Genomic DNA, 57,084 nt, shown 5'->3' with positions numbered 1-57,084 from the left:
GTTCCATTTTGGTGATATTTTCAAGCTATTGATTTTTAAAGATAAATTTTCATCGACATAATAAAATCCATATTCCGCACCAAAAATGAACGATAAAACGAGCCAAAACAGGGATAAACCATGATTCCGTGGTTAGAAGCAGATGATCCCTTCCCCCATGTTTCCAGCGCGCTCACAGAAGCCGATGGAGCCGCAGGCTTATTGGCCGCCGGTGCCGATCTATCAACTGAACGTTTGCTACAGGCTTATCGCAATGGCATTTTTCCGTGGTTCTCGGAAGGCCAGCCTATTCTGTGGTGGAGTACCGACCCGCGCATGGTGCTATTCGTCGACAACTTCAAAATCTCCGCTAGCCTGAAAAAGAATTTAAAGAAAATTCATCACAGCATGTACTCGGATGGACGCTGGCAAATTCGCTTCGATCATGCGTTTGAAGATGTCATGCGCGCCTGCGCTGCACCACGTCATGGCGAAAGCGGCACATGGATATCTGATGAAATCATCGCTGGCTATGCAGGCTTGCACCAACAAGGCTATGCACATTCATCTGAACTATGGCTGGATGGTGAACTGGTAGGCGGCGCATACGGCGTATGTATAGGCCACATGTTCTATGGCGAATCGATGTTTGCTCGCGTGCCCGATGCATCCAAAATTGCGCTGACATACCTCGTGCATTTCCTCAGAAGCCACGGAGTTTCAATGATAGACTGCCAGCAAGAGACGTCGCATTTGGCATCACTTGGTGCTGCACCAATTTCGAGATCTGAATTTATATCCAGATTGCGACAGGCGGTTAGTGGACCTCAGATCAAGGATTGGGTGCCAAAAGCATTGTTTCCTGTCGCTTGAGAATGTATTCTTGTTACAGCAGTTGCCTGATATGGATTTAGTCGCCGAATTCGCGAACTCGGAACTCAATTAAGCAAGCAATCATGACGCACCCTAAAGAGCTACCGTTTTCCACGCTGCAGTTTTACGCAACTGCACCCTATCCTTGCAGCTATCTGGATGGTCGCCAGGCACGTTCACAAGTTGCCACTCCTTCCCATTTAATCAATGCCGACGTTTATTCCGAACTGGTCAAGAGCGGATTTCGTCGTAGCGGGATTTTTACCTATCGTCCTTATTGCGATGGCTGCCAGGCATGTACGCCGGTGCGCATCAAAGTCGACGAATTCGTGCCGAATCGCAGTCAACGCCGTGCGGAAGCCAAGCACAGGGACTTGCATACTTCCGTTACCAAGCTGGTTTATCTAGCGGAACATTACGAACTCTATTTGCGTTACCAAACTGCACGCCACGCCGGCGGCGGCATGGACCAGGACAGTCGTGAGCAGTACGCGCAGTTCCTTTTGCAAAGCAAGGTCAATACACGCCTGGTGGAATTCCGCGAGGACGATGGCACCTTGCGCATGGTCAGCATCATTGATGTACTCGACGATGGCTTGTCTTCGGTCTACACCTTCTATGATCCTGAGCCAGCAAATGCGTCTTACGGCACCTACAATATTTTGTGGCAAATCAAGCAAGCAAAATTGCTGGATATGCCATACATCTACCTAGGCTACTGGATCAAGGAAAGCCCCAAGATGTCGTACAAAACAAATTTTCAACCGCTGGAAGCCTTGCAACAGGGCGAATGGACAGCACTTCCTTTCGTCGATCCACCTTCCTCACGTTAAAATACCGGACATGAAAACCAGCCGACCATTATTTTTATGGCCGGTTTGGCCGTCTTTTGATCTACCAACCTGATCCCTACCGTGTCCGACAAACTTCTCTACGCGCTTGCGCGCCCTTTTTTATTCGCCATTGATCCGGAAGCTGCACATAACCTGACACTTCCAGCACTACGTCGTGCAGCGGCAATGGGACTGACTTCTTCTATCGTCAAACCAGCGCACGATCCACGTACAGTCATGGGCATTACCTTCCCGAATCCGGTTGGTCTTGCTGCCGGTCTGGATAAAGATGGCGCTTATATCGATGGCTTGGCAACACTAGGCTTCGGCTCTATCGAGGTTGGCACCGTGACACCGCGAGCACAACCAGGCAATCCGATGCCGCGCATGTTTCGTCTGCCGAAAGCAAATGCCATCATCAACCGCATGGGCTTCAACAATGGCGGTGTTGATGCATTCGTCTCCAATGTGCAAGCGTCGAAGTTCTATCAAAATAAAGAAGGCATACTCGGCTTGAACATCGGCAAGAATGCCGACACGCCTATCGAACGTGCAGTAGATGACTATCTGATCTGTCTGGAAAAAGTGTATCCATACGCCAGCTACGTCACCGTCAACATCTCGTCGCCTAACACCAAGAATCTGCGTCAATTGCAAGGCGCATCCGAACTCGACGCCCTGCTATCGCAACTCAAAGAAGCGCAACAGCGACTGTCCGATCAACACAAACGCTACGTTCCGATTGCATTGAAAATTGCACCAGATATGGAACAAGAACAAATCCAGACCATTGCTCAAGCCTTGTTGCGTCACAAAATGGATGGCGTGATCGCTACCAACACCACCATCAGTCGCGATGCAGTCAAAGATATGAAACATGCAGAAGAAACAGGCGGCCTGTCAGGCGCGCCCGTTTTTGAATCCTCCAACATCGTGATACGCGCATTGAAAAAAGAACTCGGCGACACCTTGCCCATCATCGGCGTTGGTGGGATTTTGTCTGGCGAAGATGCGCAAGCGAAAATTGATGCGGGCGCATCGTTGGTACAGCTCTATACCGGCTTAATTTATCGCGGACCAGTATTAGTGAAAGAATGTGCTGCGGCACTACGCTCAGCATAATCTGCCTGGATTGCAACAAGTCACGCTGTATTAATCTGACCTAGGCAACAAGCATTCACATCGTGGAAATTAAAAAGCCCGAACCACATACATGGTTCGGGCTTTTTTGATTGTATCGACTAAGCAGTTTCTCTTATTCGACTTCGATCGTTTCCTGCGCTGCCGCTGGAGGTGCAGTATCCCCTTCGCTAAAGTCCAATTTAATCTGATCTTTTTCATCCAGATCAACTGTGACCTTGCCGCCGCTTACCAGACGACCAAACAGCAATTCGTCTGCCAGCGCCTTGCGTATCATGTCCTGAATCAGACGCGACATAGGACGTGCACCCATCAATGGATCAAATCCTTTCTTCGCGAGGAAAGTACGCAGCTTATCTGTAAAGATCGCTTCCACTTTCTTCTCGTGCAATTGCTCTTCCAATTGCATCAAGAATTTATCCACCACGCGCAGGATGATTTCTTCATCCAAGGCACGGAAACTGATAATTGCATCCAGACGATTGCGGAACTCAGGCGTAAACATACGCTTGATATCAGCCATCTCGTCGCCGGCTTCTTTCTTCTCGGTAAAGCCGATCGTACGTTTCTGCAAGCTCTCTGCACCGGCATTCGTCGTCATGATGATGATCACATTACGGAAATCAGCCTTGCGACCATTGTTATCCGTCAACGTACCGTGATCCATCACTTGCAACAGGATATTGAAAATATCCGGATGCGCTTTTTCGATTTCATCCAGCAACAGCACTGCATGCGGTTTCTTGGTAATCGCTTCAGTCAGCAGACCACCTTGATCGAAACCAACGTAGCCTGGAGGCGCACCGATCAAACGGCTCACAGCATGACGTTCCATGTATTCGGACATATCGAAACGAATCAGATCGATACCCATGATGAATGCGAGCTGCTTCGCGGCTTCGGTTTTACCAACACCCGTCGGCCCTGAAAACAGGAAGGAACCGATAGGTTTATCTGTTTTCCCCAAGCCGGCACGTGCCACCTTGATCGCCGAGCCGAGCGCTTCCAGTGCAGGATCCTGCCCGAACACGACATTTTTCAAATCGCGGTCTATCGTCTGCAACTTGGAACGATCATCTTGATTGACCGTTTGTGGCGGAATACGTGCGATCTTCGAAATGATGTCTTCGATCTCAGCTTTACCAATTGTTTTCTTCTGCTTCGATTTCGGCAGGATACGTTGTGCAGCTCCCGCTTCATCGATCACGTCGATTGCCTTGTCCGGCAAATGACGATCATTGATAAAGCGCGCAGCCAACTCAGCTGCTGAAGTCAACGCCGATGCCGAGTATTTCACGCCATGATGTTCTTCAAAGCGCGATTTCAAGCCACGCAGAATCTGTATGGTTTGCTCAACGGTAGGCTCGTTCACATCGATCTTTTGGAAGCGACGTGACAGCGCATGGTCTTTTTCAAAGACACCGCGGAATTCGGTAAAGGTGGTGGCACCAATACATTTCAACTGGCCATTCGACAATGCCGGTTTCAGCAAATTGGACGCATCCAAAGTGCCGCCCGAAGCCGAACCCGCACCAATGATGGTGTGGATTTCGTCGATGAACAGAATGCCGTTTGGATTATCTTTTAGTTGCTTCAGCACCGCTTTCAAGCGTTGTTCGAAGTCACCGCGATATTTAGTACCGGCCAGCAAAGCGCCCATATCCAGCGAATAGACCACGGCATTTTGCAGAACTTCAGGCACATCGCCTTGCGTAATGCGCCATGCGAGACCTTCCGCAATCGCGGTTTTACCCACGCCGGCCTCACCAACCAGTAATGGATTGTTTTTGCGACGACGACACAGCGTTTGAATAACACGCTCGACTTCGCCTTCGCGGCCGATCAACGGATCGATCTTGCCTTCGGTCGCGAGTTTGTTCAAATTCTGCGTGAATTGATCCAGCGCGCTTTCTTTTTGCTGGCCATCAGCTGATGGCGCATCTTCTGCACCTTCAGGCGCTTTTTGCGCATCAGTTTGCTGATCCTTGCGCACACCGTGCGAAATGAAGTTCACAACATCCAGACGCGTCACACCTTGCTGATGCAGGTAATAGACAGCGTGCGAATCTTTTTCACCAAAGATGGCGACGAGCACGTTCGCGCCTGTGACTTCCTTCTTACCGTTGGAAGCAGACTGAACATGCATGATCGCGCGTTGGATCACACGTTGAAAACCGAGTGTAGGTTGAGTATCGACTTCAGCGGCACCAGGTACCGTAGGCGTGTTGTCACCAATAAAATTGGTCAACGTTTTCCGCAGGTCCTCGATATTGACTGCGCAAGCACGCAAAACCTCGGCCGCCGAAGGATTATCCAGCAGCGCCAAGAGCAGGTGCTCAACAGTGATGAACTCATGACGCGCCTGCCTTGCTTCGACAAACGCCATGTGCAAACTGACTTCTAATTCCTGCGCAATCATACTTCCTCCATCACGCACTGCAGGGGATGCCCTGCTTTCCGGGCGTGGTTCAAAACCAGCTCAACTTTCGTAGACGCAATATCCTTCGGATACACGCCACAAATACCTTTTCCGTCGCGGTGAACCATGAGCATGATTTGCGTCGCTGTCTCACGATCTTTACTAAAGTATTCCTGAAGAACCATCACGACAAACTCCATTGGCGTGTAATCGTCATTCAGTAACAACACCTGATACATAGACGGCGGCTTGAGTTTTTGCTCTTGCCGCATAAGGACCGTACCATCATCATGCTTAATTGCCATAAGTCTTATTCTAATACGTTCAACCGTGTGCACAATGCCCAGAAGAACAGAGATACAAATTAATTTAATCTTACGCGTTTTCTCTTGAAGACGCAGATGACGATCAAATACAGGAAATCAAGAGCTTCCCTCTTATTTCCCTCACAAAATAAACTTGCAACAACGCTACCAAAACATCTTGACTTTTATATTTATTGCGTAAAGAATGAATCTTATTGACATGCTTGACAACAATGGCTTGTCAATACGAAGTGAGCAGGTTTTAGGAGGGGCAACGTTAAGCGAGGCTTCTTTCTTTTGCGGCTCGTGTGATTAAGTCTATATTAGAAAGACGCTTTTTATGGCAACAGGTACCGTCAAATGGTTCAACGATTCTAAGGGCTTCGGCTTTATCACTCCGGATGACGGCGGTGAAGATTTGTTTGCACACTTTTCCGCAATCCAGATGAACGGCTTCAAGACCCTCAAAGAAGGTCAGAAAGTACAGTTCGAAGTCACGCAAGGCCCTAAAGGCAAGCAAGCTTCCAACATTCAAGCTCCTTAATTCTTAAGGTCCTTGCGAAAAACCCCGCTTCGGCGGGGTTTTTTTATGCCTAGACTGAAACCATCTAGGGCCAAATACAAAAATTCAGCCTCTCCTGACACAACTATGAAGCAGTTCGATAAAGGATGATCACTGGCATGTCATTCAACGTTGCTATTCTCAATTCGCAATCATCGTCTTCAAAAACCAAAAACGATCGCTTAAGTCGAATCTTCCATCAAACGAGAAAAGCCATCATTCATTTTCCTCTCGGCAATCGCTTTATCAACGAGTTTTGATATCGTATTCGGCAAAATCTCTTTACTATCCCATTTCAGCACTCACAGTCGGCAACCATTACATCGCACGCTTTAACCATGCCCCTGATTCTGTTTAACAAGCCTTTCCAAACGATGTGCCAATTTTCGCCGCATCCCACGCGCAAATCTCTGGCCGACCACATAGACATACCGAATATCTACCCTGCCGGCCGACTGGATGCCGATAGCGAAGGTTTATTGCTGCTCACCGATGACGGCAAGCTACAACATGCCATCAGCCATCCGGATCGCAAGCACACAAAAACCTATCTGGTTCAGGTAGAGGGCATTCCTGACGCTCAAACGCTGGCGCGATTACGCGTACCGCTTGATCTGGGCGACTTCACCACACAGGAATGCGAAGTCAAACGCGTAGCAGAACCAGATTGGTTGTGGCCACGCAACCCACCGATACGCGAACGCGCCAATGCACCCACCAGTTGGCTCGCAATTACGTTGGCGGAAGGGAAAAATCGACAGGTGCGCCGCATGACGGGAGCTGTTGGTCATCCCACTTTGCGACTGGTACGCATCGCCATTGGGGCGATTTCGCTACAAACCCATCCTTTGTGGCCGGGCGAATGGCGTGAAATTTCGGTCGCAGAACTAGGACTGACGAACTAGAAGACTTATTACGAGTCAATCACAGCACCAAATGAGAAGAAACGCACGCTATTGTTTTCAATTACACTCATCCTGCCCTCACCCCACCTACCCGAATAAGCACATGAATAAATTCTTTAGCACTTGCACCATGGCTATTGCATTGGCATCTACCTTGGCCGCCAGCTCTGCATACGCGCAAGACAAAAAATTCCCTGTCATCCCATTAACCGCAGGGATGAATGTCATCAAGGCAGAGGTTGTCGCCAATGAAGCTGAGCGTCAGCAAGGCCTGATGTTCCGCAAAAGCATGGGACCAAACGAAGGCATGGTTTTTCTTTTTGGCGCACCGGCCGGCGTTTGTATGTGGATGAAGAATACTTTGATTCCACTCTCTGTCGCCTTTATTGATGCCGACGGCAAGATCGTGAATATCGAAGATATGAAGCCGCAAAGCCTGGAATCACACTGCTCGAAAAGACCAGTGCCTTACGCGCTGGAAATGAATGAAGGCTGGTTCAAGCAAAAGAATCTCAAGCCAGGCAGCACTATCGATGGACTGCCGAAGACCCAGTAAGCATGGTTTCAATACGGCATTTCTTTAATGCCGCACGCAAACAAAAACCCCACACGACCAAAATCGTGCGGGGTTTTTAATGTCTTGCTCAGTGCCGCGCCAGAAACGCAGCGACAAAAACTATTAAGCCAGCGCTTTCAAAGCTGCTGCGAGGCGGCTTTTATGACGTGCTGCTTTGTTTTTGTGGATGATTTTCTTGTCAGCGATACGATCGATCGTCGACACGGAAGCCAGGAAAACTTGCGCTGCAGCAGCTTTGTCGCCCGCTTCAATTGCCTTACGAACAGCTTTAACAGCTGTACGCAGCGTGGAACGCTGGCTGGAATTGTGAGCGTTTTGCTTAACTGCTTGACGAGCGCGTTTGCGTGCTTGTGCGGTATTTGCCATGAATATTATTTCCTAAAACAGGGTCGACGCGCATTCGCAAACACGCATATTAGTGAGACAGAATTCTGTGAAGCTGCAGATTATAGCCGTATTTTCTCAATCAGGCAAATAGATGCTGCTGTACTTGCAAGATTATTGCAACAAACCGGATTTCGCCATTAAATGCATGTTTAATAACACCATTCTCCGGCGCATGATATACGGCAACATATTAAATAAATATGCGGCTGGATTGAATTATCCCACGGAAGTAAGCACTAACCGCTATCTCTAGCAACGGACCTCGTATGCACCCATCGTTTTGTATTGAACAGCTATAATTCCGCCCCATGAACTTGCACAAAACGCTTGCGGCGGTCTCCGGTATGACGATGGTTTCTCGTGTAACAGGACTGGTCCGCGAGATCCTGTTTGCCCGTGCATTTGGCGCATCCGCCTATACCGATGCGTTCAATATCGCATTTCGCATCCCCAATCTGCTACGTCGACTATTCGCCGAAGGCGCATTTTCGCAAGCATTCGTCCCGATTTTAGCGGAATACAAGAGCCAAAAAGGCGAAGAAGCGACCAAAAGTCTGGTTGACCATGTAGCAACCGTCCTGATGTGGACGATGTTGCTGACTTGCCTGATCGGCGTGATTGCATCGCCATTTATCGTTTACCTGATCGCGACCGGCCTCAAAGCCAAGTCTGAAATATTCGACGCTTCGGTCTGGATGACGCGTGTAATGTTCCCTTACATCGGCTTCATGTCGTTCGTGGCACTCAGCGGCGGCATCCTGAATACCTGGCGCGAATTCAAAATTCCAGCCTTTACGCCCGTTTTATTAAATCTCTCATTTATCGTCGCAACACTGTTCCTTGCACCGCATCTGGATCAGCCGATTTATGCGATGGCGATTGCGGTTGTGATCGGTGGCGTCTTGCAGATGGCGATCCAGATCCCGGCTTTGCTGAAAATTGGCATGCTGCCACGCTTTTCAAAGAATCCTTTCGCCAGTCTGGGCGATGCCGGCGTACGCAAAGTCTTGAGCAAAATGGGACCGGCAGTATTCGCCGTGTCTGCTGCGCAGATCAGCTTGATGATCAATACCAATATCGCATCTCGCCTGGAAAGCGGCAGCGTATCGTGGCTGTCGTATGCTGATCGACTGATGGAATTCCCGACCGCCTTGCTGGGTGTGGCACTCGGGACCATCCTGCTGCCCAGTTTGTCCAAAGCCAATTTTGAAGGCAACACCGAAGAATATTCTTCGCTACTCGATTGGGGCTTGCGCCTGACTTTTCTGCTCGCACTTCCCTGCGCCGTCGGCCTTGCCACGATCTCCGAACCTTTAACGGCAACGCTGTTTCATTACGGTAAATTCAATGCGCTCTCGGTAGATATGACATCGCGCGCCTTGGTTGCCTATGGCGTCGGACTGATCGGTCTAATCCTTGTGAAAATTCTGGCGCCAGGCTTCTACGCGCAACAGAACATCAAAACCCCGGTCAAAATCGCGATTGGCGTCTTGATCGCAACACAGTTGATGAACCTGATCTTCGTGCCATGGATTGCACACGCTGGTCTGGCGCTTTCCATAGGCTTGGGTGCCTGCCTGAATGCAGCCTTCTTATATTGGGGCTTGAAACGTCGCGGCATCTACACCGCCCTTCCCGGCTGGCGCATGTTCTTGATCCGCCTGACCGGCGCACTCTTTTTAATGGGTGGCATCGCCTTATGGGTTGCTGGACATTTCGACTGGGTTGAATTGCGAGCGACGCCATTTCACCGGATCGGTGCATTATTAATTGTCATGGCGGCGTGCGGCGCCAGCTATTTTGGCGCATTATTAGCCATGGGATTCCGCTTCCGGGATTTCAAACGTATCGCACGCTGATTGCAAGAGCTGGAACGAAGGTCTGCACATTCACTGCATCATCGTTATGATGGAGGCTTATGACGATCCAATCTCTCGAATACTTTTCTACGCTGGTGCAGCAGGACGATAGCATCCCATTGTTTGAAGCTGCATTGGCAATCGCACAGGATGCCGAGCCAACTCTTGATCTGGCAGCATCGCAAGCGGAAGTCGATACGCTCGCAGCCAGATTAAAGCAGCGCCTTCCCGATGACGCATCTACCATGCAGAAACTGCGGATGTTGAATCATTATTTCTATAATGAGCTCGGCTTCAGCGGTAACGTCAACGATTACTACAATCCAGAAAACAGCTATATGCACCACGTGATCAGTACGCGGCGCGGCATCCCGATTTCGCTCGCCGTGCTGTACATGGAACTGGCGCAACAAATCGATCTGGACGTGCAAGGGATTTCATTTCCAGGACATTTTCTGATGAAACTGTCGGTGCAGTCCGGTCAGGTCGTGCTGGACCCATTCAACGGTGCCAGCCTGTCGCGTGAAGAATTGGAAGAGCGCGTCGAGCCTTACATCATGGAGCAAGACTTCCCTGATGATTTTCAACTCACGGCTTATCTCGATGCCGCCAGCCCGCGCGATATCCTGGTACGCATGCTGCGCAATCTGAAAACACTATTCATGCAGCAGGAACACTGGCAGCGTTTGCTGGAAGTGCAGGAAAGGCTATTGATTTTATTGCCGCATGAAATCGCCGAACGACGCGATCGCGGTATTGCGTATATGAATCTGGAATGCCCGCAAGCTGCGTTGCAGGATTTAGAGGCTTACATCAAACATAGGCCGTATGCGATGGATACTACGGAATTACGTGCGCATCTGCCGAAGTTGCGCGATGCAATCGGGCGCTTGAACTAACTTGCGTTGATCGTTGTTATTCCCACGTGCGAACAACAACGATCTCCGTTTATGAAACGACTTGCGCTTAGCCGCGTGCTTCTATCGCTTCCCACTTTTCCAACGCTTCCAGCAACAAGCCATCAATTTCCGCAAAACGCTGATTCAATCGTTTTGCTTCATCTGCCTGCTTGGTATAGATGGCGGGATCGGCCAGTTTCTCCGTAATCGCTTTTTGCTCTTCCTCGAGTTGCGCAATCAGGGCCGGCAGAGCATCGATCTCGCGCTGCTCTTTATAGCTCAGCTTTTTTTGTTTGGCAGCCGGCGCGGCTTGCGACGATACAGCTTCGGTTTTAGTCTCAACTTTGCCAGTACCTTTAGGCGAACCAGCTGGAATCGCAGCAGGACGCACACGCTCCCAATCGGTATAACCACCAATATATTCGCGCCACAAGCCATTGCCTTCTGCAACGATCACTTGCGTAACGACGTTGTCGAGGAAGGTGCGATCATGGCTAACCAGAAACACAGTGCCTTCGTAATCTTCCAGCAATTCTTCCAGCAGCTCCAGCGTGTCGATATCCAGATCGTTGGTCGGTTCATCCAGTACCAGCACGTTGGCTGGTTTGGCAAACAAACGCGCCAGCAACAAACGATTACGTTCACCACCCGACAATGATTTGACCGGCGAGCGCGCACGTTCCGGTGCGAACAGGAAGTCGTTCAAATACGTCATCACGTGCTTGCGCTGACCATTGATCTCGACCCAGTCGCTTCCCGGCGCGATGGTATCGGCCAGACTGGCGTTTTCATCAAGCTGCGCGCGCATCTGATCGAAGTACGCGATCTGCAATTTGGTACCTTGCTTGACGGTGCCCGAATCCGGCTCTTCCTGACCCAGTATCATTTTCAGCAGCGTGGTTTTACCCGCGCCATTCAAACCGATCAAGCCAACTTTATCGCCACGCAGAATCGTTGCGGTGAAATCCTTGACGATCACTTTGTCGCCATAAACCTTGTTGATATTTTCCAGCTCAGCCACGATCTTGCCGGAACGATCGCCAGACGATACATCCAGCTTGACCTGACCTTGTTGCTCGCGACGCGCGCTACGCGACAGACGCAGTGCTTCCAGACGGCGCACACGCCCTTCATCACGGGTACGACGCGCTTGCACGCCTTTGCGGATCCAGACTTCTTCCTGTGCGAGGAATTTATCGAACTTGGCGTTCTCGACTTCTTCGATTTCCAGTTGTTCAGCCTTGCGTATTTGATAGGCGCTGAAGTTACCCGGGAACGACAGCAAGCGACCGCGATCGAGTTCGATGATGCGCGTCGCGACGTTATCCAAGAAGCTACGATCATGGGTGATGAACAGCACGCTGCCTTTGTAATCGCGCAACAAACCTTCGAGCCACAGAATCGACGTGAAATCCAAATGGTTGGTCGGCTCATCGAGCAGCAGCACATCAGGCGCACTCACCAGTGCGCGCGCCAGCGCAACGCGCTTCTGCATACCGCCAGACAAGGTGCCCATCAGCGAATCCTTGACCAGATTCAAACGATCGAGCGTCGCTTCAACCTTGTGATTCAGATTCCACGCATCGGCCGCATCCAATTTGACCTGGATGTCGTGCATGCGCTCCATCAATGCCTCATCGTCATCGCCGCCGAACTGCCCCGTCAGCGCATCGTATTCGGTCAACAGCGCCTGCATATCACCCATGCCGGACGCCACTGCGTCGTACACAGACATTTCCTGCGAAAAATGCGGCTCCTGCTCTACGTACGCGATCTTGATGCCTTGTTGCATGACAAACAAACCATCATCCAGCTTGGATGTGCCGGCGATGATTTTCAGTAAAGACGATTTGCCGGTGCCATTACGGCCGATCAGACCGACGCGCTCGGCGGCTTCCAGAGAGAATTCCGCTTTATCGAGCAACGGGACGTGGCCGAACGCGAGCTGCGCGTTCGAGAGGGAGATGACTGCCATAAATACCTGAAGGTGGTAGGTTCGTGCGCGATTGCGGACGACCAATTAAAAGAATGAAGTCCGCATTGTACCGATAGCGGCGCCTTTCCCGCTATTCTTTGCCATATCGTCAGCTATAATCCCGGGCGGAAGTGGCAAAGTGTTGCCTGCTTTCAAGCGTCTCGCCGTAGTTCAATGGATAGAACGAGTGCCTCCTAAGCGCTAGATATGAGTTCGATTCTCGTCGGCGGGACCATTAGCCTCTAATTTAGCTGCTGTTTCAAGCAGAGAATCCATATCACTTCACTGAATAAACAAGCAGATCGCGCGTTTGCTCACCTCTTATCAGCAACCTGATTCCATCTTCCTATCCTGACAATTTGTGAAGTACTTGTTATAAAAGTACAATTCACAGCGCCTGAATAAGGATGCATTCCTAACAGAAGAACCTCCTTTGAGGTCTTGACTTCCGCTGCGCCAATTATTGGCAATAGATAAATTACACCGTCAGTAAAAAATAGCTGTTAATTATGAACTCACAAAATAACGCACAATTAATCAAACTGGCTGAGCATTACTTCAGAAGCGGAAATTATCCATTTGCTCAAAATTTTTTAAATCAAATCCTTAATTCAAACCCAGCAGATTCCAAAGCTAATGAATTAGCGGCGTACATAGCCGGCAATGCAGGAAATGTTGAATTAGCACATCAATTACTCCACAAAGCATGTCAACAGCCCGACTGCTCCCCGGAAGCCCTCTATTATCTTGGCACTTCACACCTCAGGAATACTCAATTTCATGACGCCATTGGGTGCTTTAACAAAGCTATTAAAAAAACAGGTGATTTTTTTGAAGTTACTCATGACTTAGGGTTGGCCTATTTTCATATTCAAAAATATTCTGAGTCAATTGAATTTCTGAATAAAGCACTAGCAATTAAACCGAATTCTTTTGAAGCACTGACTAATTTGGGAAATTCATTAAAGGCATCCGACAGATATGAGGATGCACTTTTATATCAAAACAAAGCAATTAATATAGATCCGCAGAACGTCGAAGGGTGGCTGAATAAAGGAGCAATACTTAACGAACTCAAACGCTATGAAGAGGCCTTGGTTCAATATGACCATGCTCTTCAACTGCAGCCTACGTATCTAGAAGCATGGTCAAATAAGGGGAATACATTACACGCGCTCGAGCGCTATGAAGAAGCGATTATCCATCACGACCAAGCAATTTTCTTGAACAAATTTGATGCCGGGGCTTGGTATAACAAAGGCGTCACCCTCCATGAGCTGAAACGCTACGAGGAAGCCCTAATTCAATATGACCAAGCCATTCAGCTAAAACCTACCTATCTAGAAGCATGGTCAAATAAGGCCAATACATTATGTGCACTTGCGCAATATGATGAAGCTCTTGCCTGCTACGATCAGGCAATTTTCTTGAACAACCTAGATGCCGGAGCTTGGCATAACAAAGGCGTCGCCCTTCATGAGCTGAGACGCTACAACGAAGCCCTGGCTCATTATGACCAAGCCATTCAGCTGAAGCCTACTTATCTAGAAGCATGGTCAAGTAAGGGTCATACATTATTTGCACTCGTACGATATGACGAAGCTCTTGCACACTACAATCAAGCTTATCAACTCGAACCGGATTTAGATTTTTTATTGGGAGATCTAATTCATGTGAGAATGCTTATCAGCGATTGGAGTAATTTCAAAAATGGAATGGTTGAACTCTCCAATAGAATAAATGATCGCCAGAAAGTAACCGTTCCATTTTATGTGTTATCGGTAATAGACTCACTTAATCTGCACTTATTAGCTGCTAGAACTTGGTCTGATAATAAATATCCAAGCAATTCTTCGTTGCCACAAATATCGAAGTATCAAAACAAGAAAATTCGCATTGCATATTTTTCGGCTGATTTTAAAAGCCATCCTGTTTCATATTTAACAGCTGAGCTATTCGAACTACATGATCGAAATTCTTTTGAAGTCTTTGCTTTTTCGCTCAAAAACGCTCATGACAATGATCCGATGAAAGCGCGCCTTGGCAAAGCATTTGATCAGTTCATTGATGTACAAAGTCTCTCCGACCTAGAAATCGCCAAACTAGCAAGAGAACTTCAAATTGATATCGCCATTGATTTAGGCGGCCATACAAAAGATGCTCGAACAGGCATATTCTCTTATCGCGCTGCTCCCATACAGGTAAATTATTTAGGTTACCCGGGATCACTTGGCGCCGAATATATTGACTACCTCATCGCAGATAAAACAATTATTCCAATGAGTAGTCAGCAATATTATTCAGAAAAAATTGCCTATCTTCCTAACACCTATATGGTTGATGATTCAAAACGAGTCGCAGCCCAAACTCATTTAGAAAAATCCGAATTCAATCTGCCAGACACAGGTTTCATTTTTTGCTGCTTTAACAACAGCTATAAAATTACCCCTGACACCTTTCAAAGCTGGATGCGCATTTTAGAAAAAGTAGAGAATAGCGTCTTGTGGCTATCGGAAAATAATGTTTTTTTCAGAAACAATTTAAGAAATGAAGCCTCAAAAAAAGGCATTGAATTTGATCGAATAATCTTCGCCGAAAAAGTAGCAGACCCTCGCATTCATTTGGCAAGACATAAACTTGCTGACTTATTTTTAGACACTAGACCATATAACGCCCACACCACAGCATTGGATGCGCTGAAATCAGGATTACCTGTATTGACGCTAATGGGAGAATCATTTGCTAGTCGTGTTGCAGGCAGTTTACTAAATGCTATTGACCTGCCAGAGTTAATCGCGTGCACGCAAGAAGAGTATGAGGCATTGGCCATTGAGCTCGCCACAGATCAAAATAAAATGAATGCTCTTAAAGAAAAATTAGCTCAAAATTATTCAGCCACCGCATTGTTTGATACCAGTCTATTTACGAAACATATTGAAAAAGCTTATCAAGCCATGTACGAACGCCATCAAGCCGATTTAGCACCAGATCACATTTTTATTAAATGACTGTATTCAAAGATCGACTTTAATCAGTAGAAATTCTATAGATTTTTATATGTAGCGGAACATTAGTTCACTCCACTAACGTGTGTTATTTTCAATACTAAATTTGGTGACATAACGACCACGACTTTATGCGATCTGAATGTGAGTGAGTAAAAAATCTCACTTTTATAAAAAAGCCCACGTCCGTTAGGACGCAGGCTTCGTGTAGATTTACCCAAACCAATAGTGGAGAGTGGTAACTCTATGCTCATCTTAAAAAGGTTTTATTACCTCTTTATGGCAATCATTCAAAATCCCCATGTAATTGAAAGACGTTGAATGATCACTGTTCAACACATTTCTATCTCGATGAAAACCGACGCTGTCCAGCCAGTTGCATCACCACTTGTATCAAACGATCAATTTCATCGTACGTGTTGTAAAACGCCAATGATGGACGGACCGTTGTCTCTACGCCAAAGCGACGTAAAATCGGTTGTGCACAATGATGACCAGTACGTACTGCGATACCTTCTTCATTAAGTGCTTTGCCGACTTCTTCTGTCGTATACCCTTGCAGCACAAAAGACATGACGCTGGCCTTGTTATCCGCAGTGCCAATCAAGCGCACACCTGGAATCGCACCCAACTTCTGCATACCGTAGACCAGCAACTCGTGCTCATAACGCGCGATGTTTTCGATGCCGATCTTGTTGACGTAATCGATGGCTGCACCCAAACCAACTGCATCGGCGATGTTGCCAGTACCAGCTTCGAACTTGTTCGGAATTGGCTGAAATACGGTTTTCTCGAAAGTCACATCGGCGATCATATTGCCGCCTCCTTGCCATGGCGGCATGTCTTCGAGTATTTCGCGCTTGCCCCAGACCACGCCGATACCGGTCGGGCCGAATACTTTGTGGCCGGAGAAGACGAAGAAGTCTGCGCCGATGTCCTGTACGTCAACACGCATATGCGAAATCGATTGTGCGCCATCAACCAATGCCTTGGCTCCTGCACGATGCGCCAGTTCAACAATCTCCTTCACTGGCACGACTGTACCGAGCGCGTTCGACACTTGCGTGACGGCGACGATTTTGGTGCGATCGTTGAGCAGCTTCTTGTATTCATCGAGCAAGACCTGACCGGAGTCATCAACTGGAATCACGCGCAACTTGGCACCTTTGGCTGCAGCGAGTTGCTGCCACGGCACGATGTTGGCGTGATGTTCAAGGTTGCTGACAATGATCTCATCGCCCTCACCGACGTGCTGTCCACCCCAGCTTTTCGCAACGAGATTGATCGCTTCCGTCGTGCCACGTACGAAGATGACTTCATTCACATCCGGCGCGTTGATGAAGTGCTTCACGCGTTGCCGTGCACCTTCATAAGCATCAGTAGCACGCGCGGCCAACTCATGTGCAGCGCGGTGGATGTTCGAGTTCTCATGCTCATAGAAATACGCGATGCGATCTATCACCGACTGCGGCTTGTGCGTGGTCGCAGCGTTATCGAACCAGACCAGTTGCTTGCCGTTGACGCGCTTTTGCAGTATCGGGAAATCGCGTCGCACTGCATGCACGTCGAATGCAGGATGACGACTTTGATCTGATTGCAGAATCGTAGCGCCATGCGGATGCGGCTTGGCCGGCGTAACGTAACCGCTAGGCAACACGACCGAATCGACGAAGTAATACTTAGGCTCTGTCGATGGCTGTGCGGCACCCTGCCTTGCTGTTTGCGTAGCAGATGCATTCGTTGGTGCCAGCAAGTTCTGCACATCACTACCAGCCGGATTGCCGAAAGGTTGATCCGCAAGCTGATCCAGAATATTACCTATCGCTGGCGCATTGCCTGCATCGCGCCCAGTCAGCGATGGTTGCCCATGCTGTAAAAAATAATACGGCGAAGTCGCACCTGCACCAGATGCTGCCGGTAATGGAGAAGCTGGATGTGAGGCAGCTTGTTGTCCGCCTGCTGCTTGCGCTTGCGGCACACCAAGTACTGCACCACCCAGACGCGGCTCGTAAGCCGGCAAGGTGCTGATGACAGTATCCGGCACGCCATTAGGTGCAGTTGCATGCGGCAATAAGGCAGGCGCACGATTCGCCAATGAAGGCAATTGCGTCGGCGAAGCTGGCAGCAGATTCGTGCCTGGCACTTGCCCTTGCGGGATCGGCGTACCAGGTATCGATGGGCCAAAACCTGCCGGGCTGGCTAAAGGCGAACCTGGCGGTGCGATATTGACCGGCCCTTGCACGCCAGGCAAGGAGCTATTGGCTGCATTCGGCAATGCCGAAAAAAACGCAGTCGCCATACGCGCGAGCAGTGCCGGATCGATAGGTGCCTCGCCCGATTGTGGAATATCCACGGGCGTGGATGGAAAGTTACTCATGATCGCGGCTTAGCGGTAGGTGTCCGGGTAATCGTGGTATTTGTTGACCTCGACATCGTCCAGGACAGCCAGCGCATCAGGCGTCAATACAGCGAGCGAGCAGTACAAGGAAATCAGATACGAAGCAATAGCCTGATTATTGATGCCCATAAAGCGCACCGACAAACCAGGACTTTGTTCACCCGGCAAGCCAGGTTGGAACAAGCCAACAACGCCTTGGCGCTTGTCGCCTACGCGCAGCAAAATAATCTTGCTCTTGCCATCGGCTACAGGAATTTTGTCCGACGGGATCAATGGCACACCACGCCATGTGATGAATTGCGAACCAAACAGGCTGACTGTCGGTGGCGGCGTACCACGACGTGTGGCTTCACGGCCGAAGGCAGCGATGGTCAGTGGATGCGCAAGGAAGAATGCCGGCTCTTTCCATACTTTAGTCAGCAGTTCATCAAGGTCGTCTGGTGTTGGTGCGCCAGTCAGCGGGAAGATGCGCTGCTCGTCCGTCACTTGCGCCAGCAGGCCGTAATCGGGATTGTTGATGAGTTCGCTTTCCTGATTCTCTTTGATTGTTTCTATCGTCAGACGCAGTTGTTCCTTGATCTGATCATGCGGGCTGCTATACAGATCAGAAATACGAGTATGCACGTCAAGAATGGTGCTGACGGCATTGAGGTAATGCTCACGTGGATTTTCTTCGTAATCGACGAAGGTGCGCGGCAGTTGATTCTCTTCTTCGCGCGACGTGCAGGTGACCTTGATAGACTCCGGATTCTTGACCTGATTGACGCGATAGATACCTGCTTCGACTGGCACCCACTGCAACAGATGCGTCAACCAGCGTGGCGAAATGATCGATAACTGTGGAACGGTTTTAGTTGCGTTGGCTAACTGGCGTGCTGCGTTGTCGCCAAGGGCTAATTGCGAAGAAGTATCTGCCATGAGAATTCCAGTAGTTGATTAAGAGAATGAGGAAACAATAAAGTCAGTACGGAGTGTCAACGGGAAGCTGTCATCGCTCAACATGCTATAGACGCCAAATTGAGTTTGTAGACAGCTTGCTGACCACTGATCCGTTCGCAATGCATCAACAGATCAGAAATTTTCAAACCCAAAGCACCTGCCAATTTATCCAGCGTAATCAGAGAAGGAATCGTCTTGCCGCGTTCGACCTCACCAACATAGGAACGATTAAGCTGCGCCTTTTCGGCCAGCGCCTCTTGCGACCAGCCATGCGCTTCGCGCAACTGACGCACAGCAAGACCTAAACAGACACACAACTTGCTCATCAACAGCCTCTGCAATCAGCGTTTTCGTCTATGCAATCAGGCTTGTACCCAAGGCAGCTTGTGATAACGCCAGCCATCGGTGTGACCGCGATGCTGATGCTCGTTCAGCTCGCCTTCAAATCCTTCCAGCACATTGAACACATTGCTGAAGCCCGCTTTGATCGCCGCCTCTGCTGCCAGCGCAGAACGCTTGCCGCTACGGCACAGCAGCAATATCGTTTTGTCTTTGCCGGTCTTGGCTTCCAACTCGCGTACGAAGCGCGGATTGCGCGTCAGGCTGGTACCAGTGGCCCACGCAACGTGAATACTGTCAGGGACATAACCAACGAATGCGCGCTCTTCGGCCGAACGTACATCGACCAGCACTGCTTGTCCGCTTGAAAAGAGATGCCATGCCACCTGTGGTGTGACGCCGTCTTTAGACAACACATTGGAAGATGCCGAAGTAAGGTGTACTGCATCGTGCGCATAAGCTGCACTTGCGTTTTGAAGGGACCCGCTCATTTTGTTTCCTTTTGTCTGGATGCTTACAGCCGGTATTCATCGGCATGTATAAGTTCGTGCAATCAGAATATAAGAAAGCAAATAAGCGACAAACGAATAAAAACGCGCTTGATTATGAGAATTTTGCTGAAGGGATTTTGCGTGGCCTATGCATTGCCAGCGCATATATATGTGCCGGTAAAGAAAGCTATTTACGCTATTGAAAATAACTGGGAACAGCCAAAGGAAAATTTGTTGCGCCTGATCATGGCCTTGATTTGCCAAAGCGACCAACGGCAGTAAGGCTGTCTACAGCCAGCAGGCTTTACATCATTTTGTTACAAAAGAGCATATCCATTTACATTGTTTCCGTAGCACTTTCCCACCGTTATGAGGTCTACTAAAGCAATCGGGATTTGCAAAATCAGGCCCATTACGCCGAGTACCACCAGATTTCCGACTAATATTGTTACTTAGTCCAGAATTACCCATTGGAGTCATCATGAAAACAAGTCAAACGGTCACTGTCGTTGCTCTTCTCGCCGCTGCAATGCTGAGCGGCTGTACCACTTACTATCCAAACGACAACGTTCGTCAATATCCCGTTTATCCGCAACAATCCAATTACCCGGTCAATAATTACCCGGCTCAAAACTATCCTCAACAACAAGCGTATTACGCTGGTACTGGCGTAGTTGAATCGATACAAGTCGTGCAGGTACCCAGTGATGGTAGCGGTGGCGGCGCGCTTGCTGGTGGTGTGATCGGTGGCGTACTGGGTAATCAAGTCGGTAGAGGCGGTGGACGCACTGTAGCGACAGCGGCTGGTTTGATCGGTGGTGCATTGCTCGGTAATCAGATTGAAAGAAACAGCACGCCACCGCAGCAATATTATCAAGTCAACATCCGTCTTGATCACGGCGGTCATCAATCCTTCCGCATGGGCAATGTAGGTGATCTGCAACCAGGTGTGCGTGTGCGTGTCGAAAACAATCAGATTTACCGTTATTGATTCTTGATGTTGCATTAAATGCTGCGCATAGCAAAAAGCCCGCCTCATGTAGATGAAGCGGGCTTCTTTTTTATGCTTGCAGGGACTGTCTGCTTACACCACTTTCAAGCGTAATTCGCCCAGTCCTTCGATAGAACCTTCCATCAAATCACCTTTTTTCACGGCTGCTACGCCAGCAGGCGTACCTGTCATGATCAAGTCACCCGGTTGCAGTACGAAATACTGCGACAGATAGGCGATCATTTCTTCGATATTCCAGATCAGCTTATCGACTGTACTTGTTTGCTTGGTCTGACCGTTCACATTCAACTGGATGGCACGATTACCGACTGCACCAATCTCGCTCGCAGGATGGATAGGGCCGATCGGCGCAGATTGCTCAAAGGCTTTGCCCGTATCCCACGGACGACGCAGGCTCTTGGCCTCCGCCTGCACATCGCGGCGTGTCATATCCAGTCCGATTGCATAACCCCACACATATTGCATCGCATCCGCTGCGGCGATGTTTTCACCTGTCTTGCCAATGGCAACGACCAATTCCAACTCGTATTGGTAATCTTCTGTCATCGCCGGATAAGGCAATTGACCAACGGTACCGTAAGGAACCGGGAAAACCGCGTCGGCTGGTTTCATGAAAAAGAATGGCGGTTCCCTCCCCGTCGCGCCCATTTCAATCGCATGATCGACATAATTACGACCAACACAGTAAATACGATGAACAGGAAAAAGCGCGTCAGTGCCCACCACTGGCACAGTTGCAGGCGGCACTGCAGGAATAACAAATTGCATACGAACTCCTCAGGGGAAAATATGTTCTTCAATTCAAGAATTTCTGGGCAAGATTATGCCACTGCCACAATCCCGCCGCAGCAAGCTTCTATAGGATTAAGATGGGTGGATCAAAAGAGAGTCGTATAATTTAAACAACCCGGCATGCAAAATGCTTCCATACATTTGCTGGCAGACCGCGCCGATAGAATTAAGTCGATAGTAGCAACCACAATTGCTAGCTATTGCATTTTAAAGAACACTTACTCACTTTCGATATTGTTGCTACTTCAAAGCAAAGGCTGATTCAATGATCACAGAAGAACAAGTAAAAGCGTTGCAGTCGGAAATGGAAGGGAATGGAGAGAATCAGGCGCAGATGGCCTATCGCATCCTGGAAGAAATGATCGTGACACTGAAGCTGCCGCCCGGCAGCAAGATCTCCGAGAAGGCATTGAATCGCTCTCTCGGCTTTGGCCGCACACCTCTGCGGGAAGCTTTGCAACGCCTGGCAATTGAAGGCAACGTTAAAATTCTGCCGCGCTCAGGCGTGATTGTGTCCGACATTGATCTGGCCGATCAGTTGAACATGATTGAAGTACGACGCGAGCTGGAAAAAATCATAGCCGGTCGCGCTGCCCGTTTAGCGATGGAAGATCAGCGCCACATTTTCTTGAAACTGGCTGGCGAATTCGATAGAGCCGCACAACAGAATGACGGTAATGTCTTTATCGAGACGGATAGAGAATTCAACACACTCTGCATAGAGACAGCACAGAACAAATACGTCTCTTATGCGATCGGCCCGATTGAGGCGCAAACCCGACGCTTCTGGTACTTGCACTTCAAGCGCTTCGGCGACCTCGCACGCGTTTCACAACTGCATGCAGGCATCGCCCGTGCGATTGCTGCTAACGATGAAGCCGGTGCACGCGATGCATCGGATCGTTTGATCGACTACGTGGAAGAATATACGCGCAAGACGCTGCAATTCATGGGCGGCTTGTAAAGCAAGTACACATAAAAAAAGCGCAGACTGAGCAATCAGCCTGCGCTTTTTTACATCCGGCTTAGAAACTTAGAAGCCGGCAGCAATACCGTTACTACGCGGATCAAAACCACCAGCAAAGATACCGTCTGCATCACGCACGATGGCGGCAGCATGACCGACCATTTCGTCAAACTCACCAATCACATCGACTTCATGGCCTAGCGCTCGCAAGCCGTCGATGATCTCTGGTGCAAAACGACTTTCCAGTTTGAGCGAATCCGAACTCTGGCCCCAGGTGCGACCCAGCAACCAGCGCGGTGCGGTAATCGCCTGTTGCACCTGTTGACCAAACACGGCATAGCGTGTGAATACTGCGGCCTGTGTTTGCGGCTGACCGTCGCCGCCCATCGTGCCGTACACCATGGTGCGGCCATCCTTGAAACGCGCGAGCGCAGGATTGAGCGTATGGAAAGGTTTCTTGCCTGGCACCAGCACATTCAAATGCTGTGGGTCCAGCGAGAACGAGCAACCGCGGTTTTGCCAGTTGATACCTGTACGCGGCAAGACCACGCCACTGCCGAATTCGTGATAAATACTTTGGATGAAGGAAACCGCGCGCCCTTCACCGTCGATCACGCCCATCCAGATTGTGTCGCCCGGTCCTTTGCCCTGGCCCCAAGGCAAAGCTTTATCGACACGGATCTTGGCGACATAAGGTGCGAGGAATTCATCGGTCAATATGCTTTGCGGATCGATCTCCATATAAGCCGGATCGATGACGTAACGATCGCGGATTGCGAAAGCCTGCTTGGTCGCTTCCACTACCAGGTGGATGTACTCCAGACTGTCTTCCTTGTACTGGCCGATATTCAAGCGATCCAGAATGCCGATGATCGCGAGCGAAATCACGCCTTGCGTAGGCGGCGCAGTGTTGTAGACATCGCCGAGGCTATGCTTCAGATGCATAGGCACACCGGTACGTGCGTGATAGTTGTTCAAATCCTGCAAGGTAATCGGGCAACCGACTTCAGCCAAATCTGCAGCAATTTCTTTCGCCAATTCACCACGATAAAAACTATCCAGGCCCTGCTCTGCCAGCGTACGCAAAGTCTTGCCCATGCGTTTTTGCACAAAGCGGCTACCAGCTTCAGGCGCCTTGCCATCCACCAGGAAGGTATCTGCAAAGCCCGGCTGATTAACCAATTCTTTGAGTTTGGCCGAAGTGCTCGCGTATTGTGAAGGCGTTACCGGAATACCGTTTTCCGCATAATGAATCGCATCGCCCAGCAAACGGTTCAATGCCAATTTACCGCCCCAACCGGCGCTGATGTTCAGGGCTTCCTGCCAGCCACCGACGGTACCAGCCATCGTGTTAGCCGCGACTGGGCCGCGCATCGGAATCGTGTCCAACTTGCGCTCTTTATAGTAATCAAGCGAGACGCCTGCGCCGACCACGCCGCAAGCTTCAATCGCAACGACCGGTTTGCCCGGTTCCGACACCACCCAGAAACCGTCACCACCAATGCCGTTCATATGGGGATAAACAACAGCAATCGTCGACGCGGCGGCGACCATTGCCTCAATGGCGTTGCCGCCATCCTGCAGAACCGACAAAGCTGCCTGTGCAGCCAATGAATGCGGCGCAACGGCCATGCCACGTGTTGCGTTGGTAGTATTCAGCATAAAACCCTTTTGGATCGATAAATAAAAACAGTACTGCCCGGCGAACTCCGGGCAATCCCTAAACGTTTTTCCGAAGCCGGCTCAACACCGACTCCGGAAAACCGGTATTACTTGAAAGCAGGCGCAGCAGCGCTACTCATTTCCATTTCCTTCTTGGTATCAGCAAGGAATTTACGACGCATAGGCTTGAGAATAACCAGAGCCAGAATAGCCGTCATGAAATCCATGCCAATCACCGTCATGAACACCGGAGTCCACGAACCTGTTGCTTCGTGCATCATCGCTGCCAGCGGACCACCCAAGACGGAACCTACACCCTGCGCCATGTACAAGAAACCATAGTTTGTCGTTGCATGCTTGGTACCGAAGGTATCCGTCAGGATCGATGGGAACAGCGAGAAAATTTCGCCCCAACCGAAGAACACCACGCCAGACAACAAGACGAACAACACTGGGTTATCAGTCGTCATCAACCACAAGGTCATCGCAACACCTTCCATACCGAAAGCGATGAACATGGTGTTTTCACGACCGATACGATCCGACACCCAACCGAAGAACGGACGTGTCAAACCATTCGCAAAGCGATCGATCGTCAATGCCAGCGGCAAAGCCGCCATACCAAAGACCATCGCATCGTGCACACCGAAGTCTTTAGCGAATGCACCCATTTGCGAAATAACCATCAAGCCCGAAGTAGACATCATCGTCATCATGATGAACATCAACCAGAACACTGGCTTCTTCAGCATCTCGCTCGATTTGTAGCCATGCTTCGATTCCAGATTCGGGCTCGTCGATGTGTGTTGTACAGCCAGCGTAGCCACTTCATCTACTCGCGGACGACGCATACCTTGCGCAGCCAGGAAGCCAACCACACCAATAATCAAACCAAAAGTCATCAAGGTACTTGAGACACCAGCCGATTTGATACTGCTGGAAATGGCAAACGTTGTCAGAATCGCGCCGAAGCCATAACCCGCTGCAACCATACCAACAGCAAAGCCGCGCTTGTCCGGGAACCACTGCACCATCAGACCAACGACACCGACGTAAATAATGCCGGTACCGACACCACCCAATAAACCATAACTAAAGTACAGGCCCCATACGCTGGTCGCGGTCGATGCCAAGACCCAGCTCAGTGCCGTCAAGATCGCGCCGGCAGACAGCAACATACGCGGGCCAAACTTATCGATCAAGAAACCCTGGAATGGCGACAGAAACGTTTGCGCCACGATCAGAATCGCAAAGGTGACCTGCACTTCCGTCAGCGATACGCCCAGCGACGCTGTTAATTCAGTTGTAAACAAAGCCCATACATATTGCGGGCTGGAGATAGCCATCATGGCGACGACGCCAAAGAAGAGCTGCCACCATCTGGTGCTGCTCGACAAACTCGAGCTGGTTGTACTGATGCGATTCATAAATGTCTCCGATGTAGTTATGGAACCTCTTTGCGCCCTTCAAATAAGCATGTCTATTACTGACATGTCAGATTTAAGCGTAAGTTAAGCCCCATAAAAACATTTGTCAAGGGTTGAAGAATATCGATCGAACGGGCTTGAAACAAACCTGCAGTTTTTACTGATCACACTACGTTAAGCAAACTTGGTGCCAGTAACCGAAAATAAGGAAGGAGAAGCAGAGAGCGACAAGTAACATGTCACTTTTAACGGATTTGAAAACCAGAGCAGTAGATGCCCTTCACGCCCGATTTTGGACGCAACGTAGTGTGAGCGCATCTTTTTTGTGCGCTATCGCCATATTTCAGAACAATCCCGCACATAAATAGCGCGTTTAGCATGTAATTAGCCATACGCATCTATTCCTGATGTTGGCCATGGGTGCATTCAAGCCGACATGATTAAAAACTCTGATGCGGCATGAGGCAAGTTTTCAGCACTCGCCACATGCCTGCACAGATCAAGCCTTAAGCGTTTTTCTCGTTACCTATCCAGCGATAAATTAAGGCTCCCAGCAAAGCGCCGATGATAGGCGCAACCCAGAAGAGCCAGAGCTGACCAGTCGCCCAACCACCAACGTACACCGCCACGCCCGTACTACGCGCAGGATTCACAGAGGTGTTCGTAACCGGGATGGAAATGAGATGTATCAAAGTCAGCGCCAAGCCAATTGGAATCGGCGCAAAACCGGCTGGTGCTCGCTTGTCCGTTGCGCCAAGAATGACCAAGAGGAAAAACATCGTCATCACGACTTCACAGACCAAGGCAGCCTGTAGCGAATAAGCACCTGGCGAATGCTCGCCATAACCGTTGGAGGCGAATCCCTTGGCAACGTCAAAACCTGCGGTGCCGCTGGCAATGATGTACAGCACACCACCGGCAACGATACCGCCCAACACTTGCGCCACGATGTAAGGCAAGAGTTTATTCGCAGGGAAGCGACCACCAGCCCACAGACCGATAGAAACTGCCGGATTGAGATGGCAGCCGGAGATGTGGCCTATGGCAAACGCCATCGTCAATACTGTCAAGCCAAACGCAGCCGCAACGCCGAGGAAACCGATACCAAGAGTGGGAAAACCCGCAGCCAGAACTGCACTGCCGCATCCGCCGAGCACAAGCCAGAAAGTCCCGAAGAACTCCGCACCGTATTGTTTCATGACAACTCCCTGAAAGAGATGGAAAGAGACGGTGCGCACCTAGCTGCGACACAGTCAGATAAATGATTTATTTGCGAAAAATTTAATCATGTTTCCACTTCGTCGTTTGCAAGCAATTGTGATTTTTAACTTATAGCGCTATTGCAGATACGAGACCTACACACGGCTATGCACGCGACTTACCCAAATGCAAATAGTGCATTGGGTAATCGAATCAGGATGGCATGCTTTGTTAAAAAAGCAAGAAAATAAAGAAGTGCTAAAGATGCCTTAGATTAACTTTCGCCCAGATAGGCTTCCCTGACTTTAGGATCGTTCAGCATTTGCTGTGCATCGCCTTGCATGGTGACTAAACCGGACTCCATCACATAAGCACGATGTGCTGCCTGTAATGCCAGCTTCGCATTCTGCTCGACTAACAGGATGGTGATACCTTGCGCCGATACCGTTCGGATGACTTCAAAAATCTTCTCAACCATGATCGGTGACAAGCCCATCGATGGCTCATCCAGCAGCAAAAGATTCGGATGACTCATCAAGGCGCGCGCCATTGCCAGCATCTGCTGCTCACCGCCAGACAAGGTGCCTGCCATTTGCGCTGCACGTTCTTTCAAGCGTGGGAAGATATCAAACCACTTCTCGATATCCGCCGCGATACCAGCCTTGTCGTCACGTGTGAACGCACCCATCAACATGTTTTCCTGAATCGACATGCGCGTGAATACGCCACGACCTTCGGGCACCATCGCTAAATGTTTACGCACCAGTTCGAATGAACGCAAGCCCTTGATAGGTTGAGCCAGATATTCGATATGCCCTTCCACTCGGCAATCCGGCAAGGTGCCGGTAATCGCCTTCAGCGTCGTGGTTTTACCTGCGCCGTTCGCACCAATCAAGGTAATCAGTTCGCCCTTGTTGACTTCAAGATCGACGCCCTTGACCGCTTGAATGCCACCATATGCGACTTTCAAGCCAGTAATTTTCAATACGTTATCGGCCATTAATGTCCGCCTCCTAGATAGGCTTCAATCACGGCTGGATTCTTTTGCACATCAGCAGGAATGCCCTCAGCTATCGGTTTGCCGTAATCCAGCACTGTGATGCGATCACATAAACCCATCACCAGTTTCACATCATGTTCGATCAACAAAATGGTTTTACCTTCCGCCTTGATCTTGACCAGCAATTCACGCAAACCTAGTTTTTCCGTCGCGTTCATACCGGCTGCCGGTTCATCCAGTGCAAGCAACTGCGGATCAGTTGCCAGCGCACGTGCAATTTCCAATCGACGTTGATCGCCATACGATAAGTGACGCGCAGTGCGATCCGCAAACTGTGCAATGCCGACAAAGTCGAGCAGCTCCATGGAACGTTCGCGTATTTCGGCCTCTTCCCGTCGCGCCGCCTTGTGATGAAACACAGCACCAAACAAACCTTGATGCGTGCGCACATGACGCCCGATCATGACGTTTTCCAGTGCGGTCATTTCGCCGAATAAACGAATATTTTGAAACGTGCGCGCAATGCCCGCCTTCGCCACCATATGCGGTGCAGAAGGCGAATAAGGTTTGCCGGCCAACTCGAAACTTCCTTTGTCAGCCTGATACAAACCGGTGATCACATTGAAGAAGGTCGTTTTACCTGCGCCATTCGGCCCGATCAAACCGTAGATCTGGCCCTTCATGATTTTGACGTTGACGTCGGACAAAGCCTGCAAGCCGCCAAAGCGCTTGCTGACATCGGCAATATTGAGAATGATTTGTTCGCTCATGGCATCCTCTTATACAGCGACGACATCAGTCGATTTCTTGGCGGTATCCGTATCCGCAGTCGGCCTGTCTTCGCTCTTGGGCGCAGGCCACAAACCAGCAGGACGATTCAGCATGATCAACACCATCGCCAGACCATAGAGCAACTGACGCAAGACTTCCGCATCAATCAGGACTTCGCCGAACAGACTCTGCTGCAAAGGCTCCACCACGTGACGCAAGACTTCCGGCAGCGCGGCGAGAATAATACCGCCCAGTACCACACCAGGAATATGCCCCATGCCACCCAGTACCACCATCGCCAGCACGGCAATTGATTCCGTCAGCGAAAAAGATTCCGGCGATACAAAACCCTGGAAGGAAGCAAACATCGCACCGGCCACACCACCGAACGATGCACCCATTGCAAATGCCAGTAACTTGACGTTGCGCGTATTAATGCCCATTGCCTTGGCAGCAATTTCATCTTCACGTATCGCGACAAAGGCGCGGCCCAAGCGCGAATTCTGCAAACGCACCGAGATGAAAATAATCGCGATACACAGAAACAAGAATAAGAAGTAATAGGCATTCACCGATGGCATCGCGTAGTCACCGATCATGACAGTTGCACGCGATCCTGCTTCACCATTCAGCGATACGCCAAAGATGCGTATCGGATCGATCATGTTGATCCCTTGCGGACCATTGGTAATATTGACCGGACCGTTCAGATTGTTCATGAATATCCGGATGATCTCGCCGAAGCCGAGTGTGACGATGGCCAAGTAATCGCCGCGCAATTTGAGCGTAGGCGCACCCAGTACGGCGCCGAAGAAGCCAGCCACTAAAGCTGCCAGCGGCACGATCGCCCACAGCGATAGATGTATGCCGTTTTGCGCAATCTCCGGACCGAAGACCCACAGCAATGCTTCACCTATAGGAGGATATTGATTAACGAATGACTCCAGCACTACCGCGAATTGCGGCGACGCCAGCAAGGCCGTCAGATACGCACCGATTGCATAGAAAGCGATATAACCAAGATCGAGCAAACCGGCAAAACCGACCACCACATTCAAACCCAGCGCCAGCATGATGTAGAGCAGCGCAAAGTCCATGATGCGCACCCACGAATTACCGAAATTCTGCGCAATGAAGGGAAAGATCAGCGCAATCGCCAGTATGACCAGCAAGCCGGTGTAGGCCTTGCGCGGATTGTTTTTGGTATCGAAATAATTGGACATGATTTCCCCTTACGCACGATCAGGCACACGTTCGCCCATGATGCCGGACGGTCGTAGCGTGAGGACGATGATCAAGACGACGAAGGCAAAGATGTCTTGATAATGACTACCAAGGAAACCACCAGTCAGATCGCCGATGTAACCCGCACCCAGACTTTCAATCAAGCCAAGCAAAATGCCGCCCAGCATCGCACCATAGATATTGCCGATGCCGCCCAACACCGCGGCAGAAAATGCTTTCAGTCCAGGTACAAAGCCCATCGCAAACTGCGCCGACGAATAATTGGCCGCCCACATCACGCCCGCAATTGCTGCCAAGATCGCACCAATCACAAACGTCATCACAATCACGCGATTGGAATCAACGCCCATCAAACCGGCCACGCGCGGATTCTCGGACGTGGCACGCATCGCACGACCCATCTTGGTTTTTTCAATCAGCAAAACCAGCAGTCCCATCGCAACGGTCGCAAGTATCAATAGCATCACCTGTGTAGGCGAAATCAATGCACCCATGATGTGCAAAGGATCAGTCGGCATCACTTGCGGGAATGGAATCGGGCTGCGGCCCCAGATCATCATGGCGAAGGTTTGCAACAGGATGGAGACACCAATCGCAGTAATCAGTGGTGCCAGACGCGGTGCATTGCGCAAGCGACGATAGGCGACACGTTCGATCAACACGTTCACGGCAACGCACACAGGAATCGCACCGAGGATCGCGATGATCAACTTGACGATGCCGGGCAAATCGGGCGCGACGGTATTCACCATTTTGAGTATGGTCAAACCTGCCATCGCACCGACCATCAATACATCACCGTGTGCAAAGTTGATCAGGTTCAGTACGCCATACACCATCGTGTAACCAAGTGCGACCAGCGCATACATGCTGCCGAGCACCAAGCCGTTAATGATTTGCTGGATGAAAATATCCATAGTTTGCCAACTCTCTTAGAGGATCGTATCCAGTGATTTTGTTGCCAGGAATCGGAACACTTGCCGACAGCATCATGCACAAGCATGGCAATAATCGTTCCAGATAACAAAAACGGCACCCTGATTAATCTCAAGAGTGCCGCGAGGGGTAATTCTATTTATTCAGCGAGACGAATAGCAATCGCCAGAATCGATGTAATCCAGGATGGAATCATGTTGTTGTCTCCAGTTCGTCTCACAATAAAATCGTTGCAGCCTATCAATATCTGCAAACGATGAGGAAGCTGGCGGCGATTATACCGAATGCACCACAAACGCTATCCAATTTGTCTGCATAAGCTTTGCATCATGCAGACCTCACTGTTAGCGCTTCAAGCCTTTCGGCAACGGGAAGATCACATGCTCTTCCACGCCTTCCAGTGTGCGCACACTCTTCGCACCACATTCCTTGAGTCTATCGATCACGGCTTGCACCAACACTTCCGGCGCAGAAGCACCAGCCGTCACGCCGATACGACGCTTGCCCGCTAACCACTCTGGATTGATTTGTGCAGCGTAGTCGACCATATATGCCGGCACGCCTCTTTTCTCTGCGACTTCGCGCAAGCGGTTGGAATTGGAACTGTTCGGGCTACCAACGACGATCACCAGATCGACTTGCGGCGCCATGAACTTGACGGCTTCCTGACGATTGGTGGTCGCGTAACAGATATCCGCTTTTTTCGGTTCTGAGATATGCGGATACTTGGCTTTCAATGCCGCGATCACGTCGGCCGTATCGTCGATAGACAGTGTGGTTTGCGTCACGTACGACACCATGTCCGGATTCTGCACTTGCAGCTTCTCGACATCGCCAACCGTTTCGACCAGATGCATACCATCTTCGATCTGCCCCATCGTGCCTTCGACTTCCGGGTGGCCATCATGACCGATCATGACGATTTCACGACCATCGCGACGCATCTTCTCTACTTCGATATGTACTTTGGTGACAAGTGGACAAGTTGCATCGAACACGCGCAAGCCACGCTTTTCTGCTTCTGCCTGCACTGCCTTCGATACGCCATGCGCAGAAAACACCACCGTATTGCCGGCCGGCACATCGTCCAGCTCTTCAATGAAGATCGCGCCTTTATTGCGTAGATCAGTCACGACATAGGCGTTATGCACAATCTCGTGGCGCACATAAATCGGCGCACCAAATTCGGTCAAGGCACGCTCAACGATTTCAATCGCGCGATCAACGCCGGCGCAAAAACCACGCGGCTGAGCAAGTAAAATTTCGGTATCCATCTTTATCCTTGGCTGCTCCAGAACTTGCTGATACAAGGTCTGGTTATAAATGTGTTTCTGTATCGGAGCCTTATAGGCTCATTGAACTGGCTGCAATTCACTCGTTACAGTATGCCGATAATCTTCACTTCAAATTTCAGTGACTGACCTGCCAGCGGGTGATTGAAGTCGAACAAGGCAGTTTCGGCATCGATCTCGCGCAAGACACCGGCAAACTGACCACCGCTAGGCGCAGCAAATTTCACCAGATCACCAATCGAATAATCGTCGCCTGGAACAGAGTTTTGATCCAGCACAGAAACCGACAAGCGCTGCAACAGTTCCGGATTGCGCGGACCGAATGCGCGCTCTGGCGGCAATTCAAACGTCTGGTGCACGCCTTCTTCCAAACCGATCAGACAAGCTTCCAGAAACGGTGCCAATTGGCCTTGACCTAATTGCAGCGTGGCTGGGTTATCCGCGAAAGTGCTGACGATATCTTCGCCATCCATCGCTGCGAGACGGTAATGCAACGTCAGGTAGGCGGTTTCAGTAACAACAGGATGTGGTAAATTTGACATTAAAATTCCGGGTTGCACGACAGTCGCTATTTTAAGCCACCTAGCGCATTCCAGCCTTCCGTTAATTAAAACAGCAGCACAAAGCGATCTTCTTTCGATTTTTTTTCTTATATCAAGGGGAAATATGGCGATTACAGACTGGCCGGAAGAGCACCGGCCACGCGAACGTTTGATCAAACACGGCGCAGCAATACTGTCGGATGCAGAGTTACTAGCCGTCTTCCTCCGTGTCGGCGTGACGGGTAAAAGCGCCGTCGATCTGGGGCACGATATGGTGACGCACTTTGGCTCGCTTAACGGTCTGTTTTCAGCCAGCCTCAGCGACTTCTCGGAAATGAATGGCCTCGGCCCTGCCAAATATGCACAACTGCAAGCCGTGCTGGAATTAGCTAAACGCTCACTATCTGAAGAATTGCAAAATGGCGTCGCACTCAGTTCACCACAAGCTGTCAGGCAATATTTGCAACTATTGCTCGGTGGCAGAGCCTATGAATCGTTCGCTGTCCTGTTCCTAGATGTCAAAAATCGCCTAATCACCTGCGAAGAATTATTCAGAGGCACACTGACACACACCTCGGTTTACCCCAGAGAAGTTGTCAAGGCGGCACTCGCACATAACGCCGCCAGCATTATCCTCGCGCACAATCATCCCTCCGGCACGCCAGAACCCAGCCCCGCCGACCAAACGCTCACACAAGCCTTGAAACAAGCACTCGCCCTGGTTGATGTACGCGTACTCGATCACTTTGTCGTCGCCGGCAAGCATGTGCATTCATTTGCAGAGCACGGTCAGCTTTAGACATTCAAGATGTCACGTGCCCCACTAGAAGCAAACCATGGGGCAAACCCGCTGATCGCTCGCGCTCACTCTAGGCAACAGTCCTTATTCAGCATTGTTACATTGTGAATTCAAATTGTTAAATATTACAAATGCACGAAGACACAATTAATTTACGCAAGTCATTGAATAATCGCGATTTTTTGGATATACTCACTTTTTTTCCAATTTCGGAAATTCTTTTAGGAGCACATTTATGGCACGTGTCTGCCAAGTCACTGGGAAAGGGCCGATGGTTGGCAACAACGTTTCCCATGCAAACAACAAAACGAAACGTCGTTTTTTGCCTAACTTGCAAAATCGCCGCATTTTCGTTGAGTCGGAAAATCGCTGGGTTTCCCTGCGCCTGTCCAACGCCGGTCTGCGTGTCATCGACAAGATCGGCATTGATGCCGTGTTAGTCGATATGCGTGCTCGTGGCGAAAAAGTCTAACTAGCAGAATAAAGGAACCATCATGGCGAAATCTGGCCGCGACAAAATCAAGTTGGAATCGACCGCAGGTACGGGTCACTTCTACACGACTACAAAAAACAAGCGTACGACTCCGGAAAAAATGGCGATCATGAAATTTGATCCTAAAGTCCGTAAGCACGTTGAATACAAAGAAACCAAGATCAAGTAATCGATCTTTTGTTTCGCAGAAAAGCCGCTTCCTTGAAGCGGCTTTTTTTATCTGTACACAACGCAACAAGATAAATACAGCTCAACCCGTCACTCATCCGCATGATAAAGTTTTCGCTGATCAGGCATATCAACCATAACAGCTTGATAAAAATGCATAACGATCACAACAAGTCAGTAAGTAAAACTTTTTCCAAACGGGTGAAAAGATGAAACTGCACAAAACGATGTTTATCGCTGCTCTGCTTTGTGCAACCATGATCGCTCATGCACAAGCCGTCACCCGGCAGGAAATCAGCATACCGATGAGCGTCAAAGGTTTTTTTGGCGAATCGCACATAAATCTCGCCGGTACAGAATACAAACCGGAAGGCAATGGCCCTTTTCCACTTTTGGTAATCAACCACGGCACACCACGCGACCGTGCCGATTTCAACAAAATAAAAGACAGCTACGCACGACAGGCTGAACTATTCGCCGCTCATGGTTTTGTCGTTATTAATCCCTTGCGTCGCGGCTATGGCAAGTCCGATGGTCCCTGGGCCGAGAACTACTACAACTGCAGCAATCCCGATTATATTTCCGCAGGATTGGAAAGCGCCAAGGACATCAATGCAACCCTGAACTATGCGCGCAGCCTGCCTTATGTAGACGCTACGCATATCGTTCTAATCGGTAAATCCGCCGGCGGTTTCGGCGTGCTCGCCTTGTCGAGCCAGAATCCGTCTGGTGTGATCGGTACCATCAACTTTGCCGGTGGTCGCGGTTCACGCGGTCCCGACGATGTCTGCAGCGAAGACAAGCTGGTCGCTGCCTTCAGCCATTATGCAAGCAGCACACATGTGCCTATGCTATGGATGTATTCGGAGAACGATCATTTCTTCGGCCCGAATCTGGCAAAGAAATTGGCCGCAGCCTATCGCGAAAAACAGGTAGATGTGCGCTTCGAGATGGTGCCGCCCTATGGCGGTGACGGTCACGGATTTTTCGAAGGTAGACAGACCGATAAAATCTGGGTGCCGCTGATGGATGAGTTCTTTAAAAAGATAGGCCTTGCTCAACATCTGCAATAACACGCGCCATCGATACACCAACAACAACCAACATCAAATGTCTTTACGGGAAAAGCACACCGCGTAATCGCAATCATGCGATCTGCATCGAAGCACCACGACGATATGAATTCAAATAAATTTTCACCTGAAGAAATCGCCTCGGTCTATAAAGCGATACGTGAACGGCGCGATATGCGCCATTTTCTCTCGACACCACTTGAAGACGGCCAGCTGGAACGCTTCATTCGTGCTGCACACATGGCCCCAAGCGTAGGCCTGATGCAACCTTGGCGATTCATACGCATCACGGATAACGCATTACGCATCGCCATACAACAACATGTTGAAGAAGAACGCATAGCAACTGCCGACGCACTTGAGCAACGCTCGAACGAATTCATGCGGCTGAAAGTGGAAGGCATACTCTCCTGTGCGGAAGTGCTGGTTGTCGGCTTAATCGACCACAGAGAAAAGTATATTTTTGGCCGACGCACCATGCCGGAAATGGACTTAGCTTCTGCCAGCTGCGCGATACAGAATATGTGGCTGGCAGCCAGAGCCGAAGGTGTCGGTCTGGGCTGGGTCTCTTTATTCAATCCCGAAACATTACGCGAACTATGTCACATGCCGAGTGGCAGCCAACCTATCGCCATTTTGTGCCTGGGTCATGTCAACGAATTCTATCCGGCACCTATGCTGGAAATCGAAGCCTGGGATAAGAGGAAGGCAATCAGCGATATCTGTTTTGAAAATTCATGGAACACGCAATCGCCACACCTGGGCTAATCGATCTCGCATCGACATACGTGGCGTAATTCTCACCATCAATTGATCGGCCATATCAAAACTGGCGACTCATCCATCTTGCAAAATTGCCAGCGCATTTCATTGTGTTAATTAAAAACAAAGATTGCGAATTGCGAATAAAACTTTTCCCATCAACGCAATTTGACGTTGTACAATCTGCCCGTTTTTATAATTGCGGAGAGCCTTGTGGGCACTTGTTCGAGTGATAGTAGTTGGCCGGTTCAGGAAACCGGCAAAATCTCGGCGAGATAACGCGCAGGCTCCCTGTCGCTATCTCGCTGTATGCGAGAGGCGACGTTCCCATACGTTCCTATTCTGGAAACGTCTTACTTCTCTTTAGACTATGACTGATCTGCCATCCTTGTAAGGATCGCTAGATCATGAACAACGCATGCCGTTTGGCATGCTGGCCAAACTGTACGTACCGTGTCCAAACGGTGCGTCAGTTAGGCTGTGCTTACGCAAAGACTCCGCCTCTTTAACCACTGAGGAGGATCACCATGCGTATGACTCGTTTTCAACATCCCGGCCGTTTTGGCGCGGCCTATCCGCCACTGAGCGTAGTACTGAGCTTGCTCTTGTGGTCGCTTGCGACTTCTGCGCATGCGGCACGACCCATGATTACTGACGATGCACGCATCGTTGATGACAAGTCATGCCAGCTTGAAAGCTGGGTCAAGATGAACCGCGGTAGTACCGAATATTGGGCCATGCCTGCCTGCAACTTTAGCGGCAATCTTGAAGTAACCATGGGTGGTAGCCGTACGCACGATGATGCCGCAGGCACTTTCACCTCGGATCAGATATTGCAGGGCAAGACTCTGCTTAAACCATTGGAAACAAATGGTTGGGGCGCAGCACTCACCGTAGGAATTGATCGCCATCCGCAATCGGGTAGCGGGCGTGATCTGTATGCCAACGTGCCGCTCAGCTTTTCCTTCAATGACGACAAGTTTGTACTGCACACAAACACCGGCTGGCTGCGTGAACAGGAAAACAAACGCGATCGTCTTACCTGGGGCGTGGGTTCCGAAACGCAATTGACTGAACGTACCTGGCTGATCGCCGAAACCTTTGGTCAAAACCAGGGCAAGCCTTCTTACCAAATGGGATTGCGTCACTGGATCGTGCCCAACCGCATCCAGATCGATACCACATACGGCAACCAGTTCGGCAGCAATACCAGCCAACGATGGTTTTCCATCGGCTTGCGCTTGCTATCCCTGCCCTTCTTGCCGTGATGCACAAGTCTGACCACAAAACGAAATAACACCATGCCCGACCCCGAATATTTATCGCCTGCGTAATCGCCCTTTTGACAGGGTGATCGGCGCAGACCGTACTGGAGAACAATATGGAAGCAATCCACAACGTCAATCTGATTTCCCTGCTCGACACACTGTTGAGCCTCACTACAGCCTTCGTACTGGGTGGACTCATAGGCTTTGAACGGCAGTACCGGCAACGCACAGCCGGCTTGCGTACCAATGTTTTGGTGGCGATAGGTGCAGCCATGTTTGTCGATATGGCCAATCGGCTTGGCGGGCATGACGGAGCAGTCCATGTAGTGGCTTACGTTGTCTCTGGCATCGGTTTTTTAGGTGCCGGCGTCATCATGCGAGAAGAAGGCAATGTACGCGGCATCAATACCGCTGCGACGCTATGGGGATCAGCTGCAGTAGGTGCGGCTGCCGGTGCCGATCTGATTCTTGAAGCTATATTGGGCACTATCTTCGTATTGGCCGCGAACACCTTGCTGCGTCCTATCGTCAATGCGATCAATCGCAAACCACTCGATGTCTCATCGGCTGAAGTGACCAATACGGTCTATGTCATCGCGAGTCGTGAGCGGCAAAAGGAAGTGCTGGTCATGCTGGAAGCAGAGCTGGAGCGTGGTAACTATCCAACGCGTGATCTGGAGATTCATGCCTTTGGTGAAGACGATGTAGAGATCGAAGCAACACTGGCAGCCACGTCGGTAGATGGCGATGAGCTAGATGCATTGGTGCAAAGACTCTCTGCCTCGTTGATGGTCAGTCAGGCGTTTTGGAGCCCTAGTACTACTGAGTGATAACTCATTACATTTTGAGATGCATGACTCGGATCAATCTTCGTCCGAGTCATGCTTTAGTATCGATGCAAACGATAGGGATCAAGCAAAGCATGTCTGCTCAGCGCACTTTATATATCCGTATATTGCGCTACCCATTTCTTCACACCAGCCAATGATTTAAATTCTGCGATGGAACGGCATTGGATATGCGGATGACGCGTCTTCAACATTTTGGCCAAAGCAGCACCGGGGCCGAGTTCAATCGCCATCGTTACCCCAGCCTCATTCAAACCATCCATCACTGCCTGCCAACGTATAGTCTCTGCCAACTGACGCGACAGCATGGGCGCAGCAGCATCTTTGTCATGCAGGCGTGCACCGGAAATTCCAGCCAATACAGGGAAGGATGGCGTCTTGATATTGCTGGCGACCACTGCTTGTTCGAACGGACTGACCGCAGTCTGCATCCACGGCGTATGCGAAGCGATCTCTATCGGCAGACGCGTGACCTTGCCGCCAGCAGCGATAATCGCTGCCTCCAGTGCATCAGCCTGATTAAGCAATCCACCTGCGATCACAGAATCTTCATCCACTTCAATCGCAATATAAAAACCATGCGCCAGCAGTAAAGGTTCTATCTCAGCCATTTGCACCAAGGACTGTGACAAGGAAATCGCAAGCATCTGTTGCGGTTGATTCGGTGCGATGCATGCTTGCAGCAACTTCGCTCGCAATGCAGCGAGTCTGATCGTCTCTTCCGCTGCAAGTGCATCTGCGACCGACCACGATGCCAACTCGCCTATGCTGTAACCGGCAACCACCACCGGCTTGGGAATAATTTTTCTTACTGCTTCCCACGTTGCCAATATCGCCGCGACGACCAAAGGTTGTGCAATCGGATTGGAGAACAACAAACGTTCATCCGATAAAATTTCCGACAAGGGATGACCGCATAACTCTTCCAGCGGCCACGCTTGTAGTAACTGATTGGCGTGCACATCTTCACGCACAAGGTCGAACATGCCGGCATGCTGGCCTGCCTGCCCGGAACATAAAATGGCAACGCGATTAATCATTACTATCCTGTAAAACTTATTCGACTACTTGCGTGAGCTGGTACACGAACCAGCTGGCTGACAGCATATCTGCTGCCCCGCCCGGCGACAAATTTTCTCTCATGAATAAACGATGGTATTCCAGTGCCGTATTGCGCCAATCCGGATGCGCGGTTCCACCTAACTGCATGAATCGTTGCGCGCTCTGTTGAACCAACATTGCGCCATCTGATCCACCGCGGTGATAGATATTGGTATCCGTCATCTGCGCCATCAAGCTGAAGAGCGCATCGGTCTGTGCATCACATGCAGTACTGCCGCGTGCCAACGATTTCTGCAATTGCGGCACACCGATTTCAAACACCGCAGGAAATCCCTGAGATCCTTCTGCACGTGCGCCACCAACCGCATAAAGATGCGCAACACGAATACCATTGGATAAGCCGGCTACCGAAGGCATCGCATGTGCCGCCAAGCCCTCGCCCCATTGCTGCATGAGTACCTGACGAATGGCCGACAAAGGCAATCCATGCGCATAACAATAAGCTGCTGCTGCGCCGAGCAAACCCAGCGAAAAAATAGCGCCACGATGTGTATTGATGCCACCGGTTGCCACCAGCATGCGTCTTTCCGCTTGTACGCCCAATTCTTTCAATACGCTGAACGGTGCAGCTTGCGCTCCTGCATGTGTGATTTGAATAAAGTAATGGCGCAAGGAAAAGAGGCTGCGCATGAATACGCCAGCATCCATATCCGTATGGCTGCCATTGTCTATCGGCGATACCAATCCTGGTTTGGGGTACAAAACAAGTTCAGCATGCAGACTTCGAATCGCATAAATAGCGGTGCGCAAACAGAAAGCCCGCAAGGATGCCGCGGCACGATCATTGCCTTCAAGATGTCTTGATGAAATGTTCACAGCGCTCGCTAACTGTTTCACGATAACTCTTCCAGTTCAGACAACAAACTTGCGACGCCTATCAAATTCAGAGACGACATGCTCTTTGCCAGTACGCGCACATTGTTCGGATGATCGGTGGCATCAACCCATTCTTTCCACGCCACTGCGCGTCCCGATGGAAAAACGATTTCGCCATCCAGCGGCAATCGTTTGGTATATAAACACAAAAGATCCAAGCCCTGCTGCAGTTGCGCATGCGTGTGCGGATAAAACAGTACGTCGATGTCAGAGGTCGCCGTGAGATAAGGCAAAGCTGTTACAGCCTGCAGAGCGAGCGAACCATAGACGCGAAACTCCAACTGTCTATTGCATGCTTCATCAGACAATTCAGAAAATGCAGCCCGCCACATCAATGGCAAGGCCGACTTTGCCGCCGCAAGAACCAGAGGTGGCTCATGGCGTGCAATGTCATTCAAGTGCACTGTGAACGGAATACGCGTCTTCAAGCCGGTAGATGGGTCCGGCGGCAAGGCCAGTCCGAGGCTCAGCGTGTTTGGCAATAGATCAGACTCACTTCGGCGCACTATGAGCGGCCAATCATGCTCAGCCCATCGCGCCAGTTCATGTGCATGTGCGCTTACCGCCGCTGCACATACACTCTCCCATCCTCTAGTCGTTAGCCAAATCCTGTTATGACGGTAAAACATCTCGCGTCCCCAGCACGGCTTGGGTAACCGGCAGGGACATTTTGCGCCCGCCTCTTTCCAATCCGCGTGCACTGCGGTGATCAATACTGTCTGCTTGTTGCAAAGCGCGGGAAATACAGGATGCCAAATCGCCCTGCCAGATTTCCTCGACGCCACCCATATTCAGATAATTCTCTGCACCCGGCGCAAAGACCGGATTGGATTTGGCAAGTTCTATCAGCTTCTCTTCCGGCACCTTGGTAATGCGCGCCATGGCTGGTAATCCCATCACGCGAATTTCTGCCTCGGGCAGCGCATAACAGGCATCAGCCATCAAACCGCTGGTGATGAAGCCACCTGAAAGCGCTTGATCGTAGACCAGACCAATCACTGCATGGCCGCGACGACGTGCCACATCGATACATTTACCTAAATGCGCCATATAGCGGTTGATACCCAACATCTCGTCGCGATAACGCAAACGCTGACCTTGTGTATCGACCAGAATCACCAAAGGACGCCCCGGGAAGTTACGCATCGTATCCAGAATCGCATTCGCCTGCGCCAATGCGATTTCCACACCGATAGGCGTATGGCCGGTAGTGCCAATCACGGCGATGCTTTGATCACCAACCGTCGCTGTCCCGCGCAAGAAATAATCTTCCTCAACGATGTCATGCCCTTGCGGGAATAACTGTGCTGCCAATGTTTGCCATTCCATTATTGTTCTCCCGCACGGCAAGAGCCTACACGCTGCATAAAAGCATCGGCGTCCAGCATCGGCAACACATCAGGTTCGGCAATGCCCAACTTCGACCAGATATCCATAGGCTCGGAGAAATCACCAAAATCTTTCAAACGCTGATCCAGCAGAGCGTGTTCAGATTCCAATGCTTCCAAAGTCAGCTCGGCAGATTCATGTTTGTAACGCGCCACGGCATCAGATGCAGCTTGGCGGAATGCATTGATATCGTCAGGCAGAACGACATTGCAATCGCGCAGTAAATAACGATGCTTGCCGCCCGTCGTGCGCCATACCAATGCACGATCACGCGAATCGAATTCTTCAACGCCATGCGTCGTCTCTATCACTTCCGGTCCCGACATAGCGAGTCGACCTTCTTCCGACATCAGGATTTCATTCGCGCAACAAGCAACGATGCCCATGCCGCCAAAGCAGCCATTCGCGCCGCCGACCAAAACGATGACCGGAATATTCGCTGCACGCGTATCGAGTACGGCACGCATCACTTCTGATACGGCGATCAAGCCTGCATTCGCTTCATGCAAGCGCACGCCGCCGGTTTCCAGCATTAACACTACGCCATCCACACGATCAACAATGGCGCGCTTCAATAAGCCGACCAGCTTGGCGCCATGCACCTCGCCGACTGCGCCGCCCATGAAGCCGCCTTCTTGCGCGGCGGCCAACACGTTTTTCCCCAGCAAGGTGCCGCGACCGATAACCACGCCATCATCGAACGACGCTGGCGTGTCGAGTTGCGCCAGATGCGGACTGACTATGCGTAAGGTCGGTGGCAGAAATTCTTCAAACGATCCTGCATCCAACAAGGCATGGATACGTTGGCGCGCATTGGCTTCCAGATAACTGATCATGCTGCAGCTCCCGTCACCGACTCTACCGCCTGATCCAAACGCAGGCTGACGACCGCAGGTGTTGCACCTGCGTCGTTAATCAGGATGCGTACATTTTCCAGCGACCAGCGCTGATGAAAATCGGAGATGACTGCCTGCCAGATCGCACCGAAGCCGACTGCTGCAGTTTTTACTTCGATTTCACAGCCACCGTTCAACTCGGCTGACTCGATCAAAACTTCGAGATTGCCCGAGCTGACAACGCCAACCATGTTGGCAGGCAAGGCAAGTCGCTTGCTGCCATTTTCAAAACGAAAATTCAAGGTTTCCATAATCCAGCCTTACCAGTTTCTGAAACGCTTGGGCGGCGCATACAAACCACCGGATGCACGTACCAGATCTTTCATATTTTTTGCTGCCAATAAATCACGGGTCGCCATGCGTTTATCGATGCCCATATCTTCTGCGCGCAGAATGATGCCGCGATCACGCAGGTTCTCCACCATCTTGCGATCACGCGCCATACCCACTGGCGTATAGCCAGCCACACCGCGTATCGCTTGCTCGCGTTCTTCTTCAGTACGACACAGCAGCAAATTGGCAATACCTTCTTCAGTCAGGATGTGCGTTACATCGTCGCCGTAGATCATGACTGGCGGGATATCCAGTTTGGCTTGCTCAGCCAATTGCCAGGCATCCAGTTCTTCCACGAAAGCCGGCTGCATGTGCTCGCGGAAAGTTTCCACAATTTGCACCACCAGCTTCTGGCCACGCGGTATTTTTTTCTTGCCTTGTTGTGCCTGCTGTCCAGCCTTCAACCATGCAGGACTGGAATGACGTCGTCCGCGTGCATCCGAGCCCATATTAGGTGCGCCGCCGAAACCGGCAATACGACCCAAGGTTGCAGTCGATGAATTGCCCTGCAAATCGATCTGTAAAGTCGAGCCGATAAACATATCGCAGGCGTAATGCCCGGCTACCTGACACATCGCACGATTGCTGCGCATCGAGCCATCGCGACCGACAAAAAATACATCCGGACGCGATTCAATGTAACGCTCCATGCCCAACTCGGAGCCAAAGGAATGTACCGATTCGACAAAGCCGGCTTCGATCGCGGGTATCAATGCAGGATGCGGATTCAAGGCCCAATGACGGCCTATCTTGCCTTTCAAGCCCAGCGATTCCGCATAGGTCGGCAAGATCAACTCAATCGCCGCAGTATCGAAACCGATGCCGTGATTGATACGCTCGACGCCATACTCGGCGTAGATACCCTTGATCGCCATCATCGCCATCAAGACCTGTACTTCGGAAATCAAGGCAGGATCGCGCGTGAACAAAGGTTCGATGTAATGTGGCGTCGGTGCCTGCACCACAAAATCAACCCAATCCGTAGGAATATCAACACGCGGCAGCACATCCACAATTTCATTGACCTGCGCAATGACGATGCCGTTCTTGAAGGCTGTTGCTTCCACGATGGCCGGCGTATCTTCGGTGTTCGGCCCTGTGTACAAATTGCCGTGTCTATCTGCAGCCTGCGCAGCGACCAAAGCCACGCGCGGCGTCAGATCGATGAAGTAGCGGCCAAACAATTCAAGATAAGTATGGATCGCACCTATATTGATCTTGCCAGCCGCGACCAACCTTGCCAGTTGTGCACCCTGCGGACCAGAGAAAGAAAAATCCAGCTTGGACGCGATGCCCTTGTCGAACAAATCGAGATGCTCAGGCAGGGCTAATACGGATAGCAGCATGTGCAGATCATGCACGCGTGCCGGATCAAGTTGGCACAAAGCACCAGCGAGAAAATCGGCCTGCTTCTGATTATTGCCTTCGAGGCAGACGCGATCTCCCGACTCAATCACGCTGTGAAACAGATCCGTCATGCGCTCCGCTGCTACCAACTTGCCACTGAGTGCAGCCCCCAGCGTAGCCGCGGCACGCGTCAAACGCGCATCGCGGTTTTTCTGCTGATGATTCCACTCACGCTCACTACCTAACATTTACTTTGCTCCCATTAACATATCAGGCAAACCCGTCGCAATACCTGGGAACAGGCACAGCAATATGACTGCCAAAAACATCAAAGCCAGAAACGGTATCGTTCCCTTGATCACATCCGATAAAGCAATATCGGGCGCGATATTCTTGATGACAAACAAATTAAGTCCCACCGGCGGATGAATCAATCCCATCTCCATGACCACCGTCATCACGATGCCGAACCAGATCAGATCGAAACCGGCTTCTCTGAGCGGCGGCAAGATAATAGGCGCAGTCATCAGAATGATGGATACCGGCGGCAGAAAGAATCCGAGCACGATCACCATCAGCAAGATCACTGACAGCAACAACCATTTCGATAAGTGCATGTCGACCACCCATTGCGCCGCCGACTGACTGATGTACAGATAGCTCATCACATAGGAGTACAGCAGAGACATGCCGATAATCAGCAGCAACATGCCGGACTCTTTGATGGTCGAGTTCAGGAACGGTGCCAGATCACGCGGCTTGTAAATGCGATAAACCACGGCAATCAAAATAATCGCCAGCAAAGCACCCAGACCGGCTGTTTCAGACGGCGTTGCAAAGCCTCCATACAAAGCCACCATCACACCGATCAACAGGATCAGGAATGGCAACACGCGTGGCAGCATTTCTACTTTCTGCGCCAGAGTGAAATGCTCATCGTCTAGGTAAGCCGATTTTTCGCCACCGCTTTGGTAGATCGCATGCGCCATCTTGTATTCCTTGCGCGCCCGATAAACCGCATAACTGGCGAATAGCAATACCAGCAACACGCCAGGACCAATACCAGCCAAAAACAAGCGTCCCAACGATTGCTCAGCGGCGACTGCGTACAAGATCATCGTGATGGAAGGCGGCAGCAAAATGCCGAGCGTGCCACCTGCTGCAATGATGCCCGCAGCAAAACCAGGCGAATAACCGCGTCTACGCATTTCCGGAATACCGGCAGAGCCGATAGCCGAACATGTAGCAGGAGATGAACCAGCCATTGCCGCAAACAATGCGCAGGCAAAGACGTTAGCGATACCGAGACCACCAGGTACACGATTGAGCCAGGCATGGATGGCCGAGTACAAATCCTTACCGGCCGGCGACTTGCCTATCGCTGCGCCTTTTAGAATAAACAGCGGGATCGATAACAAAGTGATGGAAGCAATTTCTTCATACACGTTTTGCGTCACCGTATCGAGCGACGATTCCGGCATGAAGAAATACATGAAACCAGTCGCCACCACGCCCAAAGCAAAAGCGATAGGCATGCCGGAACACATCACAGCAATAGTAATGATGCCGTACAAGGCACCGAGAGTAAGAGGTGTCATACGGCTTCCTTGGTGCCTGTAATACGGGTCAATACCTGTACCAGTAATTGCAGAGTCAACATGCTCATGCCCAGCGCCATCATCGAATACGGAATCCACAATGGAGGTGCAAAGGTCGACGATGTCGTTTGCCCATCTACCCAGGCTTCATGGAACAAAGTCCATGATTTCCATGCGAAGAAGGTGCAGAAAGCCAATGACACGAGATCGACGATGAACATGCGGATACGGTTGGCAGTTGGCGACAATAAGCTGGCCAGAGCTTCAATCCCGATATGGCCGCGCAACGACTGCACATAAGCGGAACAAAGGAAGATGACACCAACCAGCATGAAGACCGACGCCTCATCCTGCCAATCGGTAGGATGGTGAAAGAAATAACGCACCACCACCGAGTAAGTCAGAATGCACGAGGTCAGAAGCAAGGCAATCATGCCGAGAAACACCGCCAGCTTGTTGTACTTATCAAGCAATCTGGCGATGGCAGCGAGCGTTGCGTTAGCGGGAACCGGCGGCTTGGCCGCCGGCATCATTTCAAACCCATGGCTCACAAAAGCTTCTCCGCCAGTTTCAACAGATTGGCGCAATTGGCATTCTTCGCAGCGTAGTCCTTCCAGGCTGTCACGCGTGCAATGTCTTGCCATTTCTTGACGGTCGCCGCATTCAGATCGACTACCTTGGCGCCAGCTTTCTGATAAACCGCAGCCACCAGCACGTCATCTGTCTGTGCCGACTTCAGAGCGAATTTCTCCATATCAGCACCAACGCCCATGATGATGTCTTGCTGTTCCTTGCTCAGGCGATCAAACACAACCTTGGACATCATCAGCGGCTCAAACATGTACCAGTAAGCTTTGTCGCGACCAGTCGTCAGACTCTTTGCCACTTCTTCCAGACGGAAGGAGATGAACGAAGTCGATGACGTCATCGCGGCATCCATCGCGCCGGTTTGCATCGCAGCGTAGATTTCATTCGAAGGCAGCGTAACCACCGCAGCGCCAGCTTCTTTCAGGATCAGATCCATTTCGCGTGAACCGCCGCGGACCTTCATGCCTTTGGCATCGCCCGGCTCGACGATAGGCTTGCCGCGCGATGCGACACCGCCTGCCTGCCAGATCCAGCTGACGATGACAATGCCCTTCTCAGCCAGTATGCGCGACAGCTCTTTACCGACTTCGGCATTTTTCCAAGCCGAGCCTTGCTGGTAAGACGTCACCAAACCAGGCATCAAACCGATATTGGTTTCTGGTACTTCACCGCCGGCATAATTCAACGGCACCAATGACATATCCAGCGCGCCTTTACGCATGGCCGAGAATTGCGCGTTGGTCTTCATCAGCGATGAACCAGGATAAATCTCAAATTTGAGGCCACCTTTGCTACGCTTGCCAACTTCCTCAGCAAACACGCGCACCAGACGATCACGAAAATCGCCTTCATTGATCGTCCCGCCAGGGAATTGATGGGAAATCTTCAAGGTCGTGGTTTGCGCCCATGCAGCGCTGCCCCACAAAGGTGTTGTTGCCAGTGCGCCCAAAATCGTTCTACGTTTCTGTGAAGTCATGTCTCTCTCCTAGTTAGAATGGAAATGTTTTTCTACTTCTTGCTTTTTTATACGCTATTTTTGTATACAAGGTCTTATAGTATGCATACATTGTCAAGCGCATTTCTGTAACATTGCTGATACAACAACTATTTCACTGGATAGGTAGCAAAGATGATGGACACCTCACAAAATAGATCTGAAACCTTGCGCGAACAGATCGAAGAGATGATTGCCGTAGGCAAACTCAGCCCTGGGCAAGCTCTCGATGAAACGGTGCTGGCCGAAAAATTCGGCGTATCGCGTACACCTATCCGGGAAGCCCTGATCCAGTTGGCATCGATGGGCATCATCGTGATGCGTCCAAGACGCAGCGCCATCGTGGCCGAAATCGGTCCACAGCAATTGATAGAAATGTTTGAAGTCATGGCTGAACTGGAGGCCATGTGTGCCCGTCTTGCTGCGCGCCGCATGAGTCTGGAAGAACACGCCGTACTGATGGCAAAACATCTGGCCTGCAAGGAAGCACGCGATAGCACCGATACGGATGTTTACTTTTACAAAAACGAAGAATTCCACGAACAGATTTACACCAGCAGCCACAACACCTTTCTGGCCGAGCAAGCGCGCATCCTGCAACGCCGCCTGCGTCCGTATCGTCGCCTGCAACTGCGCGTACGCGACCGCCTGAAAGTATCATTCGATGAACACGATGCTGTAGTGAATGCCATCATCGAAGGCAAAGGCGAGCGTGCCGCCGAACTGCTGCGCCAGCACATCATGATTCAAGGGCAACGCTTCAGTGATCTGGTTGCATCGCTGGCAGCACTGGCCGGCAAGAATTAACCGTAAGCTGGCGAGTACTGAAACAATACGTAGCCTGGATTACACTCTCATGCTGGACGATCATGCGACGCGTGATCGAGCAGGAGACATCACGCTGACCAAGTTGCCTTGATCGTCAGCCTGCAGCGCAAGCAGACTCGCGCTGACTCACACCTCAATTGATTGAACATTCAATTTTTACGACCAGGGAAACCGTGCGCCAACGACCAGCCTCACGCTTATTGATTACCGACCCGCAAGACAGGCTCTTGCTGTTTTACTTCGAACATCGCACAGGTGCGCTGGCCGGCAAAAGCTACTGGGCAACGCCGGGCGGCGGCGTAGAAGGTGATGAAACATTTGAAGCCGCAGCCATCAGAGAGCTTTGGGAAGAAACCGGCATCAAGGTAAGCAACGTCGGCCCGCAAATCGGACAACGCCAATTGATTCTTCAATTGGCGAATGGCGAATACGTCAACGAAGATGAGCGCTACTTCCGCATCCGCGTCGCCGACACACAAGTATCCAAAAGCGGCTGGACCGCAAGCGAAGTCGAATGCATGACTGCCCATCGCTGGTGGTCGCGCGCCGAACTGGAACAGACCACAGAACAAGTATGGCCGGAGAATTTAATAACGATGTTGGAAGCCAGCGCATTACACACATCAGAGCCATCCGCTCTCTAACAATACGATATGCATAATTTGAACGTTCGCTCCGCGCAGCCTGACGATATAGACAGAATCATGGCGTTGGAAGACGGCGGATTCCACAAGGATATTCAGGAAAGCAAGAGCGTCATGCTGGAACGGATGCGCCATTTTCCTGAAGGTTTTCTGGTGCTGGCAAACGATACTGGCGATGCGATTGGCTACCTCTGCTCCGAACTGTGGAACAGCAGCGAGACACTGAATGTCTCAGCCTTCGCACTCGGACATGACATCAGAGATACACACCACGCAGACGGCGAGTCGCTTTACATCTCATCGATGACGGTCTCGCCTGAATATCGCGGCTCAGGCTTGGGTAAGCGCTTCTTTCAACAATCGATAACTATGCTGCAAGCAGGCCTGCCACATCTAACAGGATCGATTCTGCTACTCAGCGCAGAGTGGTCAGGCGCACACAAGATTTATCAAGACAGCGGCTACACGGAAGTAACTCGCTTGAAGGATTTTTTCGCAGCGATTGCAGTACACGATGCAGATGCTATCGTCATGCAAACCAATTTTACTGATGACATCTACAATCCGGCAACACGGCTCGAGAAGAAATAAAGGCACGATATGTACGCATTATTTGCATGGGAAGCAGACAAACAAAAAGGCGGCATCGGCGATCTGCTCAAGATAGGTTCGGTCGATGAATGCCAAAAAACTTTTCAACTATTCCAGACATCCTGTGAGAACCCAGCCATTGGTGAAATTGCAGACATGGATGCGTTCAAGATCGTGCTGCAGGCAAACGTAATAGGCAGCAAGGATACAAACTTGCCCGCCTGGATCGCGCCCACAGGATGGCTCATCGAATGGACAAAGCCACAACCCAGTCCAAAATCATCCACCTGAACATTCAAAAGCGAGCCAGAACCATGCGCTACAGACGCGCACATTGACTCAGTTTGAGCAGAAATTTAATTCCCTTATTGATCAAGGACATAAGTCACTTGCTCTGATGTTATCCACAAGCCTGTGCACAAAAACCGGGGATAACTTTATGAGTTATTCACACCTCGCCTCAACAACCGTCACTCTGTCGATCGGACACATTTGAGTTGAAGCCAGCCGCATAGTCCAATCGAACGCTACTGATAACACGCTACCAATTCACGGCAGGCGTCTTTCCTTTTTCTGCGCGATGCGATGTAAATGCACTCACCATGAAATCGACCAAGGCACGCGTCTTCGCCGATAAATTATTCTTGGTAGGGAAAACGATATACACATCAGCCGGTGGCAACTCCCACTCTTCCAGTAACACGCGCAAACGACCTGAGCGCAAGAATGGAGCAACGTCCCATTCCGAGCGCAAGATGATGCCGTGTCCATCGAGCGCCCATGCGATTGCGCACTCACCATCGTTGGCACTTAGCGGACCGCGTACCTTGACCGTCTCTTGCCGCGCACCAGAACGGAAATGCCAGCTACCGTAGATCTCGTCACTTTCACGCAGCAGAATGCAACTATGCCTTTGCAAATCGCGCGGTGAAGCTGGTATGCCGTTCTGTTTGAGATAAGCGGGAGAAGCACATACCAGACGACGGTTATCGGCAATCTTCCGCGCAGTCAGTCTTGCATCGGGAATTTCACCAAAACGAATGACCGCATCGAAGCCCTGCTCCACCAAATTGATAGGTCTATCGGTCAGATGCAATTGCACTTCCACTTCCGGATATTCACGTGCAAACAAAGACAGCTGAGGCGTGATGTGACGTCGCCCAAAACCGAAGGTCGCGCTGATTTTCAGCAAGCCTTTGGGAATAATGTTGCCGCCCGAAATTCTTTGTTCCAGGGATTCCATATCGCTGATGATGCGCACACCTTCTGCCAGATAAGTTTCCCCTTCCGGTGTCAGGCTGATGCGTCGCGTGGTGCGATTCAACAAACGCACGCGCAAGCGCGTCTCCAGCGCAGCCAGACGCTTGCTGACTGAAGGTGGCGTGACGCCCAGCTCCTGAGCAGCAGCAACCAGACTGCCTCGCTTCATGATCAAGGAGAAAAAAGCTAAATCGGAGATGGTGTCCATTATTGCCTTATGCGACCGAATGAATTGTATGGGTGGAAATTATATGGCAGTAAATTATGAATATGATGAGCCTTCATAAAAAATTGGAGACAAGTATGAAACGGCGATCATCAATTCTTGCGGCGGCAATGCTGCCTTTCTGCCTGTGTGCCGTATCGTCAGCCATCGCAGACAGCTACCCTTCCCGTCCTGTACGTCTGATTGTGCCCTACGCACCAGCCGGCAGCGCCGATATCGTTGCGCGCCGCATTGCCGACGAATGGGGTAAAGCGCTGGGTGGCAGCTTCTACATAGAAAACCGCGCAGGTGCCGGCGGCAATCTCGGTGTGGACGTCGTTGCCAAAGCTGACCCGGATGGCTACACCATCGGATTACAAACGGTATCGCTGGCGATCAACCCATCCATTTTTCCGAAGATGCCTTACGACACGTTGAAGGACCTAGCGCCTATCAGCATGGTCGCAACTTCGCAGCATGTACTGGTCGTCAACACCAAATTCCCGGCGCACACGACCAAGGAACTGTTAGCCAAGGCTAAAGCGAATCCAGGCAAATACAATTACGGTTCAGCCGGTGCCGGTAGTACCTTCCACATGTCAGCTGAACTCTTCAAGTCCGTTGCCGATGTCGACATCGTGCACGTTCCGTACAAAGGCGGCGGCCCTGCTTTGATCGACACCATCGCCGGTCAAGTTGATATGAGCTTCCCGGTATTGTCCGCAGCCGCGCCGCATGTCAATGCAGGCAAATTGATCGCGATCGGTGTGACCGGACCTAATCGTTCCCCGTTGATGCCTAACGTTCCGACCATTGCTGAATCCGGCCTGCCGAATTACAGCTTTGAAACCTGGTTCATCGTCTTCGCACCGGCAGCGACACCCAAGCCTTTGATAGATAAATTAAATGCATCGCTGGTCAAAGCCTTGAATACACCTGCATTGAAAGATCGCATGATCAAGGAAGGCTTTGATCCTGCGCCATCAACACCAGCGCAAGCACAAGCCAAGCTGACAAAAGAGTTGAGCAGCTGGGCCAAGTTGGTCAAAGACAAAGGCATCACTGCTGAATAAAAAGGTTTGCGATATGTGAACGCAATATCGCAGCACAAAAAAAAAGCCCGGGGAACCGGGCTTTTTTTATTACAAACTAATATGACTTAAGCGTAGCTGCGCAGACGCAATGAGAAGTCACGCAGCGCCGTAATACCTGACGCTTCTGCACGTGCACACCAATCTTGCAACTGATGCAGCAGTTGATCGCGGCTAGCGTGTGAACGTTCCCAGATCGCCCCAAGCTCAACACGCATTTCATGCATGGTTTTCAGTGCTTTGCTGTGTGCAAACAATTCCGTCAATTGCTCTTTATGCGGTGCTTCCAACTTGGCTGGTTCACGGTGCAAGAGTTTTTTGACTGAACGCAGGAAGCCTGATTCCAGTTGCGCTTTTTCTTTCAGATGTTCGATTTCATCATGCCAGGTCTTTTTCAGGGACTTGGCGTATTTCGCTGTCACATCATAACGATTCGCGATCACTGATTGCAGTGTGTCGAAATCGAGATGCAATTTGCTGTGGTCGAATTTTGGCTCCGGCGCAACTTTCTTCACCTTGGCCAGACCGACTGTTTCCAGTATGCGGATATACATCCAGCCGATATCGAACTCATACCATTTCGACGACAGCTTGGCCGATGTGCCAAACGTGTGGTGATTGTTGTGCAGCTCTTCGCCACCGATCAGGATACCGATAGGGAAGATGTTGGTTGCAGCATCACTGCATTCGTAATTGCGGTAACCCCAATAGTGACCAATGCCGTTGATGATGCCGGCAGCAGTAATAGGAATCCAGGCCATTTGCAATGCCCATACCGAGATACCGATCACACCGAACAACGCAACGTTGATGAACAGCATCAGCACGATACCCAACGCGCTGTGGCGCGTGTAAACATTGCGCTCCATCCAGTCGTCAGGCGTGCCGTAACCATACTTTTCCATGGTTTCCATGTTTTTCGATTCGGTACGATACAACTCGGCACCTTCGAAAAACACTTTTTTGATACCGCGGGTTACCGGGCTATGCGGATCTTCCTCGGTTTCGCATTTAGCGTGATGTTTACGGTGAATCGCAACCCATTCCTTGGTGACCATACCAGTGGTCATCCACAACCAGAAACGGAAAAAGTGACTAGGGATAGGATGCAAATCCAAGCCGCGATGTGTCGCGGAACGATGCAAATAGATCGTGACGGCCGCAATCGTGATGTGTGTCACGGCGAGCGCGTAGAAGAACACTTCCCAACCACTAGCGCGAGTCAGGCCGTTTGATAGAAAATCAAGTACTGCGTCAATCATTGTGGCTCCATTATGAATGCCATAGATATATGGTGTCCCCTACATGGTGTCGCTTTGAAAAAAAAACGAGGATATCTGGCAAATTTCCGAAACGGATTGTACCCTTTTTAAGGGCGTATATCCGATTTTGCAGGATTTTCAGGTGTATTTAAACGCTCTTTTATCGGGCGATATTGTTCGTCAATCAACCTTATCTCACGCTGCGGGAACGGAACATTGATCTCATTCGCCTGAAATGATCGCCAGATTGCACGATTGACATCAGAAAGAACCCCACCACGCCCATCCAGTTGATTTACCCAAAAACCCAGTTGCAAATCAATACCATCCGCGCCGAATGACACCATCGTAGCGCTCGGTACACGATCAGGTCCTTTTCGAACCCCTGCGACACTAAGTGCGGCCTCTTCCAGCAAACGCAATGCCAAATCGATATCAGTTCGATAATCCACGGAAATGCGTGTTGTCATTTGCACCATGGTATCGCTCAAGGACAAATTCTGTACGGCATTGGATACAAACAGATCATTCGGCAAGATGGTGTCACTACCATCACCACCGCGCAGCACGGTATAGCGGGTATTGATCTCAGCCACGCGTCCGGTGAATTTATCCATCGTGACCGTATCGCCTATCGTCATGCTGCGTTCCAGCAGGATGATGAAGCCGGACACATAGCTGCTGGCAATTTTTTGCAGACCCAGGCCCAGACCTACGCCCAAGGCGCCACCAAATACCGAAAGCACAGTCAGGTCGATACCGACCATGGACAGGCTGACCAGCAAGGCAATCAGGATCAATACGGCACGACTCATGCGCGACAACACAGCACGCATGGACGAATGCATGCCGTCGAGGCGCATCAAGCGTTCTTCGATCAAGGCTGAGGCCCACAGGGCAATAAGAAGAGTGACCCCGACAGAGACGACAGCTTGCAGCATCGTCATCATGGAGACTTTATGCTTGCCCAGCGGGACAAAGGTGTCGTCGAGGAATTCGATCAGATCCGGCAGCACACCCGTGATATGCAGCGCCACCACGATCCAGACCAGTGTAGCGAAACTTCTTTCAAACAAGAGGACGAAAGCGCTGACTTTGCCCCCACGCGCAAAGACGCGACGCATGACATAGAAGGCGATTCGTATCAGTGCGAACGATGCAACCAAAGGCATCACTACACGTAAGACATCGACTCCATTTACCCCATCCCAACGTTCAAGGATGGCTTTGGCGATCGCCAGCAGCAACCATGTCAGCAAGGGCCACAATACCCGCGTAAAACTCTCTACTCCCAAACGCCGTAAAGCATTTTTTTGCGGCTCTTTTGAGGCAATCACACCACGCACCATGCGTGCGATCCCCCAACCCGCTACGAAGCACAGCACCAGCGCGAACAGCTGCCAACGCAAACCTGGGATACCCAGATCCGTCCACAAATCAGCCCAGAGAGTAGAGAGCAGGTTTTCTTTCATTTATTTTTTACGTTCGAGTACCGCCGCGAAAAATCCATCGGTGTGATGCAAGGCAGGCGACAGCTTCAGATACGCATCCATTTCCAGAGCTATCTTTTGCTCAGCCAGCACTTCGCTCATCGGAATCAAAACAAAGTCATCGCGTGAAGCAAGGAACTGCGCAACGATGCCTTCATTTTCTTCATCCAGAATACTGCAGGTTGCATAAACCAGACGACCGCCAGCTTTCACCAAACGTGCTGCACCAGCCAGAATCGATGCCTGCTTTTCGTTCAACTCTACCAGCGATTGCGGCGTCTGACGCCACTTCACATCAGGATTGCGGCGCAAGGTACCCAAGCCGCTGCAAGGTGCATCGACCAGTACGCGATCGATCTTGCCGGCCAGACGTTTTACCTTGGCATCGTTTTCATGCGCGATCTGTACTGGATGCACATTCGACAAACCGCTACGTGCCAGACGTGGCTTCAGTTTGGCCAGACGCTTTTCAGAAATATCGAATGCGTACAAACGACCTGTGTTGCGCATCGCAGCGCCCAGCGACAAAGTCTTGCCGCCTGCACCCGCGCAAAAATCGACCACCATTTCACCACGTTTGGCACCAACAATTTGCGACAGCAACTGACTGCCTTCGTCTTGCACTTCGATCGAACCGTTCTTGAACAACGGCAGATTTTGCAGCGCTGGCTTCTTGATGATGCGTATGCCCAAAGGTGCGAATGGTGTCGGCTCGCACAGAATCGGCGCTTCAGCCAATTCCTTGATAACATCTTCACGCGTGGCCTTGATCGCATTCACACGCAAGTCCAGCGGCGCTGGCTGGTTCACCGCATGCGCCAATTCAAGCGCGGCAGCTTCACCATCACGTGCCACCAGTTTTTCAAACAGCCACTCCGGCATATTCGAACGCAACAGCGATGGCAACAAGGTGCGATCGATTTGCATCACATGGTTCAGCCATTCGGTTTCTTCTTCGGTCAAACCGGCCAGCGCATCAACGCCAACTGCATCAGCCAAACCAAGCAAAGTCATACGACGCATCGTCGGGCCATTGCCTGATTCGGCAAAGCTGGTGTACACCGCTTTATTACGCAACAAACCGTATACAGCTTCAGCCACTACGCCACGCTCACGTGAACCCAGTTTTGGATGATCGCGAAAATAGCGCGACAAGGTACCGTCAGCCGGACCGGTAAAGCGCAAAATCTCGCGCAATACTTCTTCGGTGTTATTAATGATCGCTGGAGGCAATCTCATGCACATTCCTTCATAAAATATTCTTGTCTGCTACGACTTGTTGATGAGCGAGCCGACGGCTCGCCTTGATCTTGATTAATCTTACTTAATTAATCTTGTTTTATACGTACGACGCCATCGACCAAGGATAAACGTCCCTCGACAAAACAGCGTATCGCGTGTGGATAAATGATGTGCTCTTGCTCAAGCACGCGTGCGGCCAATGTTTCTTCCGTATCGTCCTCAAGCACCGGCACTGCTGCTTGCGCCACGATAGGACCATGATCCAATTCAGCCGTCACAAAATGCACAGTTGCACCATGCAGCTTTACACCTGCAGCCAAAGCCTGTCTGTGCGTTGCCAAACCGACAAAGCTAGGCAGCAAGGATGGATGGATATTCAGCATGCGACCTGCATAATGCGTAACAAGTGGCGTCGTTAACACCCGCATAAATCCGGCTAAAACCACTAAATCCGGTGCAAAAGAGTCAATCTTGCCTTGTAACGCAATATCGAAATCTTCGCGTGTCGGATAGTCTTTATGCGAAATAGCAACACAGGGAATGCCATGTTCGGCGGCATAAGCCAAACCTGTTGCATCCGCTTTGTTGCTAATAACGGCCGCAATCTGTGCTGGCCACTTCTCATTTTGCGCAGCACGGATGACGGCCCGCATGTTACTACCGCGCCCGGAAATCAAAATGACGATTCTTCTCATGGCGCGCATTGTACCGTACCGCGGCCTAATCAGACTTAAGTGAACAGATGATGACGGCAAGCATGAGCGCAAAACCGGGATGCCGACAGGGAGCGTGATGCAGATACGACGTGAGCAGATTTGCTTGAAAAACGGGCAATTGAGTCAGCCGCCATGCGCATAGCGGCTGCGTAGGATCAATTTACTGGAAAGAGTAAAACACCCGGAACGCGATCTTTTTGTCGGCCCAAAAATCGGCAGCATCGCGGAATACATCCAGCAAGGTTTCGCGCGCTTCTTTATCGAATTTAGGCGTATTCGGTAATTGTTCCAATACCACCAGGAAGCCAGGCTGAGGCCCTGCTTTATGCGCCAAACTAGTCAGGCAATCCGACAAAGCATCGAAATTTTTGCCAAAATGTTTGGGAAACTGGAATGCCTCGGCAATTGCAGCCAACACCTGCTGTTTAGTAGTCGCGTGCGCGCAATGTGCATACAGGAAATGCTGCCCA

At 50.6% G+C, this 57,084-nt stretch carries 58 protein-coding genes and 1 tRNA gene (1 of these 59 cut by a window edge); 25 read left to right on the top strand and 34 right to left on the bottom strand.

Annotated features, from left to right (window positions below; translation table 11 throughout):
- Positions 1–120 precede the first annotated feature (120 nt).
- From aat to AC07N2_RS09475, 3 genes are all read left to right on the top strand, one after another.
- Complete coding sequence (gene aat / locus AC07N2_RS09485; RefSeq protein ID WP_494778007.1) at positions 121–852, top strand: leucyl/phenylalanyl-tRNA--protein transferase; 732 nt, start codon at positions 121–123, stop codon at positions 850–852.
- 83 nt (positions 853–935) lie between these two features.
- Positions 936–1,685: an arginyltransferase gene (locus tag AC07N2_RS09480; RefSeq protein ID WP_494778006.1), complete on the top strand. Its 750-nt coding sequence runs from the start codon at positions 936–938 to the stop codon at positions 1,683–1,685.
- Between the two features lie 81 nt (positions 1,686–1,766).
- Positions 1,767–2,807: a quinone-dependent dihydroorotate dehydrogenase gene (locus AC07N2_RS09475; RefSeq protein WP_494778005.1), complete on the top strand. Its 1,041-nt coding sequence runs from the start codon at positions 1,767–1,769 to the stop codon at positions 2,805–2,807.
- Positions 2,808–2,940: 133 nt separating this feature from the next.
- Here AC07N2_RS09475 and clpA read toward each other — a convergent pair whose 3' ends face one another.
- The gene (gene clpA / locus AC07N2_RS09470) at positions 2,941–5,244 is read right to left on the bottom strand and encodes an ATP-dependent Clp protease ATP-binding subunit ClpA (protein WP_494778004.1); all 2,304 of its coding nucleotides are present in this window, start codon (positions 5,242–5,244) and stop codon (positions 2,941–2,943) included.
- Positions 5,241–5,549: an ATP-dependent Clp protease adapter ClpS gene (gene clpS, locus AC07N2_RS09465; protein ID WP_076593694.1), complete on the bottom strand. Its 309-nt coding sequence runs from the start codon at positions 5,547–5,549 to the stop codon at positions 5,241–5,243. The genes clpA and clpS overlap by 4 nt, the downstream gene beginning before the upstream one ends.
- A gap of 340 nt (positions 5,550–5,889) precedes the next feature.
- Here clpS and cspE point away from each other — a divergent pair, with 340 nt between their 5' ends.
- The 3 genes from cspE (at position 5,890) to AC07N2_RS09450 (ending at position 7,572) form a co-directional block, all read left to right on the top strand.
- The gene (cspE, locus tag AC07N2_RS09460; protein WP_009665919.1) at positions 5,890–6,093 is read left to right on the top strand and encodes a transcription antiterminator/RNA stability regulator CspE; all 204 of its coding nucleotides are present in this window, start codon (positions 5,890–5,892) and stop codon (positions 6,091–6,093) included.
- Positions 6,094–6,449: 356 nt separating this feature from the next.
- Entirely contained in the window at positions 6,450–7,016 is a 567-nt protein-coding gene (locus AC07N2_RS09455) for a pseudouridine synthase (RefSeq protein ID WP_494778003.1), read from the top strand.
- A gap of 103 nt (positions 7,017–7,119) precedes the next feature.
- Entirely contained in the window at positions 7,120–7,572 is a 453-nt protein-coding gene (locus tag AC07N2_RS09450) for a DUF192 domain-containing protein (protein ID WP_494778002.1), read from the top strand.
- Between the two features lie 123 nt (positions 7,573–7,695).
- Here the strand turns inward: AC07N2_RS09450 and rpsT are convergent, their stop codons facing one another.
- Positions 7,696–7,959, bottom strand: a complete 264-nt coding sequence (rpsT, locus tag AC07N2_RS09445; protein ID WP_012080371.1) for a 30S ribosomal protein S20 — start codon at positions 7,957–7,959, stop codon at positions 7,696–7,698.
- 329 nt (positions 7,960–8,288) lie between these two features.
- Here rpsT and murJ point away from each other — a divergent pair, with 329 nt between their 5' ends.
- Both murJ and AC07N2_RS09435 read left to right on the top strand, forming a co-directional pair.
- On the top strand, positions 8,289–9,839 hold the full coding sequence (gene murJ / locus AC07N2_RS09440; RefSeq protein WP_494778001.1) for a murein biosynthesis integral membrane protein MurJ: 1,551 nt from the start codon (positions 8,289–8,291) through the stop codon (positions 9,837–9,839).
- Positions 9,840–9,898: 59 nt separating this feature from the next.
- A complete protein-coding gene (locus AC07N2_RS09435; protein ID WP_494778000.1) occupies positions 9,899–10,738 on the top strand; it encodes a SirB1 family protein in 840 nt (279 codons plus the stop codon).
- A 67-nt stretch (positions 10,739–10,805) separates the two neighbouring features.
- On the opposite strand, the gene AC07N2_RS09430 is transcribed toward AC07N2_RS09435, so the two are convergent.
- Complete coding sequence (locus tag AC07N2_RS09430) at positions 10,806–12,713, bottom strand: ATP-binding cassette domain-containing protein (RefSeq protein WP_494777999.1); 1,908 nt, start codon at positions 12,711–12,713, stop codon at positions 10,806–10,808.
- A gap of 160 nt (positions 12,714–12,873) precedes the next feature.
- On the opposite strand from AC07N2_RS09430, the gene AC07N2_RS09425 reads away from it, so the two are divergent.
- Together AC07N2_RS09425 and AC07N2_RS09420 are read left to right on the top strand one after the other, a co-directional pair.
- Positions 12,874–12,948 (top strand) — tRNA-Arg (locus AC07N2_RS09425).
- Positions 12,949–13,222: 274 nt separating this feature from the next.
- Positions 13,223–15,721: a tetratricopeptide repeat protein gene (locus AC07N2_RS09420; protein WP_494777998.1), complete on the top strand. Its 2,499-nt coding sequence runs from the start codon at positions 13,223–13,225 to the stop codon at positions 15,719–15,721.
- 340 nt (positions 15,722–16,061) lie between these two features.
- Here the strand turns inward: AC07N2_RS09420 and AC07N2_RS09415 are convergent, their stop codons facing one another.
- The 4 genes from AC07N2_RS09415 to AC07N2_RS09400 all read right to left on the bottom strand — a co-directional run bounded on the left by AC07N2_RS09415 (position 16,062) and on the right by AC07N2_RS09400 (position 19,885).
- Positions 16,062–18,095, bottom strand: coding sequence for a family 2A encapsulin nanocompartment cargo protein cysteine desulfurase (locus tag AC07N2_RS09415; protein ID WP_494777997.1), 2,034 nt, complete (start codon positions 18,093–18,095; stop codon positions 16,062–16,064).
- Between the two features lie 9 nt (positions 18,096–18,104).
- Positions 18,105–19,034 carry a family 2A encapsulin nanocompartment shell protein gene (locus AC07N2_RS09410; RefSeq protein ID WP_494777996.1) on the bottom strand — a complete coding sequence of 310 codons (930 nt, stop codon included), beginning with the start codon at positions 19,032–19,034 and terminating at the stop codon, positions 18,105–18,107.
- Between the two features lie 77 nt (positions 19,035–19,111).
- Entirely contained in the window at positions 19,112–19,381 is a 270-nt protein-coding gene (locus tag AC07N2_RS09405) for a helix-turn-helix domain-containing protein (protein WP_494777995.1), read from the bottom strand.
- 36 nt (positions 19,382–19,417) lie between these two features.
- On the bottom strand, positions 19,418–19,885 hold the full coding sequence (locus AC07N2_RS09400; RefSeq protein ID WP_494777994.1) for a rhodanese-like domain-containing protein: 468 nt from the start codon (positions 19,883–19,885) through the stop codon (positions 19,418–19,420).
- A gap of 141 nt (positions 19,886–20,026) precedes the next feature.
- Here AC07N2_RS09400 and AC07N2_RS09395 point away from each other — a divergent pair, with 141 nt between their 5' ends.
- Entirely contained in the window at positions 20,027–20,167 is a 141-nt protein-coding gene (locus tag AC07N2_RS09395; RefSeq protein WP_494777993.1) for a hypothetical protein, read from the top strand.
- 199 nt (positions 20,168–20,366) lie between these two features.
- Positions 20,367–20,876: an outer membrane lipoprotein gene (locus AC07N2_RS09390; RefSeq protein WP_494777992.1), complete on the top strand. Its 510-nt coding sequence runs from the start codon at positions 20,367–20,369 to the stop codon at positions 20,874–20,876.
- 93 nt (positions 20,877–20,969) lie between these two features.
- Here AC07N2_RS09390 and AC07N2_RS09385 read toward each other — a convergent pair whose 3' ends face one another.
- Complete coding sequence (locus tag AC07N2_RS09385; RefSeq protein ID WP_494777991.1) at positions 20,970–21,665, bottom strand: fumarylacetoacetate hydrolase family protein; 696 nt, start codon at positions 21,663–21,665, stop codon at positions 20,970–20,972.
- 289 nt (positions 21,666–21,954) lie between these two features.
- Here AC07N2_RS09385 and AC07N2_RS09380 point away from each other — a divergent pair, with 289 nt between their 5' ends.
- Positions 21,955–22,653, top strand: coding sequence for a GntR family transcriptional regulator (locus tag AC07N2_RS09380; RefSeq protein WP_494777990.1), 699 nt, complete (start codon positions 21,955–21,957; stop codon positions 22,651–22,653).
- Positions 22,654–22,722: 69 nt separating this feature from the next.
- Here the strand turns inward: AC07N2_RS09380 and AC07N2_RS09375 are convergent, their stop codons facing one another.
- The 9 genes from AC07N2_RS09375 to AC07N2_RS09335 all read right to left on the bottom strand — a co-directional run bounded on the left by AC07N2_RS09375 (position 22,723) and on the right by AC07N2_RS09335 (position 32,731).
- On the bottom strand, positions 22,723–24,318 hold the full coding sequence (locus AC07N2_RS09375) for a gamma-glutamyltransferase family protein (protein WP_494777989.1): 1,596 nt from the start codon (positions 24,316–24,318) through the stop codon (positions 22,723–22,725).
- 107 nt (positions 24,319–24,425) lie between these two features.
- The gene (gene oxlT, locus AC07N2_RS09370; protein WP_494777988.1) at positions 24,426–25,745 is read right to left on the bottom strand and encodes an oxalate/formate MFS antiporter; all 1,320 of its coding nucleotides are present in this window, start codon (positions 25,743–25,745) and stop codon (positions 24,426–24,428) included.
- A 506-nt stretch (positions 25,746–26,251) separates the two neighbouring features.
- A complete protein-coding gene (gene aqpZ / locus AC07N2_RS09365) occupies positions 26,252–26,944 on the bottom strand; it encodes an aquaporin Z (protein ID WP_494777987.1) in 693 nt (230 codons plus the stop codon).
- Positions 26,945–27,219: 275 nt separating this feature from the next.
- Complete coding sequence (locus AC07N2_RS09360) at positions 27,220–27,945, bottom strand: ABC transporter ATP-binding protein (RefSeq protein ID WP_494777986.1); 726 nt, start codon at positions 27,943–27,945, stop codon at positions 27,220–27,222.
- On the bottom strand, positions 27,945–28,715 hold the full coding sequence (locus AC07N2_RS09355; RefSeq protein ID WP_494777985.1) for an ABC transporter ATP-binding protein: 771 nt from the start codon (positions 28,713–28,715) through the stop codon (positions 27,945–27,947). Before AC07N2_RS09355 ends, AC07N2_RS09360 begins: the two co-directional genes overlap by 1 nt.
- Positions 28,716–28,724: 9 nt before the next feature.
- Positions 28,725–29,939, bottom strand: a complete 1,215-nt coding sequence (locus AC07N2_RS09350) for an ABC transporter permease subunit (protein ID WP_076593672.1) — start codon at positions 29,937–29,939, stop codon at positions 28,725–28,727.
- A gap of 9 nt (positions 29,940–29,948) precedes the next feature.
- Positions 29,949–30,878, bottom strand: a complete 930-nt coding sequence (locus AC07N2_RS09345) for a branched-chain amino acid ABC transporter permease (RefSeq protein WP_076593671.1) — start codon at positions 30,876–30,878, stop codon at positions 29,949–29,951.
- 363 nt (positions 30,879–31,241) lie between these two features.
- Positions 31,242–32,171 carry a 4-hydroxy-3-methylbut-2-enyl diphosphate reductase gene (gene ispH, locus AC07N2_RS09340; RefSeq protein ID WP_494777984.1) on the bottom strand — a complete coding sequence of 310 codons (930 nt, stop codon included), beginning with the start codon at positions 32,169–32,171 and terminating at the stop codon, positions 31,242–31,244.
- A gap of 104 nt (positions 32,172–32,275) precedes the next feature.
- The gene (locus AC07N2_RS09335) at positions 32,276–32,731 is read right to left on the bottom strand and encodes an FKBP-type peptidyl-prolyl cis-trans isomerase (protein ID WP_076593668.1); all 456 of its coding nucleotides are present in this window, start codon (positions 32,729–32,731) and stop codon (positions 32,276–32,278) included.
- Positions 32,732–32,855: 124 nt separating this feature from the next.
- Here AC07N2_RS09335 and radC point away from each other — a divergent pair, with 124 nt between their 5' ends.
- From radC to AC07N2_RS09300, 7 genes are all read left to right on the top strand, one after another.
- The gene (radC, locus tag AC07N2_RS09330; RefSeq protein WP_494777983.1) at positions 32,856–33,530 is read left to right on the top strand and encodes a RadC family protein; all 675 of its coding nucleotides are present in this window, start codon (positions 32,856–32,858) and stop codon (positions 33,528–33,530) included.
- A gap of 235 nt (positions 33,531–33,765) precedes the next feature.
- On the top strand, positions 33,766–34,002 hold the full coding sequence (rpmB, locus tag AC07N2_RS09325) for a 50S ribosomal protein L28 (protein ID WP_011871857.1): 237 nt from the start codon (positions 33,766–33,768) through the stop codon (positions 34,000–34,002).
- Positions 34,003–34,024: 22 nt separating this feature from the next.
- Positions 34,025–34,192 carry a 50S ribosomal protein L33 gene (gene rpmG, locus AC07N2_RS09320; protein WP_012080405.1) on the top strand — a complete coding sequence of 56 codons (168 nt, stop codon included), beginning with the start codon at positions 34,025–34,027 and terminating at the stop codon, positions 34,190–34,192.
- Positions 34,193–34,400: 208 nt separating this feature from the next.
- Positions 34,401–35,264: an alpha/beta hydrolase family protein gene (locus tag AC07N2_RS09315; RefSeq protein WP_494777982.1), complete on the top strand. Its 864-nt coding sequence runs from the start codon at positions 34,401–34,403 to the stop codon at positions 35,262–35,264.
- A 105-nt stretch (positions 35,265–35,369) separates the two neighbouring features.
- A complete protein-coding gene (gene bluB / locus AC07N2_RS09310) occupies positions 35,370–36,032 on the top strand; it encodes a 5,6-dimethylbenzimidazole synthase (protein WP_494777981.1) in 663 nt (220 codons plus the stop codon).
- Between the two features lie 521 nt (positions 36,033–36,553).
- Positions 36,554–37,294, top strand: a complete 741-nt coding sequence (locus tag AC07N2_RS09305) for a PA4824 family protein (RefSeq protein ID WP_494777980.1) — start codon at positions 36,554–36,556, stop codon at positions 37,292–37,294.
- A gap of 113 nt (positions 37,295–37,407) precedes the next feature.
- Positions 37,408–38,124 carry an MgtC/SapB family protein gene (locus AC07N2_RS09300; RefSeq protein ID WP_494777979.1) on the top strand — a complete coding sequence of 239 codons (717 nt, stop codon included), beginning with the start codon at positions 37,408–37,410 and terminating at the stop codon, positions 38,122–38,124.
- A 110-nt stretch (positions 38,125–38,234) separates the two neighbouring features.
- On the opposite strand, the gene AC07N2_RS09295 is transcribed toward AC07N2_RS09300, so the two are convergent.
- The 10 genes from AC07N2_RS09295 to AC07N2_RS09250 are packed head-to-tail and all read right to left on the bottom strand — an operon-like array spanning position 38,235 to position 47,267.
- Positions 38,235–39,182 carry an ACP S-malonyltransferase gene (locus tag AC07N2_RS09295; RefSeq protein WP_494777978.1) on the bottom strand — a complete coding sequence of 316 codons (948 nt, stop codon included), beginning with the start codon at positions 39,180–39,182 and terminating at the stop codon, positions 38,235–38,237.
- 16 nt (positions 39,183–39,198) lie between these two features.
- Positions 39,199–40,101, bottom strand: a complete 903-nt coding sequence (gene mdcB / locus AC07N2_RS09290) for a triphosphoribosyl-dephospho-CoA synthase MdcB (protein ID WP_494777977.1) — start codon at positions 40,099–40,101, stop codon at positions 39,199–39,201.
- Positions 40,098–40,769: a malonate decarboxylase holo-[acyl-carrier-protein] synthase gene (gene mdcG, locus AC07N2_RS09285; protein ID WP_494777976.1), complete on the bottom strand. Its 672-nt coding sequence runs from the start codon at positions 40,767–40,769 to the stop codon at positions 40,098–40,100. Before mdcG ends, mdcB begins: the two co-directional genes overlap by 4 nt.
- The gene (locus AC07N2_RS09280; protein ID WP_494777975.1) at positions 40,753–41,469 is read right to left on the bottom strand and encodes a biotin-independent malonate decarboxylase subunit gamma; all 717 of its coding nucleotides are present in this window, start codon (positions 41,467–41,469) and stop codon (positions 40,753–40,755) included. The genes mdcG and AC07N2_RS09280 overlap by 17 nt, the downstream gene beginning before the upstream one ends.
- Positions 41,469–42,365: a biotin-independent malonate decarboxylase subunit beta gene (locus AC07N2_RS09275; protein ID WP_494777974.1), complete on the bottom strand. Its 897-nt coding sequence runs from the start codon at positions 42,363–42,365 to the stop codon at positions 41,469–41,471. The genes AC07N2_RS09280 and AC07N2_RS09275 overlap by 1 nt, the downstream gene beginning before the upstream one ends.
- Positions 42,362–42,676: a malonate decarboxylase acyl carrier protein gene (mdcC, locus tag AC07N2_RS09270; RefSeq protein WP_494777973.1), complete on the bottom strand. Its 315-nt coding sequence runs from the start codon at positions 42,674–42,676 to the stop codon at positions 42,362–42,364. The genes AC07N2_RS09275 and mdcC overlap by 4 nt, the downstream gene beginning before the upstream one ends.
- 9 nt (positions 42,677–42,685) lie before the next feature.
- Complete coding sequence (gene mdcA, locus AC07N2_RS09265) at positions 42,686–44,353, bottom strand: malonate decarboxylase subunit alpha (RefSeq protein WP_494777972.1); 1,668 nt, start codon at positions 44,351–44,353, stop codon at positions 42,686–42,688.
- On the bottom strand, positions 44,354–45,703 hold the full coding sequence (locus tag AC07N2_RS09260; protein ID WP_494777971.1) for a TRAP transporter large permease: 1,350 nt from the start codon (positions 45,701–45,703) through the stop codon (positions 44,354–44,356).
- Entirely contained in the window at positions 45,700–46,254 is a 555-nt protein-coding gene (locus AC07N2_RS09255; RefSeq protein WP_494777970.1) for a TRAP transporter small permease, read from the bottom strand. The genes AC07N2_RS09260 and AC07N2_RS09255 overlap by 4 nt, the downstream gene beginning before the upstream one ends.
- A complete protein-coding gene (locus tag AC07N2_RS09250) occupies positions 46,251–47,267 on the bottom strand; it encodes a TRAP transporter substrate-binding protein (protein WP_494777969.1) in 1,017 nt (338 codons plus the stop codon). The genes AC07N2_RS09255 and AC07N2_RS09250 overlap by 4 nt, the downstream gene beginning before the upstream one ends.
- Positions 47,268–47,423: 156 nt before the next feature.
- On the opposite strand from AC07N2_RS09250, the gene AC07N2_RS09245 reads away from it, so the two are divergent.
- From AC07N2_RS09245 to AC07N2_RS09230, 4 genes are all read left to right on the top strand, one after another.
- A complete protein-coding gene (locus AC07N2_RS09245) occupies positions 47,424–48,092 on the top strand; it encodes a GntR family transcriptional regulator (protein WP_494778139.1) in 669 nt (222 codons plus the stop codon).
- A 194-nt stretch (positions 48,093–48,286) separates the two neighbouring features.
- A complete protein-coding gene (locus AC07N2_RS09240) occupies positions 48,287–48,757 on the top strand; it encodes an NUDIX hydrolase (protein ID WP_494777968.1) in 471 nt (156 codons plus the stop codon).
- Between the two features lie 9 nt (positions 48,758–48,766).
- Positions 48,767–49,348, top strand: coding sequence for a GNAT family N-acetyltransferase (locus tag AC07N2_RS09235; RefSeq protein WP_494777967.1), 582 nt, complete (start codon positions 48,767–48,769; stop codon positions 49,346–49,348).
- Positions 49,349–49,357: 9 nt separating this feature from the next.
- Positions 49,358–49,639, top strand: coding sequence for a hypothetical protein (locus tag AC07N2_RS09230; protein WP_494777966.1), 282 nt, complete (start codon positions 49,358–49,360; stop codon positions 49,637–49,639).
- A gap of 250 nt (positions 49,640–49,889) precedes the next feature.
- Here AC07N2_RS09230 and AC07N2_RS09225 read toward each other — a convergent pair whose 3' ends face one another.
- Positions 49,890–50,816, bottom strand: coding sequence for a LysR family transcriptional regulator (locus AC07N2_RS09225; protein WP_494777965.1), 927 nt, complete (start codon positions 50,814–50,816; stop codon positions 49,890–49,892).
- Positions 50,817–50,911: 95 nt separating this feature from the next.
- Between AC07N2_RS09225 and AC07N2_RS09220 the strand changes: the two genes are divergently transcribed.
- On the top strand, positions 50,912–51,886 hold the full coding sequence (locus tag AC07N2_RS09220; RefSeq protein WP_494777964.1) for a tripartite tricarboxylate transporter substrate binding protein: 975 nt from the start codon (positions 50,912–50,914) through the stop codon (positions 51,884–51,886).
- An 86-nt stretch (positions 51,887–51,972) separates the two neighbouring features.
- Here the strand turns inward: AC07N2_RS09220 and AC07N2_RS09215 are convergent, their stop codons facing one another.
- The 5 genes from AC07N2_RS09215 to AC07N2_RS09195 all read right to left on the bottom strand — a co-directional run.
- Positions 51,973–53,166 (bottom strand): DesA family fatty acid desaturase, encoded by a 1,194-nt coding sequence (locus AC07N2_RS09215; RefSeq protein WP_494777963.1) that lies wholly within the window; start codon positions 53,164–53,166, stop codon positions 51,973–51,975.
- Positions 53,167–53,273: 107 nt separating this feature from the next.
- The gene (locus AC07N2_RS09210) at positions 53,274–54,638 is read right to left on the bottom strand and encodes a mechanosensitive ion channel family protein (RefSeq protein WP_494777962.1); all 1,365 of its coding nucleotides are present in this window, start codon (positions 54,636–54,638) and stop codon (positions 53,274–53,276) included.
- Positions 54,639–55,895 carry an RsmB/NOP family class I SAM-dependent RNA methyltransferase gene (locus tag AC07N2_RS09205; protein WP_494777961.1) on the bottom strand — a complete coding sequence of 419 codons (1,257 nt, stop codon included), beginning with the start codon at positions 55,893–55,895 and terminating at the stop codon, positions 54,639–54,641.
- A gap of 89 nt (positions 55,896–55,984) precedes the next feature.
- Positions 55,985–56,593 (bottom strand): phosphoribosylglycinamide formyltransferase, encoded by a 609-nt coding sequence (purN, locus tag AC07N2_RS09200; RefSeq protein WP_494777960.1) that lies wholly within the window; start codon positions 56,591–56,593, stop codon positions 55,985–55,987.
- A gap of 181 nt (positions 56,594–56,774) precedes the next feature.
- Positions 56,775–57,084 carry the 3' portion of a barstar family protein gene (locus tag AC07N2_RS09195; RefSeq protein WP_076593646.1) on the bottom strand. 89 nt of this gene lie beyond the right edge of the window, so the window shows 310 of its 399 coding nt (coding positions 90–399); the start codon falls outside the window, past its right edge; the stop codon is at positions 56,775–56,777.

This window comes from Herminiimonas sp. GW821-FHT09C12 (assembly GCF_059416385.1).
This window is presented reverse-complemented; position numbering and strand designations above follow the sequence as displayed.

Excerpts from the sequence above, each read along its gene's own strand:
- AC07N2_RS09250 (WP_494777969.1), bottom strand. The coding sequence starts at position 47,267 with ATGACTTCACAGAAACGTAGAACGATTTTGGGCGCACTGGCAACAACA.
- AC07N2_RS09215 (WP_494777963.1), bottom strand. The coding sequence starts at position 53,166 with ATGATTGACGCAGTACTTGATTTTCTATCAAACGGCCTGACTCGCGCT.
- AC07N2_RS09480 (WP_494778006.1), top strand. The coding sequence starts at position 936 with ATGACGCACCCTAAAGAGCTACCGTTTTCCACGCTGCAGTTTTACGCA.
- purN (WP_494777960.1), bottom strand. The coding sequence starts at position 56,593 with ATGAGAAGAATCGTCATTTTGATTTCCGGGCGCGGTAGTAACATGCGG.
- mdcA (WP_494777972.1), bottom strand. The coding sequence starts at position 44,353 with ATGTTAGGTAGTGAGCGTGAGTGGAATCATCAGCAGAAAAACCGCGAT.
- AC07N2_RS09430 (WP_494777999.1), bottom strand. The coding sequence starts at position 12,713 with ATGGCAGTCATCTCCCTCTCGAACGCGCAGCTCGCGTTCGGCCACGTC.
- AC07N2_RS09315 (WP_494777982.1), top strand. The coding sequence starts at position 34,401 with ATGAAACTGCACAAAACGATGTTTATCGCTGCTCTGCTTTGTGCAACC.
- AC07N2_RS09455 (WP_494778003.1), top strand. The coding sequence starts at position 6,450 with ATGCCCCTGATTCTGTTTAACAAGCCTTTCCAAACGATGTGCCAATTT.
- AC07N2_RS09210 (WP_494777962.1), bottom strand. The coding sequence starts at position 54,638 with ATGAAAGAAAACCTGCTCTCTACTCTCTGGGCTGATTTGTGGACGGAT.
- AC07N2_RS09450 (WP_494778002.1), top strand. The coding sequence starts at position 7,120 with ATGAATAAATTCTTTAGCACTTGCACCATGGCTATTGCATTGGCATCT.
- aqpZ (WP_494777987.1), bottom strand. The coding sequence starts at position 26,944 with ATGAAACAATACGGTGCGGAGTTCTTCGGGACTTTCTGGCTTGTGCTC.
- AC07N2_RS09275 (WP_494777974.1), bottom strand. The coding sequence starts at position 42,365 with ATGATCAGTTATCTGGAAGCCAATGCGCGCCAACGTATCCATGCCTTG.
- clpS (WP_076593694.1), bottom strand. The coding sequence starts at position 5,549 with ATGGCAATTAAGCATGATGATGGTACGGTCCTTATGCGGCAAGAGCAA.
- mdcC (WP_494777973.1), bottom strand. The coding sequence starts at position 42,676 with ATGGAAACCTTGAATTTTCGTTTTGAAAATGGCAGCAAGCGACTTGCC.
- oxlT (WP_494777988.1), bottom strand. The coding sequence starts at position 25,745 with ATGAATCGCATCAGTACAACCAGCTCGAGTTTGTCGAGCAGCACCAGA.
- AC07N2_RS09350 (WP_076593672.1), bottom strand. The coding sequence starts at position 29,939 with ATGTCCAATTATTTCGATACCAAAAACAATCCGCGCAAGGCCTACACC.
- AC07N2_RS09335 (WP_076593668.1), bottom strand. The coding sequence starts at position 32,731 with ATGTCAAATTTACCACATCCTGTTGTTACTGAAACCGCCTACCTGACG.
- AC07N2_RS09235 (WP_494777967.1), top strand. The coding sequence starts at position 48,767 with ATGCATAATTTGAACGTTCGCTCCGCGCAGCCTGACGATATAGACAGA.
- AC07N2_RS09400 (WP_494777994.1), bottom strand. The coding sequence starts at position 19,885 with ATGAGCGGGTCCCTTCAAAACGCAAGTGCAGCTTATGCGCACGATGCA.
- ispH (WP_494777984.1), bottom strand. The coding sequence starts at position 32,171 with ATGGATACCGAAATTTTACTTGCTCAGCCGCGTGGTTTTTGCGCCGGC.
- AC07N2_RS09225 (WP_494777965.1), bottom strand. The coding sequence starts at position 50,816 with ATGGACACCATCTCCGATTTAGCTTTTTTCTCCTTGATCATGAAGCGA.
- AC07N2_RS09355 (WP_494777985.1), bottom strand. The coding sequence starts at position 28,715 with ATGAGCGAACAAATCATTCTCAATATTGCCGATGTCAGCAAGCGCTTT.
- AC07N2_RS09305 (WP_494777980.1), top strand. The coding sequence starts at position 36,554 with ATGCGTATGACTCGTTTTCAACATCCCGGCCGTTTTGGCGCGGCCTAT.
- AC07N2_RS09245 (WP_494778139.1), top strand. The coding sequence starts at position 47,424 with ATGGACACCTCACAAAATAGATCTGAAACCTTGCGCGAACAGATCGAA.
- AC07N2_RS09435 (WP_494778000.1), top strand. The coding sequence starts at position 9,899 with ATGACGATCCAATCTCTCGAATACTTTTCTACGCTGGTGCAGCAGGAC.
- AC07N2_RS09345 (WP_076593671.1), bottom strand. The coding sequence starts at position 30,878 with ATGGATATTTTCATCCAGCAAATCATTAACGGCTTGGTGCTCGGCAGC.
- AC07N2_RS09230 (WP_494777966.1), top strand. The coding sequence starts at position 49,358 with ATGTACGCATTATTTGCATGGGAAGCAGACAAACAAAAAGGCGGCATC.
- AC07N2_RS09385 (WP_494777991.1), bottom strand. The coding sequence starts at position 21,665 with ATGCAATTTGTTATTCCTGCAGTGCCGCCTGCAACTGTGCCAGTGGTG.
- AC07N2_RS09295 (WP_494777978.1), bottom strand. The coding sequence starts at position 39,182 with ATGATTAATCGCGTTGCCATTTTATGTTCCGGGCAGGCAGGCCAGCAT.
- AC07N2_RS09415 (WP_494777997.1), bottom strand. The coding sequence starts at position 18,095 with ATGAGTAACTTTCCATCCACGCCCGTGGATATTCCACAATCGGGCGAG.
- bluB (WP_494777981.1), top strand. The coding sequence starts at position 35,370 with ATGAATTCAAATAAATTTTCACCTGAAGAAATCGCCTCGGTCTATAAA.
- AC07N2_RS09375 (WP_494777989.1), bottom strand. The coding sequence starts at position 24,318 with ATGCTGAATACTACCAACGCAACACGTGGCATGGCCGTTGCGCCGCAT.
- rpmB (WP_011871857.1), top strand. The coding sequence starts at position 33,766 with ATGGCACGTGTCTGCCAAGTCACTGGGAAAGGGCCGATGGTTGGCAAC.
- AC07N2_RS09260 (WP_494777971.1), bottom strand. The coding sequence starts at position 45,703 with ATGACACCTCTTACTCTCGGTGCCTTGTACGGCATCATTACTATTGCT.
- clpA (WP_494778004.1), bottom strand. The coding sequence starts at position 5,244 with ATGATTGCGCAGGAATTAGAAGTCAGTTTGCACATGGCGTTTGTCGAA.
- rpmG (WP_012080405.1), top strand. The coding sequence starts at position 34,025 with ATGGCGAAATCTGGCCGCGACAAAATCAAGTTGGAATCGACCGCAGGT.
- AC07N2_RS09405 (WP_494777995.1), bottom strand. The coding sequence starts at position 19,381 with ATGAGCAAGTTGTGTGTCTGTTTAGGTCTTGCTGTGCGTCAGTTGCGC.
- AC07N2_RS09220 (WP_494777964.1), top strand. The coding sequence starts at position 50,912 with ATGAAACGGCGATCATCAATTCTTGCGGCGGCAATGCTGCCTTTCTGC.
- AC07N2_RS09410 (WP_494777996.1), bottom strand. The coding sequence starts at position 19,034 with ATGGCAGATACTTCTTCGCAATTAGCCCTTGGCGACAACGCAGCACGC.
- aat (WP_494778007.1), top strand. The coding sequence starts at position 121 with ATGATTCCGTGGTTAGAAGCAGATGATCCCTTCCCCCATGTTTCCAGC.
- AC07N2_RS09420 (WP_494777998.1), top strand. The coding sequence starts at position 13,223 with ATGAACTCACAAAATAACGCACAATTAATCAAACTGGCTGAGCATTAC.
- cspE (WP_009665919.1), top strand. The coding sequence starts at position 5,890 with ATGGCAACAGGTACCGTCAAATGGTTCAACGATTCTAAGGGCTTCGGC.
- radC (WP_494777983.1), top strand. The coding sequence starts at position 32,856 with ATGGCGATTACAGACTGGCCGGAAGAGCACCGGCCACGCGAACGTTTG.
- AC07N2_RS09380 (WP_494777990.1), top strand. The coding sequence starts at position 21,955 with ATGATCACAGAAGAACAAGTAAAAGCGTTGCAGTCGGAAATGGAAGGG.
- AC07N2_RS09360 (WP_494777986.1), bottom strand. The coding sequence starts at position 27,945 with ATGGCCGATAACGTATTGAAAATTACTGGCTTGAAAGTCGCATATGGT.
- AC07N2_RS09300 (WP_494777979.1), top strand. The coding sequence starts at position 37,408 with ATGGAAGCAATCCACAACGTCAATCTGATTTCCCTGCTCGACACACTG.
- AC07N2_RS09390 (WP_494777992.1), top strand. The coding sequence starts at position 20,367 with ATGAAAACAAGTCAAACGGTCACTGTCGTTGCTCTTCTCGCCGCTGCA.
- AC07N2_RS09205 (WP_494777961.1), bottom strand. The coding sequence starts at position 55,895 with ATGAGATTGCCTCCAGCGATCATTAATAACACCGAAGAAGTATTGCGC.
- AC07N2_RS09280 (WP_494777975.1), bottom strand. The coding sequence starts at position 41,469 with ATGGAATGGCAAACATTGGCAGCACAGTTATTCCCGCAAGGGCATGAC.
- rpsT (WP_012080371.1), bottom strand. The coding sequence starts at position 7,959 with ATGGCAAATACCGCACAAGCACGCAAACGCGCTCGTCAAGCAGTTAAG.
- murJ (WP_494778001.1), top strand. The coding sequence starts at position 8,289 with ATGAACTTGCACAAAACGCTTGCGGCGGTCTCCGGTATGACGATGGTT.
- mdcG (WP_494777976.1), bottom strand. The coding sequence starts at position 40,769 with ATGTTTTACCGTCATAACAGGATTTGGCTAACGACTAGAGGATGGGAG.